The sequence below is a fragment of the SAR324 cluster bacterium genome (genome assembly GCA_015232315.1).
Taxonomy (GTDB): domain Bacteria; phylum SAR324; class SAR324; order SAR324; family NAC60-12; genus JADFZZ01.
Genome location: JADFZZ010000001.1, coordinates 115,343 through 173,013 on the forward strand (window position 1 = coordinate 115,343; position 57,671 = coordinate 173,013).

General features: G+C 46.6%; 47 protein-coding genes (2 of these 47 running past the window's edge). 14 read left to right on the top strand and 33 right to left on the bottom strand.

What is annotated here, in order from left to right; genetic code table 11:
• The 20 genes from tadA to folP form a co-directional block, all read right to left on the bottom strand.
• On the bottom strand, positions 1-1,167 hold the 5' portion of the coding sequence (tadA, locus tag HQM11_00470; protein ID MBF0349470.1) for a Flp pilus assembly complex ATPase component TadA. The gene continues 330 nt to the left of window position 1, outside the view; the window shows 1,167 of its 1,497 coding nt (coding positions 1-1,167); its start codon is at positions 1,165-1,167; its stop codon lies off the left edge, out of view.
• Positions 1,164-2,096, bottom strand: a complete 933-nt coding sequence (locus tag HQM11_00475; GenBank protein ID MBF0349471.1) for an FtsQ-type POTRA domain-containing protein — start codon at positions 2,094-2,096, stop codon at positions 1,164-1,166. The genes tadA and HQM11_00475 overlap by 4 nt, the downstream gene beginning before the upstream one ends.
• A gap of 17 nt (positions 2,097-2,113) precedes the next feature.
• On the bottom strand, positions 2,114-3,043 hold the full coding sequence (gene murB / locus HQM11_00480) for a UDP-N-acetylmuramate dehydrogenase (GenBank protein ID MBF0349472.1): 930 nt from the start codon (positions 3,041-3,043) through the stop codon (positions 2,114-2,116).
• Positions 3,044-3,048: 5 nt separating this feature from the next.
• Complete coding sequence (rsfS, locus tag HQM11_00485; protein MBF0349473.1) at positions 3,049-3,399, bottom strand: ribosome silencing factor; 351 nt, start codon at positions 3,397-3,399, stop codon at positions 3,049-3,051.
• A 19-nt stretch (positions 3,400-3,418) separates the two neighbouring features.
• Positions 3,419-3,694, bottom strand: coding sequence for a hypothetical protein (locus HQM11_00490; protein MBF0349474.1), 276 nt, complete (start codon positions 3,692-3,694; stop codon positions 3,419-3,421).
• Positions 3,688-4,656: a TIGR01212 family radical SAM protein gene (locus HQM11_00495; protein MBF0349475.1), complete on the bottom strand. Its 969-nt coding sequence runs from the start codon at positions 4,654-4,656 to the stop codon at positions 3,688-3,690. Before HQM11_00495 ends, HQM11_00490 begins: the two co-directional genes overlap by 7 nt.
• A complete protein-coding gene (locus tag HQM11_00500) occupies positions 4,649-5,509 on the bottom strand; it encodes a DUF4115 domain-containing protein (protein ID MBF0349476.1) in 861 nt (286 codons plus the stop codon). The genes HQM11_00495 and HQM11_00500 overlap by 8 nt, the downstream gene beginning before the upstream one ends.
• A gap of 194 nt (positions 5,510-5,703) precedes the next feature.
• On the bottom strand, positions 5,704-6,555 hold the full coding sequence (gene mtnP / locus HQM11_00505; protein MBF0349477.1) for an S-methyl-5'-thioadenosine phosphorylase: 852 nt from the start codon (positions 6,553-6,555) through the stop codon (positions 5,704-5,706).
• Positions 6,556-6,752: 197 nt separating this feature from the next.
• On the bottom strand, positions 6,753-7,118 hold the full coding sequence (locus tag HQM11_00510) for a hypothetical protein (protein MBF0349478.1): 366 nt from the start codon (positions 7,116-7,118) through the stop codon (positions 6,753-6,755).
• A gap of 12 nt (positions 7,119-7,130) precedes the next feature.
• Positions 7,131-8,021, bottom strand: coding sequence for a homoserine O-succinyltransferase (locus HQM11_00515; GenBank protein MBF0349479.1), 891 nt, complete (start codon positions 8,019-8,021; stop codon positions 7,131-7,133).
• A 76-nt stretch (positions 8,022-8,097) separates the two neighbouring features.
• A complete protein-coding gene (locus HQM11_00520) occupies positions 8,098-9,543 on the bottom strand; it encodes an exodeoxyribonuclease VII large subunit (GenBank protein ID MBF0349480.1) in 1,446 nt (481 codons plus the stop codon).
• 6 nt (positions 9,544-9,549) lie between these two features.
• Positions 9,550-10,401 carry a shikimate dehydrogenase gene (gene aroE, locus HQM11_00525; GenBank protein MBF0349481.1) on the bottom strand — a complete coding sequence of 284 codons (852 nt, stop codon included), beginning with the start codon at positions 10,399-10,401 and terminating at the stop codon, positions 9,550-9,552.
• Between the two features lies 1 nt (position 10,402).
• Positions 10,403-10,672, bottom strand: coding sequence for an HPr family phosphocarrier protein (locus HQM11_00530; protein MBF0349482.1), 270 nt, complete (start codon positions 10,670-10,672; stop codon positions 10,403-10,405).
• A 54-nt stretch (positions 10,673-10,726) separates the two neighbouring features.
• Positions 10,727-11,887, bottom strand: coding sequence for a methionine adenosyltransferase (locus tag HQM11_00535; GenBank protein MBF0349483.1), 1,161 nt, complete (start codon positions 11,885-11,887; stop codon positions 10,727-10,729).
• A 224-nt stretch (positions 11,888-12,111) separates the two neighbouring features.
• On the bottom strand, positions 12,112-13,155 hold the full coding sequence (locus HQM11_00540) for an Rpn family recombination-promoting nuclease/putative transposase (GenBank protein MBF0349484.1): 1,044 nt from the start codon (positions 13,153-13,155) through the stop codon (positions 12,112-12,114).
• Between the two features lie 317 nt (positions 13,156-13,472).
• Entirely contained in the window at positions 13,473-15,980 is a 2,508-nt protein-coding gene (locus HQM11_00545) for a DUF1566 domain-containing protein (GenBank protein MBF0349485.1), read from the bottom strand.
• 86 nt (positions 15,981-16,066) lie between these two features.
• Entirely contained in the window at positions 16,067-16,582 is a 516-nt protein-coding gene (locus HQM11_00550; GenBank protein MBF0349486.1) for a redoxin family protein, read from the bottom strand.
• A 245-nt stretch (positions 16,583-16,827) separates the two neighbouring features.
• Complete coding sequence (locus HQM11_00555; protein MBF0349487.1) at positions 16,828-19,089, bottom strand: tetratricopeptide repeat protein; 2,262 nt, start codon at positions 19,087-19,089, stop codon at positions 16,828-16,830.
• Between the two features lie 212 nt (positions 19,090-19,301).
• Positions 19,302-19,814: a hypothetical protein gene (locus tag HQM11_00560; protein MBF0349488.1), complete on the bottom strand. Its 513-nt coding sequence runs from the start codon at positions 19,812-19,814 to the stop codon at positions 19,302-19,304.
• A gap of 143 nt (positions 19,815-19,957) precedes the next feature.
• Positions 19,958-20,758 carry a dihydropteroate synthase gene (folP, locus tag HQM11_00565; GenBank protein MBF0349489.1) on the bottom strand — a complete coding sequence of 267 codons (801 nt, stop codon included), beginning with the start codon at positions 20,756-20,758 and terminating at the stop codon, positions 19,958-19,960.
• A gap of 175 nt (positions 20,759-20,933) precedes the next feature.
• Here folP and HQM11_00570 point away from each other — a divergent pair, with 175 nt between their 5' ends.
• From HQM11_00570 to HQM11_00605, 8 genes are all read left to right on the top strand, one after another.
• Positions 20,934-23,669 carry a hypothetical protein gene (locus HQM11_00570; protein MBF0349490.1) on the top strand — a complete coding sequence of 912 codons (2,736 nt, stop codon included), beginning with the start codon at positions 20,934-20,936 and terminating at the stop codon, positions 23,667-23,669.
• 15 nt (positions 23,670-23,684) lie between these two features.
• Positions 23,685-24,506 (top strand): hypothetical protein, encoded by an 822-nt coding sequence (locus tag HQM11_00575; protein ID MBF0349491.1) that lies wholly within the window; start codon positions 23,685-23,687, stop codon positions 24,504-24,506.
• Between the two features lie 61 nt (positions 24,507-24,567).
• The gene (gene infA, locus HQM11_00580) at positions 24,568-24,795 is read left to right on the top strand and encodes a translation initiation factor IF-1 (GenBank protein ID MBF0349492.1); all 228 of its coding nucleotides are present in this window, start codon (positions 24,568-24,570) and stop codon (positions 24,793-24,795) included.
• Between the two features lie 183 nt (positions 24,796-24,978).
• Positions 24,979-26,016 (top strand): rod shape-determining protein, encoded by a 1,038-nt coding sequence (locus HQM11_00585; GenBank protein ID MBF0349493.1) that lies wholly within the window; start codon positions 24,979-24,981, stop codon positions 26,014-26,016.
• A gap of 88 nt (positions 26,017-26,104) precedes the next feature.
• The gene (gene argS / locus HQM11_00590) at positions 26,105-27,859 is read left to right on the top strand and encodes an arginine--tRNA ligase (protein MBF0349494.1); all 1,755 of its coding nucleotides are present in this window, start codon (positions 26,105-26,107) and stop codon (positions 27,857-27,859) included.
• Between the two features lie 25 nt (positions 27,860-27,884).
• Complete coding sequence (locus tag HQM11_00595) at positions 27,885-29,237, top strand: wax ester/triacylglycerol synthase family O-acyltransferase (protein MBF0349495.1); 1,353 nt, start codon at positions 27,885-27,887, stop codon at positions 29,235-29,237.
• Positions 29,238-29,671: 434 nt separating this feature from the next.
• A complete protein-coding gene (locus HQM11_00600) occupies positions 29,672-31,654 on the top strand; it encodes a TonB-dependent receptor (GenBank protein MBF0349496.1) in 1,983 nt (660 codons plus the stop codon).
• A gap of 9 nt (positions 31,655-31,663) precedes the next feature.
• The gene (locus HQM11_00605) at positions 31,664-32,842 is read left to right on the top strand and encodes an ABC transporter substrate-binding protein (GenBank protein MBF0349497.1); all 1,179 of its coding nucleotides are present in this window, start codon (positions 31,664-31,666) and stop codon (positions 32,840-32,842) included.
• Positions 32,843-33,046: 204 nt separating this feature from the next.
• Here HQM11_00605 and holB read toward each other — a convergent pair whose 3' ends face one another.
• Entirely contained in the window at positions 33,047-34,033 is a 987-nt protein-coding gene (gene holB, locus HQM11_00610) for a DNA polymerase III subunit delta' (GenBank protein ID MBF0349498.1), read from the bottom strand.
• Between the two features lie 62 nt (positions 34,034-34,095).
• A complete protein-coding gene (locus tag HQM11_00615) occupies positions 34,096-35,373 on the bottom strand; it encodes a citrate synthase (GenBank protein MBF0349499.1) in 1,278 nt (425 codons plus the stop codon).
• 257 nt (positions 35,374-35,630) lie between these two features.
• On the opposite strand from HQM11_00615, the gene HQM11_00620 reads away from it, so the two are divergent.
• Positions 35,631-36,314 (top strand): hypothetical protein, encoded by a 684-nt coding sequence (locus tag HQM11_00620; protein ID MBF0349500.1) that lies wholly within the window; start codon positions 35,631-35,633, stop codon positions 36,312-36,314.
• On the opposite strand, the gene HQM11_00625 is transcribed toward HQM11_00620, so the two are convergent.
• The gene (locus HQM11_00625) at positions 36,315-36,680 is read right to left on the bottom strand and encodes a polymer-forming cytoskeletal protein (GenBank protein MBF0349501.1); all 366 of its coding nucleotides are present in this window, start codon (positions 36,678-36,680) and stop codon (positions 36,315-36,317) included. It abuts the gene before it with no gap.
• A 149-nt stretch (positions 36,681-36,829) separates the two neighbouring features.
• Here HQM11_00625 and HQM11_00630 point away from each other — a divergent pair, with 149 nt between their 5' ends.
• From HQM11_00630 to guaB, 4 genes are all read left to right on the top strand, one after another.
• Positions 36,830-38,038 carry a PilZ domain-containing protein gene (locus HQM11_00630; protein ID MBF0349502.1) on the top strand — a complete coding sequence of 403 codons (1,209 nt, stop codon included), beginning with the start codon at positions 36,830-36,832 and terminating at the stop codon, positions 38,036-38,038.
• 64 nt (positions 38,039-38,102) lie between these two features.
• Positions 38,103-39,212: a hypothetical protein gene (locus tag HQM11_00635; protein ID MBF0349503.1), complete on the top strand. Its 1,110-nt coding sequence runs from the start codon at positions 38,103-38,105 to the stop codon at positions 39,210-39,212.
• Between the two features lie 23 nt (positions 39,213-39,235).
• Entirely contained in the window at positions 39,236-40,054 is an 819-nt protein-coding gene (locus HQM11_00640) for a hypothetical protein (protein ID MBF0349504.1), read from the top strand.
• Between the two features lie 89 nt (positions 40,055-40,143).
• Complete coding sequence (guaB, locus tag HQM11_00645) at positions 40,144-41,625, top strand: IMP dehydrogenase (GenBank protein MBF0349505.1); 1,482 nt, start codon at positions 40,144-40,146, stop codon at positions 41,623-41,625.
• A gap of 38 nt (positions 41,626-41,663) precedes the next feature.
• Here guaB and HQM11_00650 read toward each other — a convergent pair whose 3' ends face one another.
• Positions 41,664-41,861 carry a hypothetical protein gene (locus HQM11_00650; protein ID MBF0349506.1) on the bottom strand — a complete coding sequence of 66 codons (198 nt, stop codon included), beginning with the start codon at positions 41,859-41,861 and terminating at the stop codon, positions 41,664-41,666.
• Positions 41,862-41,983: 122 nt separating this feature from the next.
• Positions 41,984-42,442: a 6,7-dimethyl-8-ribityllumazine synthase gene (locus tag HQM11_00655; protein ID MBF0349507.1), complete on the bottom strand. Its 459-nt coding sequence runs from the start codon at positions 42,440-42,442 to the stop codon at positions 41,984-41,986.
• A gap of 429 nt (positions 42,443-42,871) precedes the next feature.
• Between HQM11_00655 and HQM11_00660 the strand changes: the two genes are divergently transcribed.
• On the top strand, positions 42,872-43,849 hold the full coding sequence (locus tag HQM11_00660) for an Rpn family recombination-promoting nuclease/putative transposase (GenBank protein MBF0349508.1): 978 nt from the start codon (positions 42,872-42,874) through the stop codon (positions 43,847-43,849).
• An 82-nt stretch (positions 43,850-43,931) separates the two neighbouring features.
• Here HQM11_00660 and HQM11_00665 read toward each other — a convergent pair whose 3' ends face one another.
• The 8 genes from HQM11_00665 to HQM11_00700 all read right to left on the bottom strand — a co-directional run.
• Positions 43,932-45,653: a glutamine--tRNA ligase/YqeY domain fusion protein gene (locus tag HQM11_00665; protein MBF0349509.1), complete on the bottom strand. Its 1,722-nt coding sequence runs from the start codon at positions 45,651-45,653 to the stop codon at positions 43,932-43,934.
• A gap of 213 nt (positions 45,654-45,866) precedes the next feature.
• A complete protein-coding gene (locus tag HQM11_00670) occupies positions 45,867-46,121 on the bottom strand; it encodes a DUF1640 domain-containing protein (GenBank protein MBF0349510.1) in 255 nt (84 codons plus the stop codon).
• 210 nt (positions 46,122-46,331) lie between these two features.
• A complete protein-coding gene (locus HQM11_00675; GenBank protein ID MBF0349511.1) occupies positions 46,332-47,162 on the bottom strand; it encodes a transporter substrate-binding domain-containing protein in 831 nt (276 codons plus the stop codon).
• 142 nt (positions 47,163-47,304) lie between these two features.
• Complete coding sequence (locus HQM11_00680) at positions 47,305-50,559, bottom strand: response regulator (protein ID MBF0349512.1); 3,255 nt, start codon at positions 50,557-50,559, stop codon at positions 47,305-47,307.
• Between the two features lies 1 nt (position 50,560).
• Entirely contained in the window at positions 50,561-52,321 is a 1,761-nt protein-coding gene (locus tag HQM11_00685; GenBank protein MBF0349513.1) for a protein-glutamate O-methyltransferase CheR, read from the bottom strand.
• A gap of 28 nt (positions 52,322-52,349) precedes the next feature.
• A complete protein-coding gene (locus tag HQM11_00690) occupies positions 52,350-53,162 on the bottom strand; it encodes a Uma2 family endonuclease (protein MBF0349514.1) in 813 nt (270 codons plus the stop codon).
• A gap of 598 nt (positions 53,163-53,760) precedes the next feature.
• Complete coding sequence (gene topA / locus HQM11_00695) at positions 53,761-56,052, bottom strand: type I DNA topoisomerase (protein ID MBF0349515.1); 2,292 nt, start codon at positions 56,050-56,052, stop codon at positions 53,761-53,763.
• A gap of 388 nt (positions 56,053-56,440) precedes the next feature.
• Positions 56,441-57,671, bottom strand: the 3' portion of a protein-coding gene (locus tag HQM11_00700; GenBank protein MBF0349516.1) for a response regulator. The gene runs 995 nt beyond the window's last position; only the last 1,231 of its 2,226 coding nucleotides appear in the window; its start codon lies beyond the right edge, outside the window — the gene reads right to left on this strand; it ends in the stop codon at positions 56,441-56,443.

The window sequence follows — 57,671 nt, forward strand, 5'->3', positions numbered from 1 at the left end:
CCGTTGAATGGTGGTGGCACAATCCACGCTGTGCAGTGTGGATAGCACCAGATGTCCCGTGAGTGCGGCTTTCACAGCGACTTGTGCCGTTTCTTCATCCCGTATTTCTCCAACAAGAATCACATCCGGATCTTGTCTGAGAGACGCTCGTAGCACACTGGCAAAGGAAACATTCGGGTCCTGTTTCACGGATACCTGATTCATCCCGTCAATGTGATATTCCACAGGATCTTCAATGGTGATGATGTTGCGGGTCACCGAATGGATTTCATGCAACATGGCATACAACGTGGTGGTTTTTCCACTTCCGGTAGGCCCAACCACCAGTAGCAAGCCACTGTTCAACTGGCAACCCCGCAACAGCACGCCCAAATCCTCTTTCATGAATCCCAGCGATTCCAGTTGATATTGAACCGGGGTTTGATCCAGAAGGCGCAACACGATTTTTTCACCGGTTTCAGTTGGTAGCGACGAAACTCTGATATCAAAGGTTTTGCCATTGGAGGCATGATAAGAATGGTGTCCATCCTGAGGTTTACGGCGGATGGCAATATCCATTCCAGATCGGATTTTAACATGCGAGAGGACCAGGCTTTGAAGATAAAGGGGAAGTCTTGTCAATTCACGGAGGTGTCCATCAACGCGAACGCGGACTTTTAAGCCCTGATTTGAGGGTTCCAGGTGGATGTCAGAACCGCCCAGTTCCACGGTCTGCTTCAGGATTTTTTGAAATTGTTCCGCGGCTGAAATCTGGTCAGCCTGTTCGGGTGCGTCACTTCCGTTCAACGGACGATTGATTCGAGCTTCAGGGCAAAGAACCCATTCCACAGGTCTTCCCCAGCGGAATCGGGCATAATCCATTTGAAACCAGTCGGAGTGGATCGATAACAAACCGCATGTTTTCTGGTCAATGACCAGAATCATGATGCGGGTTTTCTCAAAGATCTCAAGGGCCAGTGGTTCGGGGATCATATCCGGGAAATCGGACAACAGGGGGAGATGATAGCGCAGGGACAAAGCATTCAGGATGCTCTCTTCAGCAATCCAGCCCTGTTTGGTGAGAAACCGCAGTTTTTCCCAGTCTGACGAAACATTGGCGCCGTTCAAAATTTCCAGAGCGTCCGCATCAATCAGACCTTCTGTGATAAATTCATTCAGGAGGCTCATGAACGGCGGTCAGCAGGTGTGCGATAAACAATCCGGATTTTGTCAGCATGGCGGAGATCCACGGAGAGTATCTGATCTGACAGTTTCTGCTCAGACAGCATTTCCGAAAACTGTTTCAGGCGATCAAGGTGTTGTTCCTGACCAAGATTCACTCTGATGGTTGATTGACGTAGACTGAGTTGGAGATTTAGAGGATCAGAAACATTGATTTCCAGAATCATCGGGATCATTTCCGCAACTTCCCGTTCAATCAGATCCAGCAATTTCATGCCTCGTTCAAGATCCGCAGACCGGATGGTTTTTCCCTGCACAATTCTGCCAAAATTGCCGGTGATGACAGGAACAGGTTCAGGGAGTTTTTTCACCACTTTCAGCGGAACCTGATCCCGGGAGATCCACAACCAGGATTTCCCATTTTTAATGAAGGCGGCCGGGCGATGTTCCCTGATTCGAATGTGGAGTGTGTCAGGATAGGATTTACGAACCCAGGCCGACCGAATTACGGGCTGTTGCTGAAGATTTGATGCCAGAAAATACGGATCCCACTGCATGAGAGACTCCCCGGGGTGGATTCCTGTAGCTTGAACAATCTCATTTTTTGACAGCAACGTTTGGCCTTCAATGCCGATTTTGCGCGCGGGTTGTTCAAAAAATGAATCGCTCTGTGCCAGACTGCCGATCATTGTAAAACACACGAAGCCCAAGGCGGCCATGCCAGTCAGGTATTGAATCACTTTGAGTAAAGTAAGTTTCGAAATATCAGACAAGGCCAGAGATTCACTGAATTTTTGATGCAGGACGCCCTTGTTTTTAATCATGACCATTTTGAGGCGATGTTTTCGGTCTTCACTGATTTTCAGCTTCAATGCCGGTTTACGGGCGACCGGTTTCCCCTGGCGTCTGGTTGAATGATTTTTGAGATCCTGCATACCCACCCCTGGATATATTAATTGGGAATTTCCATGATTTGAACTTCCGGTTCCAGTCTGATTCCATAATTCTGAGACACTGTTTCCTGAATAACACGCATCAGTTTCAGCACATCGTCAGCCGTTGCATGACCAAGATTGACGATAAAGTTACTATGCTTTTCACTGACCTGCGCATCCCCAATCCGATAACCTTTAAGCCCTGCCTGTTCAATCAACTTTGCCGCAGGATTCGATGGTGGATTTTTAAAAACCGATCCACAATTTGGCATATGTTTGGGCTGCTTGTCTTCACGAAACTGTTTGTATTCCTTTATTTTTTGCTGAATGAGATCAGGATTTTCCTGTCTGAGTTGGAATAAACCCCTGACCACAATTTTATTGAGGGAACCATTGATGGATGAATGCCGATAAGAAAAATCGATTTCATCTACAGATTGTTCATGAAGTTCCCCATGAAGATCAAGCCACCCTACTTTTTTCAGCAATTGACAGGTTTCTGTACCATGTGCTCCAGCGTTCATCGCAACCGCTCCACCAATGGTGCCTGGAATACCGGCCAGAAACTCCGCACCGCTCCAACCCAGATGAGCACAGCGTTGGGCAAATGTCACATCGGCCAGTCCTGCTCCTGCCATGACCTGGCAGTTTTCAGGAAAAACTTCCCATGATTTGAATCTCTGCCCCAATCGAATCACGATCCCCGGCCAGCCTGCGTCCGTGACCAGTATGTTAGACCCTTTACCAATCAGAAACCATGGAATGCTGTGATGGTCAATCAGAGTCAGGAGTTGCTTCAAATCATCGATGTTTTCCACTTCAACAAAACAGCGTGCCGGACCCCCGATTTTCAGGGTGTTGTAGCGTCGAAGCGACAGATCCCAATGAATTTTTGAATTCAGGGACAACGTTAACAGTTCAGTGTGCCATGGTTCGGAACTGTGCATGAGGCTCAATCATTTTCACGGGATTGAATCAGATAGGGTTTGAAGAGTTCTTCAATTTTATAGTACTGACGTGTTTCCGGATGAAATACATGCACGATCACAGTATCATAATCCAGCAAGACCCAACTGCCTTCCTGATAACCTTCCGCATCGCCCTGAATCTCCTGATTTTTGAAATGCTTCACGACCCGGTCTGCGATTCCCTTGACGTGAGTTTGAGAAGTTCCTTCCGCGATAATCACATAGTCTGTGATGGTTGAAACCTCACGAACATCAAACAGCATCAATCGTTTACTTTTCGCGTCAGCCAGTTGATCCATGATGGCGTTGGCCAGATCCATTCCAATGATTTTCAATGATTCCTCCACACAGGGGTTAAGAGTGTTGTTCCTGTTTCTGACGAAATGCGTCAGCACAGGTTTTTCCGCAAAAATATTGTTGCTCACCATTAATTTTTGCAACATAAGCTGTATTGGTATCAATAAAAACGCCGCATTCAGGATCCATCACCGTGTTGGTAATACCTCCATCTTTGGCGGTTTTAGGCGATTTCGTCATGTCCTGAAACAAGCCGGCCGAAAATTTTTTGTAAAGCTTAAAAGCGGCATAACCCAGCATGCCCAGAATCAGTAAGCGGATGATCATCAGCATTGTATCCTTACATAATGTTTGCCCTGCCAGCTTTGATTTTGCCGCATGGTATCTTCAATAAATTGGGTGGGTCTCATTTTTTCACGGGTCCAGTCAGGAGCAACTAGCTCATCCCAGCGGGACGCAACGGCTGCCAGACGATGCACCGCGATTTCGGGTGAAAGATGTTCCAGAAACAGTGACACCTTGCGTGCGTATTCCTCAAGGTCGACAGGGGTGAAAAGTCCTTTGTTGAATAGTGTTTCAAGGGGTGTGTTTTTAAGCACATGCAGATTGTGGAGTTTCACGCCTGTAATTCCCATCGCCGATAATTGGTGTGCCGTTTGAACCAGTTGTTGGTCTGTCTCTCCGGGGAGTCCAAACATCAAATGCGCGCAAATATCCTGCAATCCCGCGTCTCTCAACTTATTGATCGCACTGATAGAGCATTCTCTGTCATGGCCACGGGAGAGAAATGCTAATTGCTCATTATCGAGAGTTTGAATTCCTAATTCTACTGAAATAAAATGTGTTTTTGAAATTGTTTCAAACAGTTTTACAATTCGGGAAGGCAGACAGTCCGGACGGGTTCCGATCACAAGTCCAACCACATCCGTTTCCTGCATTGCGGCATGAAACAGCGTTTCCATTTCCCTGATTTTTCCAAAAGTATTGGTATAGGACTGAAAATAAATCAGGAATTTTTCAGCACGGTATCGTGTCCGAATGGCTTCCCGGTTGATTCGGATTTGTTCGCTCAAGGATTGCTGGGCTATGGTGTGATAAGCGGCAGAACCCCATTCGTCACAAAAAATACAAACCTGCTGGTTTTCACGGTTCGGGCAGGTTTGCGCAACAGAGACACTGACTTTAAACACTTTCTGCTTAAAAATCCTCCGATAATGCTGACTCAACGGAAGATAGGGTTTGTCATAATCAAAACCGTGGCCGGATCTTTGTGGCGCGGCATTTGTGTTATTCAAGCATATCTCTGGTAATCGTCCAGTTGACCAACAAATCTTTCTTCTGGTCGACCTTGAGCGGTTTGCTGTTCAATAATACGTCGACATGTTTGGTATTGCTGATGTTCAGCAGGTAATTTTCAGAAGCACTCCATTCCATCGCTTCGCCGGGTTGCAGCAGAATTTCATGCGGTTTTTCATTATCCGCAGTAACTGTAAGCCAAGTCAGTTCACGTGCGGATATTTTTAGTCGTAAATAATCCATAGATTCAGGTACGGGTGCCTGTACGGGTGCCGTTTCCACAGGTTTGACGGTAGCTACAGGCTCTGGCGTTTTTGCGGGTTCCTGAATTGCAGGTTCGGGCACTGGTTCCGGCGCTACTTCTGGTGCTGATGCCGTTTCCGGTTCGGGTTCCATCATGACTTCAACTTCCTCAACTTCTTCAGCGAGCTGTGGGTCACTGTCCTGTTTGCTGAAGGTGGCAAAGCCAAGATATGCTACGGCCACAATCACCAGAATGATACCACCCAGAATAAAAGGCTGCATCGAGACTTTACCACTGTCCCCCACTGATTTGATCGGATCCATGTGATGCAGTTGTTCATCGCCCTGCAAGGCGGGAACAGATTGAATCATTTCCTGGATTTCCTGATCGTTCATGCCTACCTGTCGGGCATAGGACCTGATAAAACCTCTCACAAACACAGGCCCTGGTTCTTCACGCAGAATTCCTGCTTCAATATCTTCCAGCATCCGGAAATTGATACGGGTGATGTCAGAAATATACCCGAGAGAAAATCCTTTATGCTCTCGTTTTTCTTTAAGCGTTTGTCCAATGGATTCGATGATTTTAAGGCTGTCTTGATTGTCCATGTCAGTGCATCAGATGGATTTTGAAAAATTTCCGGATTTTATAAAAATTCTGTTTGACGTTTTCGTTTTCTGAGGAAGTATTTCTACTAATCAACCTATTAAGCTGTTTCGGTTTACGCAAGAGAAAACTTTGAAAATGACAGAACTTTCCGGAACCAGAACGATCGGTGTTGTTTTGTTTGTATGGAATACCCTCAAAGATATTTGCCGATAATGATACTGAGATTTTTCTGAATTTCTTCAGGGATTTTATCCCGCTGGGTCACAATGGAATACTGCAGGGCATTTTCCTGACTGCAAGGGAAATCAGGTGTCAGGAGTTCCAGTGTTCGAGCCACAATTTTTCTGGAAGTTTCGATATTGGCATGCATGACTTTCAGAATTTGCTCAATCGTGACTTCTTCCGCGGATTGATGCCAGCAGTCATAATCCGTTGCCAGCGCGATGGAGACAAACGCCATTTCAGCTTCCCGGGCCAGTTTTGCTTCCTGCGCATTGGTCATGCCGATCACCGAAGCACCCCAGGAGCGGTAGATGGTGGATTCTGCACGGGATGAAAAAGAAGGGCCTTCAATACAGACATAGGTACCACCCTTATGAAAGGTTGCTCCCACATCATTGGCGGCTTTGATCATCACGTCTGTGAGTTTTGAACAGACAGGATCGCCAAACTGGGTGTGTGCCGCAATGCCATTGCCAAAAAAGGTGGATCGACGCTGTTTGGTCAGGTCTATGAACTGATCAGGAAAAACGATATGTCCCGGCTCAATTTCCTCTTTAAGACTTCCCACCGCACTGACAGAAATCAAATGGGTCACGCCAAGTTTTTTCAAGCCCCAGATGTTGGCCAGAAAAGGAATCTCTGTTGGTAAAAGGCGGTGTCCCCGTCCGTGACGTGGTAAAAAAACCACAGGGATGTCATGCAGTTCTCCACACACAAAAATATCAGAGGGTTCGCCAAAGGGCGTGGAAATGCGAATTTCTTCAACATTTTTCAGACCAGCCATGTCATAAAGCCCACTGCCGCCAATAATTCCTACTTTCATAGATCACTCCTTGAAATTTATGATTCTAGTTACGCAACAACTGTCAGTTCCAGACGTTCAGTTGTCAATTTATTCTAAATGAATGAAATCAATATACTTTGTAAAGATAACTTGGGTTGCCCCTATTTTCGGCTACAAATTGTAGGGGTGAACCTGTGTGTTCGCCCTGATCCCGGGCAGACATACAGGTCTGCCCCTTACGAATCAGGAAAATTCAACTGATACCCCAAACGTTCTACAAACTCGGGAAATCGCATAGTACTGTTTTTATAACGTGTTTGATATAAAAGATGAATTGCCGCACTCACAATGCCCGGTGGATACTGACGGATTGTGAAACCGGAGGCCTCTGCGCCCAGAGCTGATTCTACCAGATCACGAAACTCCACAGGTTCCGGACTTTGTTGGAGCATTCTGCCAAGTTCGACGCAAAGCTGGTCATATTCAGAATCACTGATCACTGATTCGCTGAGTTGGTAGTAGAGAAACGAATGGACCAGAAACTGTCTGATTTTCTGCTTCAGGATGTCATGTTGAGTCTTGAACAAGGGAAGGTCATTCATGTCCACATTCCCTCAAATACTGATCTGATCATAACAATATTTCAGCCAACTGAAGAAAAATACATTTCGGTTTCCCCTCCAGCGATTGACTGGATGATGGATATCGAAATTGGCAGGTTCTGGAACGTTATGCATTTGCGCATCCCGTAAGGCCTCTTGAACCAGACGCCTGGCATTGTATTCCGGATGTCCGATGTGCATGATGCTTCGGTGATCCGGTGTTTCAAAAATGACATATCCACATTCCTGACTGTGGGCCAGCAGGTTCAGACGCCCGTCATTGCGTGCCTGCTCCAGAATCCGGTCATCAATGCCCGCATGACGACTTTGGGGGCACCAGAACAGATCATCCATTTCGCCCACGACAGGATGAGATGGTTTTGAAATATTGTGGAGTTCAAACACTCCGAATAATTTTTTCTGATAGTTGAATTTGTCAATCCCCTGAAGTTTAGCCAAGGCAAGCCCGCCCCAGCAAATTCCCATGACACTCGTGCAATTTTTTACAGCATGTATCAGGATTCCGCTGATTTCTTCCCAGTATTTCACCTTCTCAAATTCAATGTGCTCGACGGGTGCTCCTGTAACAATCATCCCATCCAGCGGTTCTTCCACGACAGCATCCTCATAAGTAATATAAAGTTCGTTGATGTGTTCCTGATTGGAACTTTGATAGTTATGAGATGCCAGTTTGATCCAGACAGGATCCACCTGCAGGATAGAAAGTCCGAGCGGATGAAGAATATTGAATTCATAATCCTGACACTGCGGCATAATATTCAAAATACCGATTCGGAGCGGACGGATATCCTGACGGGATGCGTCCTGGGGGGAGATGCATTTGATCCGGTTGGTTTCCAGCAACTCCCGGGCATGGTATAAATCAGGGATTATAACTGTCATAAAACAGGTCTGAAAGGTTCAATAAATCAGAATGTTTGTCAGATTGCCGAAGTGTGGCTGATGTCGCAAGATATTTTCAGTCAGGCATTGCTCCCTGCTGTTTCTGCGGTATTGTCCGGAGCACCCGGGTCTCTGCTTCACCATCTGAAAGTTTGAGGGTCACTAGCTCATCTGGCAAAAGTTTACTGACCGAACGAACAGGCTTGTTTTTCTTGTCGAGAATGATGCTGTATCCACGTCCCAATGTGGCCAGCGGGCTAAGTGAATCCAACAGTTGGACCTGTTGATGAAACTGGTCCTGTGCTTTTGTCAGATGAGCTTCAAGTGCCTTGATCAAACGGATTTCCTGCTGTTTCAGCATTTGTTGCTGATTGTGTAATTCTTTGGAGGGACTCAACAGTTTCAATTTCTGTGACGCGGTCTGCCATTTCCTGAACCGAAGCAGTCTCTGGCTCATGAATGAACTGCTTAAACGTGAGGACAGATCATCGACTCGTTGCAGATACTGAACAATCAGAGTTTCCGGATTGCTGAGGATTCGGGTTGTTAAATCCAGACGTTGTTTCAGCTCCTCCATGCGTCGGGACATCACCCGTTCAAATCTGAGAGAATAATCTTCCAGCAGCAATTCAAGTTCTCTCCGTACTGGCACGGCAAGTTCCATCGCCGCTGAAGGTGTGGGAGCCCGTAAATCACTGACAAAATCCGCAATGGTGAAATCGGTTTCATGTCCTACAGCGGAAATCACCGGGATTTTTGAGGAAAAAATTGTTCTTGCCAGACCTTCATGGTTGAACGCCCACAAATCTTCCATGGAACCACCGCCCCTGCCAATAATGATCACATCCACAGACTGAGGGCTGATTTCATTGAAGTAACGCAAGCCTTCCATCAGTTCTGCCGGAGCCGGTGTTCCCTGCACTGCCGCGGGAAATAAAATGACATGCACTCCCGGGAATCGGCGGTTGAGCACGTTGAGCATGTCATGGATGACAGAGCCTGTGGGAGACGTGATGATGCCTATTCGTTTAGGGAAAAACGGAATTTTCTGTTTATGCTCGGGTAAAAACAGACCTTCTTCAGTCAGTTTTTTTTTCAATTGTTCAAAGGCCAGTTGCAGAGCTCCAATGCCTTTCGGTTCCATCGAGGTGATGGTCAGTTGATACTCACCTCTGGGGGGATACACGCTCAGCGACCCTTTCACAATCACTTCCAGGCCATCTTCTACCCTGAATTTAAGGCGCTGTGCCGACTGACGGAACATCACTCCCCTGATCTGGGCCTGGGCGTCCTTGATTACAAAATATAAATGTCCCTGGGCGGATTGTTTGAAATTGGACAGTTCCCCCTGAAGACTCACTGCACCCAGTCCTGTTTCCAGAAGTGCTTTGATACGTCGGGTTAGTTCTGTGACAGTCCAGATGGATGTTTTGTCTTCGTTTCCTGAGTCGGTGTTCTGATAACTGTTGGGCGTTTCAGCCGTCAGGATGGCAGGAACTTCAATTTCAAAAGGAACAGCCATTTGCGCTTATTTTGTGGAGATTTGTTTCAGTAATTCAGTTTTCATCACTTCTTCAGGCGCTTTCTGTCCTGTCCAGAATTCAAAGGCTTCACATCCCTGGAATAACAGCATTCCGAGTCCATTCATCGCTGGAATTCCCAGTTGTCGGGCCTGTTCCAAAAATTTTGTTTCAGGGGGATTGTAGATAATATCCACTACATTCCGGATGGTTGAGAAACGTTTCAGATCAACAGGGGCTATCGGTTCTTTCATGCCGGCAGACGTGGTGTTGATCAGAAGGTCCAGTTCCTGCGGGTAGAGTGCTTCCAGAGAAACGGCTTCCAGGGGGATGTGTGGGAAAAGAGGCTGGAATTCCGCAACAAGCGCTTCAGCTCTGGCATGAGTCCGATTGTTTAACAGCAGATGCTTTGCACCGTTTTTAGCGAGGGTTGCCAAAATAGCTCTGGCAGATCCTCCAGCCCCAAGGATTCCAATGGTTTTTTGAGCAGGATCAAAGGAAATTTTCTGTAGAGATCGAACAAATCCGGGCCCATCGGTGTTGGTCCCTGTCAAACATCCATTGTGATGGATCACCGTATTCACAGCACCAATGCTTTGAGCCAGTGGTGTGATGTCGTCCAGAAATGGTATGATGGCTGTTTTGTAGGGCACTGTGACGTTGATTCCGGCAATGTTGAGCGCTTTCAGTCCTTTGACGGCTGATTCCAGTAGTTCTGGCAAAACGGGAAAAGCAACATAAATGGCATTAAGATTCAGTGCTGAAAAAGCACCATTGTGCATGGCAGGGGAAAATGTGTGCTGGACAGGATTCCCGATAATGCCATAGAGTCGGGTGTTTCCATTGAGGGAACCGGGCATACTACTCCAGTTCGTTGAACTTGTTATTGATGAGTTCAACAATGGCCTCAACAGCGGCATCTTCATCGGCGCCTTCCGCGGTGATGGTCAGGGAGGTTCCCTTGGTTGCGGCCAGCATCAGAAGTTCCATGATGGTCTTTGCGTTGGCTTTTTGAGTGCCTTTGATCAAAGAGATGCCAGACTTGAACTGGTTAGCCAGTTTAAGGAGCTGGGCGGCGGCCCGGGCGTGTAAACCCAGGCGATTTATGATCGTGACATGCTCTGTTCTCATGATCGTTTCCTTGGCGAAACAATGAGTCTTGCACGAAGGCAAGACTCAGGAGGACTACAGACCAGCTTGAGTTCTGAGGGAATCCGCCTTGTCAGTGCGTTCCCATGTGAACTCCGGCAATTCCCGGCCAAAATGACCGTAAGCCGCGGTTTTCTGATAAATGGGTCGCAACAGATCCAGTGTTTTGATAATGCCAGCGGGGCGTAAATCAAAAGTATCCTGAATCAGTTTTGCGATTTTTCCTTCATCAATTTTTGAAGTACCAAACGTGTTGACTGAGACAGAAACAGGTTCAGCCACACCAATCGCATAGGCCAGTTGAACTTCACAGCGCTCCGCAAGACCCGCCGCGACAACATTCTTGGCAACATAACGAGCGGCATAAGCGGCTGAGCGGTCAACTTTGGAAGGATCTTTTCCAGAAAAAGCACCTCCACCATGACGTCCCATTCCACCATAAGTATCAACAATAATTTTTCGTCCGGTCAGTCCCGCATCACCCTGTGGACCACCGACAACAAAACGTCCAGTTGGATTGATGTGAAATTTGGGTTTGACCAGAAATTGGGAAGGAATGACGGATCGGATGATCTTTTCGCTCACATCTTTGCTGATTTGTTCCTGTGACACATCTGGAGAATGCTGGGTGCTGATGACCACAGCGGTGACTTCCACAGGCAATCCATCGACATATTTGACGGTGACCTGGGATTTTCCATCAGGTCGCAGGTAAGGCAGGGTTCCATCTTTGCGGAGTTGAGAAAGTCTCAGCGCAAGTTTGTGAGCCATTGAAATTGGCAGAGGCATGAGTTCAGGGGTTTCGTTGCAGGCGTACCCGAACATCAAGCCCTGATCGCCGGCACCCTGTTCCTTTTGTTCGCCTTCATTGACACCTTGGGCAATATCAGGGGACTGCTTGCCAAGACTGACGAGCACACCACAGCTAAAACTGTCAAAACCCATTTCTGAACTGGTATATCCGATGTCCTTGATGGTGGAACGGACAATTTCCTGAATGTCTACCTGGGCTCTGGTGGTGACTTCACCCGCAACCACAGTGAGCCCTGTCGTGACGAGTGTCTCACAGGCTACACGACTTTTCGGGTCCTGCTTCAACATCGCATCCAGCACACCATCTGATATTTGATCACAGATTTTATCGGGATGCCCTTCAGTCACACTTTCGGAAGTAAACAACATTTCTGCCATAACAATTGCTCCTTAAAATAATTAGGAAAAGACCGGCTTTGAAGATAGTTTCAAATAAATTCCACTACTGGAACAGCCAATTTCAAGCGAATGTTCCTATCAAATGCAGTGTAAGGCACAAGTTAATAATACGGGCATATTGTTCAGGTTTACAGATGCTCAGACAGCTTGTTATAATCCCTGTTGTGAGCGAACCTTGTGGCCTCCGGAAATCCCGGAAACCGGAATGATTACGCCTCAAACCGGAACAATTCTTCGAGACTTTGAGCGGTCAGAATACGCTCTGCCAGCGTTTCCAGTTGGGCGAAAGACAACGTACTCAGTTGAGTCAGGTAGATTGCTGGAATTTCACGGAATTTGATCCGCAATTGTTTTTCTACCGTTCTGCGAAGTCCTTTCTCAATGCCTTTCTCAATGCCTTTCTCAATGCCTTTCTCAATGCCTTTCTCAATGCCTTTCTCAATGCCTTCGGCTCTTCCTCTTTCAAATCCTTCATCAATCCATTGCTGGGCCATGGTGGGCATAACGACCTCCTCTAATAATTCCGGGTTCGGGAGTTTGTGAAATTCTTCAATGAATGAATCCTTCTCCAGATTCGGAGAGGCTTTGAACAGATAATACAACAACGTTTCCAGATATTCCAGTCCGGTTTTGCTACGGGAATAGTCCCACAACATGGGAAACAGCGTGCCGAATAGAAACCGTGGCAAATCATGGTCATCAATGTGTTTCATCATCAGCATCGCGGTTTTGACCAGCACATCGCCCCGGATGGCTTCATCCGGAATGTGGGACAGATCCAGCAGGGCGTAGTGGAATTGCGGAACATAGGCTTTGAGCGCGGGGTGAACCTGAAAATACTCATGAAAACTCAAGGGCGTATTCCAGCCAGCGTGTCCCTGATACACGACCATCGGAAACACGGGCGGAAGAGGACTGTCCGGCTTCTGTTTGCGGAAGTTTTTCCAGCAACCGACCATGTACTCCAGAATCCGGAACGGCATGTCGGCATCGGGTTGGCGTTGATGTTCCAGATGCAACAGAATCCAGCCGGTTTGATCTTCCGCCAGAGTCACCTCATACAAAATATCAGTCCGGCGGTTTTTAAGGGTTTTGTCCACGAATTCCCCAGACACCAGTTTCAAGGTGCTCCAATCCATCAGGGCCGCCACTTCGGCGGGCAGATTGTGGCGGAAAAATTCCTGCGCGAAATTCAGACTGCTGAACTGCGTGAGGAAAAAATCATTGTGGGGATTGCCCTGTTTTTTGGCCATAACGCAAGATTCTTACATGGTGGGTGAACGCTGGACGAGATCATAATAAGGCCGGACTTGTAACCCGCCTATTCCTGAGAGTAAAGCGGGATTTGCGGGCAGGGCTGTTAAGTTCTCATGAGATGGACTGGATTCCAGTCTGCGCGGGAACGACAGCAAAGTGTCAGCTACTTTTGAAAGGTGCCGGATTTTTCCTGATTTTTTAAACCGCCCTGACGGGCGGTGCTCCGATCTCAACAACCCGTTTCCCTCACTAACATCAAACCGTGCCATTCAACAACCCGTGGAACAAATAACCAAAGCGCCAAAGCACCGACTCACCCGCCTCCACGAACGCACCGGACATAGGAGGTATCGTACTTATTGACGCTGACCACGCTGCCGTCGAGGAAGCTCACGTCCCACGCGTAGCTCGAATGGCCGGCGGACGACGTCGAAGACCAATAGTTCGAGGACTTCATATTAGGGAAACTCGTCGCCGGTTTAAACCGTTTTCGGTCAAGCAGAAATTCCAGTTCTTTCACCGCGGGTAAACGCCAGTCTTCATAGCCGCCCAGACGCAGACCCTCACAATAACTCACAGCGGCATTCCAGGTTTTCTCTCCCCCATCCGCCTTCTGCCACTCCAGCCCGGTTTGACGGTCAACAACGGTCTGGCCCCGCTCCAAATAATCAAAGCGCCGAAGCACCGATTCACCGCCTCCACGAACGCACCGGACATAGTAGGTAACGGACTTACTGCTGCTGTTCAAGTTGCCGTAGCTGAAGTACACGGTCCATGCTCTGCCCGAATCGTAGGCGGGCGACGACGAAGACCAATAGAACGAAGACTTCATATTAGGGAAACTCGTCGCCGGGTTGTATTTCCCGTAATCCACAAGGGTCAGCAGTTCTTCAGGCGTCGGCAAGCGCCAGTCCGTCTGACCGCTCGCGGAAAGGCTGTCGCAATAACTCACGGCATCGTTCCAGGTTAGTGCGCCGCCATCGTCTGTCTGCCACACCAGACCTCCAGCCATCTTGAGTCCTTCCTCCATCCTGATTTCGATTTCCAGACTTTGTTGATCTTTGACCGTGAGAGTTTGCGTGCCTTCCTTGTCCGCGGAACGGACGGTGATTTCATGAGACCCGGCGGACAGTTTCAGCACAGCGGGGGCTTCTCCCATGTCCTGCCCATCCACAAGGATTCTGGTTCCATCTTCAAAGGGGGTGGCCGTGATCGTTACGGTGCCTTCCAGTTTCCGGAGGGTGGCTGTCGTTCCGCGGATCGTTTGTTGTTGTCCGCGGGCGACATTGAGTTTGAATTCCAGCGAGGCATAACCCGTTTTTTCCAGAAGCAGGCGGTACTCTCCCGGTTCCAGTTTCAGGGTCGCCGGGCTGGTTTCTGTCAGAAGCGGGGATTCTTCTCCTCCCCTGTTCACGGGGGAGGCCGGGTGGGGGTAAACCTTGATCGCGGCTCCGGCAGGAAGGCTTTCCACCAGGGTTTCGCCGAAATTGGGTTCCAGTTTCAGCTTCAAGGGCAGGGTTCCGCCATCCCTGATTTCAACACTCTGGTTTTCAAGCGGCAGATACAGGGGTTTTCTGAGGCTCATCAGGTAGGTTCCGGACAGGACATGGTCGTTGCTGTAAGGGGTTTCTCCCACTTTCTCATCCGCCAGATAAACTTCGGCTCCCGGGGGATCGCTGGTGATTTGCAGACTGCCGAAGCGGGGGATCAGTTTGAGGTTGGTGAATTTGTTGGTGCCGCCACTGAGAGGCAGTTCCAGGGTTTTGTCATGGTAGTCCGGTTTTTTCAGTGTGACCCGCAAGGTTTGACCCGCTTGCAGTCCGGTTTTCTGATACGGGGTTTTGCCCGCTTTGGCGTTGCCCAGAAACACTTCCGCCGCTGACGGAATACTGGTGATGACCAGGATCGCCATGGAAGAAGCGGTGTTTCCACTCACCTGAGGGGTGATCAACTCCACTCCGCTCACCCCTGCGCTGACGGGTCCCACGCTCACAAACGCCGCTCTGCCGCTTCCTGTTTTCTTTCCCGCCAGCAAAGCCGCCAGTTCTTCCAGACGCGGATTGATCGTGTCCGGATTTCCATCGTGCTCCACAAACTCGGTGGTACTGCTACCTTTTTCAATATCATGCAGGGTGGCTGAAAACTGGTATTTTTTCTCTCCCAGTTTCAGGCGCTGGGTCGCGACGACATGCGTCATCTTGTTTTCCTTGCCGACCTCGATGGCGCATTTATCCAGGGTGCATCCCACTTCCTTCAGAGACTCGATCTTCTTCTGGTCGGTATCCGCCGTGCTGGAGAGCTTAAACCCCTGATTGCTCAGCGCGGAACGGAACACCCGGCTATAAGCGGTTTTCTGAGCTGGTGTCCATTCTGTGGAATCAATATCAAACACCCCCATCAGCATGGTTTGCTGGGTATCGGTTTCATACTCCGCTTTCATCTGTATGATGATTTTTTTATCCAGGCCCTGGAGTACTCTGGTCTGGAGGACAATCATTTTGCCCTTGGGTTCATACGCCACATCCAGCCACAGCACATTGTACGAAGTCCCGGCGATTCCCGCGTCACGAGCGTCCATGAGCCTGGCGTTGCGAAACTGGTTACGCAGAGCGATGAACAGTTCTCCTGAAATATCGCCTGCCTTGCTGTCCTCTTTTTTGGTCAGGTAGTGATACACATTCACCACCAGATCTTCCTTGGTATCGGTTTTGAGTTTGGTAGTAAGCTGACGAGCGAGTTCCTCCGAGGCCTCTTTCATGGTGTTGGCGTGAACTGGCAACGTGATGAACAGCAGCAGAAGCAGGGAAAGTAGAGGTTTCATGGAGGGTTTCCGGTTCGAGGTTAACGTAGGGGCGAAAGATGTTTCGCCCGTACTGAGGTCAGAGGTTAAAGAACAGAGGTTTATGTTCAAGGATTCTTCAATAATTCCGAGATTCGGGTTTTGAGCTTTTCTTCAAGATGGTCCTCAAAGCCGGTGATGACCTCCGCGATTTTCCCGGCACGGTCAATCATCACGATTCGGGGCAGGGCATCGGCTCCATAGGCTTCGACCGCGTATTCCCGTTGCGGCAACAACACAGGAACCCTCAGATTGTATTTGGCGATCATTTTTTTGACAGTAGCCTGAGTGATTTCCTGATCCACATTCACATACAGGAACTTCACAGGCTGGTCTTTCATGCTTTGAGCCAGCCGGTTGAAGGCGGGAATCTCCCGAATACAGGGAACGCACCAGGTCGCGAAAAAATTGAGCACCACCACATTGCGTTGTCTCAGGGCAAGGTACTTGTCGCCCTGTTCCACAAATTTGAGTTCTTCCAGCAAATCACTCACTTTGAGTTTTCCGGGTTCCGGCGCTAATTCCCCGGATAAGTCAGGAGCCTCCCTGCCCACCAGGTCTTCCGCGTAAAGCGTAGGTGACATAAGGCACTGGACGAGCAGGCACGCTAACAAGAAGGCTTTCAGGTTCATCAGGGTGGCCTTGAAACAAGAGGTTAAGAAGAGCGGGATTGGTTATTTTTCGGAAAAGAAAGATGAATTTAGCCTAAACCTTTCAAACGCAACCATGGTTGTCAAGAGGTTTTTATGATTTTATTGAAAGCGGAAGGCTGATCTTCAAAACCGGAAGGTGGGACAGATCCATCAGGGCGTAATGGAATTTTGGCTGTTCAACTCCGGATCAGTTGAAAGCTGGCGCGTTTGAACTCACGACGGTTCAGGATTTCAAGGTAATGACTGGCCAGCATGTAAAGATTTTCTTCATGTTCATCGAAATCTGTCGCGGTGGAAATGCTGACCAGTCTTGAAAAGTGCATGCGGGCGTCATGCAGATTTTTTTTGCGAAAGGCAATGACACCCAGATGGAACAGGGCTACAGGGTGATTGCTACTTAATTCAAGGCAACGGGTGAATGTTTCCTGGGCTTCATTCAATCGATCCAGTGCAAGGTATAGCCTGCCGGTTTCCAGCAAGAGCTGGGTCGTTTCCTCTTTCGACAGTCGATCGGCTTTGATGTCGGCTTCCATTTTTTTAAAAAACACTCCTGGATTGGTTTTTTTACCAAAGTATAAGGGAAATCGCAGTGGTTTGAACGGTTCCATGGCTTTGGCCTCAGCTTCAGAAATTTTGAGTAATTGAGCTGTCAGCGTTTCCGCGTATAAATTTGATAAAAATTCTTTATCAACCCGAAAGGGTAAGGATGCCTGGCAGTTTTTACAGTTCAACTGATCAGGAGTCCATATGTGGATGTTATCAAACACACGGCGCTGTTCAATCATTTCCTGATCATAATACAGAACAGAAATAGGATAACGGTAGGAGGCATGACATTCCGGGCATAAAATTCTCACATGAGGCAGTGTGCCTCCTTCCGTCGTTGAAATCAGTGGATGATGGTCATTCAAGGGATTGGGGATGTTGTGAATCAGACACAGCAATTCAATCAACTGGGCGAGTTCCGATTCGTCCTCACGATAATGCTGGAGCAATTTGGGGAGGAATGATTGATCAGGATAGTATTCCATGAGTTCAAAAAACAGATGAAAATGCTGATTGATCAATACCGTGAAATGCTTGAGCATGATCTGAAGCGATTCCTCATCAGGCAATCTCGCGAATAATTCCAGCGCGTAATCCACCTGGTCATGCTGTCCAGTCAGGATATAGTTTTCCAGCCTCGTTTTATAAATTTCTGAAAGTTTGGGCAATAAAAATGTCAAATTGTGCTTCCACGGTTTCGGAAGAACCTGCGGGAAGGGGTACTCCACTTGATCGAGTTGCCTGGTGATCAATTTCCATAAGGCGTCTCTGGCGGTGTCATGAGAGAACGTTCCTGACAGCGGAGGCGAGGTTACATGATCAAAAGAAAGATCTGAAAATAGTTCTATGACCTGAACCATGAAACCATTTCTGAGGATTGCGGAATGGTAAAGCCGGGATATGGTTGCTGTGTGTTGTTCAGGGGACGCCATGCATTGCTGTTCCACTTGCTTGATCAGATGAAGCAAGGGCAGAGACATGATAAAATTAAGCTCACGATCCTGAATTTTGAGAATCGTGTCTTCCCAGCAGGGAATCACAATAGCACCAAACGCACGAACACAGGCGGATTCCAGTGATTCATTTTCTGTTTGAGGAAACTGGCTGAAGAGAGACTGCATCAATGCTGGTATCTGCTCAATGGCACGATTTTGACGGGTTGCGTCAAGCTGATCCAGCAAATCAAGGCAGGAGGTCTCCAGATGAACACCTAACACATTGGCGCATTCCTGATACATCATTCGAAGAGAATAGCCATAGCCCATGCGGACTGAAATATAATCAATGACCTCATCTCCTTCAAATATTTCTGTCAGGTGTTGCAGAAACAGGGGATCAGCAAAATTTTTGCGATAATGCGTGTAATGCCGGATTAATTCTTCAATTTGAGCCGGTGTGGTTAAGGCTTCGGACAAGACACCAAACAAGGCCAGTGATTTGACATGGCTTTCATAATGATCTGTCAGGATCTGAGCCAACGCTGTCCAGTACTTGATGTTGTCAAATAACAGCATGCTTTGCGCGGCACTCTGGAGTTCCGGTATATTGAATTCGTTGGCCTGCAACAGCTCTTCGGTCCACTTCATCAAGGCGGGTTCAGCATTTTCATAATGCAGTTCTGCCAGAGCCGTTGCGCTGGCGATTTTCAGGGTTCCTGAGGATTGGTTGAAAATTCGAAACAGTGGAAATCCCAATTCCTGGATCTGGTATTGTCCAATCAGGTAAATGCCGGATTCCTTGATTTCATCCGTGTCCGATTCAATGAATTTACGGGCAAATTTTTCACAGTCTTTCCCCCAGTGTTCAGTCAGATGGTAGGCGGCCCACATCTGAATCCTGATATAGGGAGAGTCCAGGTGTTTCAGCAAATTTTCATAACTCAACACATCCATTGATATCCTCCATTGATGTCAGATTGTTTAGGAACGACAAAAGAATAACGGCCCAAAGTTTTTTAACACACAGCCCTTGCCCAGGTCTGTAGAGACGTGCGAATCGCGCGTCTCTACGCATGCACGGCAGGAGATGTTTTTTGAAAAGTTATGGAAGTTATTTTTCGAATGTTCCTTAAGATTGATCACACCTATTCTTATTCAAGAACCGTTCAGCGCTCAGGGAAGGGCCCAAGTTCATCTCCGAAAACATTAATAGCCATGTCATACGCCGTATCGACCGACTGAAATCGATATCTCCCCAGGACAGTTCCTTCCGGTGTGATGAGCATGATCAGCGGTTTCGTTGTTTCTGTCGCATAATATTTGTTCGCGAACAGTTTATCCCAGTCAATCAGGACGCGCGCCTTCATTTCCTTTGGAATTTTTACATCAATCATGGACATGGCCATGGCATTGGGCAGAAATCGGGATATTCCCGGGGAAATGACCATGAATGCTTTTTCAGGAAATCGGACGAACAGTTTCTTGTATAGCTCAGCCGCCAGTGGAATCGTGTCTTTTATTGGTGCCAGCACAATCAGAACAGGGGTTTTTACGACCTGATTCAGCTTAATTTCTTTTTCATCCAGGTTTTGGTATTGGGACCGCATCGGATGCGCTCCATAGACGGTTGAAGCGCATAACAGCAACAACAGAATCACAGTTGAAACCAATTTCAACATTTTTTTTTCAGCAGGAGCAGGGATTGATGTGTTTTTTTCAGTATGCATGAGATGCCGGCGTGTTTAACATAACCTTCAGATTCAGAAAGCAATGAACAGATTTTTATTCAGATATGCATTCTTTTACAATTTTTTTGCCATTTCTATGTTTTAGAATGAATGGAACAGAAAGTATCAATCAACAATCGTGCTTCTGCGGTGTGATGCATGCGAATCCATGAGGCACCCTGATGCAATCCTGTGCAGGCCGCTGCCAGTCCCGGAATCTCCCGTTCCTGAACATTGAGAACCCTGCCTGGACGGATGCGTGATAAAAAGGATTTCCGTGAAGGACCGATCAGCACTGGAAACCCCCAGGCGACCAGTTCGTCCAGACGTCGCAGGATCTCAAAGCTGTATTGAGGATTGCCGCTGATAAAAAATCCCATGCCCGGATCAAGAATGATAGCCTCTTGTCGAAGGCCCTGTTTTTCAGCCCAGAGGATTCGTTCTTCAAAAAAAGCCTTTACCGTTCCCATAACATCCGTGTATTCCTTTGATTCTGTCGAAGTTCTGGCAGAAGTGTCCTTGGAATACATCAACACCACAGGGGCTCCTGTTTCCACAAGAACTTCCACCAGGTGTGGATCACCCCGGAGCGCGGTGACATCGTTGATCATGTCGGCGCCAGCTTCAATCGTTTTGCGGGCAACGCCCGATTTCCAGGTGTCAACAGAAATCCAGACATCACTTTGGGCTCTGAGTGCTTCAACGACAGGAAGGACACGCAGTGTTTCCTCAGTTTCGCTCACATCCAGACTACCGGGACCGGAGGATTCGCCACCGATATCAATACAGTCCGTTCCATCCTGACACATGGAAAGTCCCTGCTGGAACGCATGATCCTGCTGGAAATATTTTCCACCATCAGAAAAAGAATCAGGGGTGACATTTAAAATCCCCATCAATCGGGGTTTTTCCAGTGAAATTGTTTTGCGACCGGAAGTAATCTGTCGTATGGATTCAATGGGGAATATATCCATAATCTGTCAGGCACATGAAAAAGGAATACATTTTGAACATCAGGTTTTGAAATATCCGGGGAAGATTTCTTGAGAACCATCACACCGTTGATCATCTATGGCTGAAGTTAGCAAAAAAGAACGTCAGGAACAAATGCTTCGTCAATTCGCACGAATTGACAAGTTTTTGCAGGCAAACTCAAAAAAGTTCTATCAGGAATATGACACGTTCAATGAGTTTCTGGTGGAAACACGACTGCACATTCTGGAACAGGCTGAGCACCTGCAACGTGAACATAATGAGGAACTGACTGAAGAAATGCGGGATGTGTTGTCCATTGACGCGGAAGATGGCATTGCCAACAGACTCAACATGATGACGCTGATTCTTGCGAGAATGGCAAACCCGCCCCTGTTCAATTTTTTAATTCAGCACAAACTCAATGTAAAAAACATTGAGAATCTGTCGTTTCAGCAAATTCCTCTGGAAGTGGATACTCTCCTGTTTATCACCAATCCGTTGTTGGCCTTTGATCTGGTGTTTGATCTGCTGGAGTTCCGGAACAGGCACAATCGTTTCGTGCATCTTTACATCACCAATCGTATCGCACGCTGGTTGTTTCGATTTACCCAGTTTGTGATCAACTATGACCAGTTTGACAAGGTCATTCACCTGACCTTGCTTCAACCCGCGCGGTTTGATGCTTACAAGGACAAATTTGTCAAATCAGTCCATTTTCTGGCCGCGGAAGCCCTGGATCATATTCTCAATGATAAAAAATCCATTTATGTGAATGATCTCCGACGTCTTTATCTGATATTGAGCCGAACCCTGTTTATTGCGGCACGTTCAGGTCAAACAATAGCGCCAGAGATTCTGGAAATGCTGACAGATCTGATTCCGATCATGGACATGGATCCTGAACAGTTGAAAGAAGACGGTTTTTATGCGGAGTATCAGGAAATTCATTTTATGAATCCGCAAAAAGTTTTTTTGCAGCAATTCACAGAATTACAAAAGCAGGATGTCGATCATGTTCTGGTTTTTCTGGGTTCGATTCACCCCGTGGACCGTAATCAGATTCTGCAAATGGTCTATGATCGCACCCGTTTGTATCCACTCAAATTGTTTGCGTCGATCAAAAAGCATTATCAGCAAAATGATGGAGTGATTCCGGTTTATTATAAAATGGTCGCTGAAAGCCTGCGTCAGATTGTGGATTATCATTCTGTCAAGAATGGGGGAATGGTCCGCAAGGAAATTTATGAACCGTTGTTTTTTCAGGAACATCTTTCTCTTGCGGATCACAAGATTGAGGCACCTTCAGACGAATTGCTGCACAAACCGCAGGAATGGCTGACTCCCGGGCAGATTTTTGAAGTGTTCCACAAAGCCGGTGCGGGAGATGATAAAAAAATGCTGTTTGATCTTGCCAGCCTTCCCTTCTGCTACATCATGATTGAATTCGGGCGTCCATCTTACCACACATTCTCGCTCATTCATCTGTTTATTCTGGACCTTCAGCCTAAAACCTACCGGGATATTCTAGGGTATCTTGCGGGATCACTGCAAATGGATTCACGGGAGTTGGATGTTTGCCTGAAACAAATCAAGGCCTTGAGCGATTTCACTCAGGATCTGGTAATTAGAAACAAGATCCGGCGCAAACGAATCAAGATGTATGACTCTAAAAATCAGTTGAGGTTCTATGATTTTAATGCCGCGCTGGTTGAAATAAATGATGAACTGGAAGCACGCTATCCACAAATTCTGTTCAGATTTGAATACAGAAAAATGCTGATGGAGTTTCTGGAAGAATCCAAACGTTGGTTGGCTATCAAGAAAGGTCAGACGGTTCAGGCACTTACCGCTGATGATATGCATAAACTGCTTTCAGGTAAGGAATGGCCGCTGGTGGTTAAAGCGCTGAAGGATTCTGTGATTGGCCGGGTGTATTCCGAAAAGTACCAGGCTTTGATGGACAATGAGGATAAACTGCGAAAAGAACTGCTGGAGATTCATGGGCTTCAGCAACAGGTCGTTGATTATGAGAAACTGAGACAACTGGCCACCGATGAAAATAAGGAGAAATCCCGGATTTCAACAGAAACAGTCAAGCAGAGGCTGGCAATATATGATGTCAAAACCCAATCATTTGAAGTCATGTCCCAAAATCCCACCCAGAAAGAACCATGGTTTGTTGAATGGGGACGAACACCTCTGCGTTTTATGACACCACCACAGGTGAATCCACAAATCACCATTTTTACATGGTTTGATATGGCTGTTCTCAACATAGACGGTCAGACAAGGAATACGCTCATCAGTTATTTGCAGAATACTCAGCAACTGGATGAAACTGAAGTGGCCATTTTAAAGCAGAATATGGTTCAGTTCTGGATGCTTCTCAAACGTCTGACCGGAAATATAGAATGGAAACAACAGCCACAACTCTGGAAACAGAACAACGGCCATATTGATTATTCCCTGATGCTGAAATTGCTGGGTCAGATTCATGAACCCTTAGCCTCCCAAATGCCACAGATGACAGAACACAGGAATGATGTTCAGGCCCATTTGACCTGTCTGCATGAAATTCAGAAAAATCTCATAAAAAACGGGGCCTCCACGCCATACGGTGTGTTGTTCACCCAGAAAATGATGACGGCGCTGGCTTCTTCAGATGACCCGACCAAGGCCTTGTCTGTGATGAAACAGTCAGAAAAAAATGCCGGTCATATGAAATATCTGGCTTATGCCTCCAACACACCGGATATCTTCCGGGAGCGTCTCAAAATTGAATATCAAATCAATTACAGGATCGTGAAGTATTTTCAGCAGAACCAGGATTGAAACAACGGAATCATTATGTCAGGTTTCATTTCAGGTTCAGTGCTGGCTCCGGCGGCTATTGGTGCCGGGTATGCGTTGTCGAAAGTCTTGGCTCTCCGCTGGTTGTGGCCTGATTTGCTGGAATATCAGGATTTCCGATTCCTGTTCCTCTCGGGGATTTTACTGGGATATACCCTGCGCCCTGTCCTTCAACGCATCTACTGGAAATACCCCACAGGCGCCTTCGCCGTTGGACTCCTTCTTTTGGGCCTGGGCACTCCCGGGAAACTGCCTGAATTGCTTTTGACGGATATTCCCGTGCAGGAATGGCTGTCCCAAAGCGCAATGCTTGATCTGGGGCCCATTCTTGTGACGGCATTGCTGTCTCCGTTGCTGATTCCCTCTTTTCAAACGATGATCTCCCGGCAGGTTTTGCTGTCACAATTAAAAGCAATTTTTTTTAATACAAGCGGCAGTCTGAAAATAATCGCCGCGGTGGTGTTTTACCAGGCCTTGTTTTTCATGATTTATGGAATTTATTATTGGGACGAATGGGCCTCAGCCTCACGGCCATCTTTTTTATCGCCACACTTACCGCTGGTGTCTCAACTGATTTTGATCGGGTGCAGGGGATTGACGATTTTGATCGCTTTCATGCCTGTTCTGAGTATGATCACCAGTCAGAACCGCTGGAAGGTGACGTTGGTTTGTACCAGTCTGTTGTTTGTGATTGCGGATTTTATTCCGACTTTTTCGCAAATTTCCGGAATTTCCCCCGTTTTATTATTTGATGATCTCATTCTAAGGCTTTTCCTTGACATTATTTTCTGTTACGGTGTAGCCGTTTTGTTTGTGTGAAAGAACTTCCCCCTGTCATAGAATCTTTCCCACAGATTTCTAACCTTATCTGGAGCATACCTTGAGCGAAGAAAAAATTGAGTTGAAAGGCACCATCGTTGATTCATCCAATGGCATTTTTAGAGTTAAACTGGAAAATGACCATGTGGTGATTGGTCATCTTTCCGGGAAAATGAAAATGTATAAAATCAGGGTGCTTCCCGGCGATACTGTCACTGTTGAACTCTCGCCTTATGATCTGTCACGTGGAAGAATTGTCCAACGTGAGAAAGTCCAGCCATCCTCATAAAGATGACAAGCCGAAAGATCTTCAGGTTCTGATTCCATCATGTTTCTGAAAAATATTTATCAGTAAATCTCAGTATTTATCAACGAGGTGATTCACATGGAATAGTTTTTTCATGTGCAGATAAGGTTGTGCACGGCAAGGGGTCATTCTCCTTTATATCTAAACATTCTTCAGAGCAGGAATATGCTGAATTCCATTGTAAATTACTTCTCGGCGGATCTGGCAATTGACCTGGGGACAGCTAATACCCTGGTGTTTATGAGAGGACACGGAATCATTATCCGGGAACCTTCAGTGGTGGCTGTCAAACGGGATATGAAAGGCAACTTCAAGGTATTGGCCGTGGGACAGGAAGCCAAAGTGATGCTGGGACGGACACCCGGCAGTATCATTGCGGTGCGGCCCATGAAAGACGGTGTGATTTCTGATTTTGAAATCGCGGAAGAAATGCTCAGGTATTTTATCCGTGAAGTCCAGAAACGCCGAAGCCTGCTCAAATTCAAACCACGTATCATCATCGCTGTTCCCTCCGGAATCACTCAGGTTGAAAAACGTGCTGTCAGGGAATCTGCCAAATCAGCGGGTGCCAAGGAAGTGTTTCTCATTGAAGAACCTATGGCCGCGGCCATTGGCGCAGGACTGCCAATCACCGAAGCCAGCGGCAACATGATTGTGGATATTGGCGGAGGAACCACCGAGGTGGCCGTGATCTCACTTTCAGGAATTGTTTACAGCGATTCCGCGAGGGTCGGTGGTGACAAGATGGATGAAACCATTCAACAATACATCAAACAGAAATACAATCTGCTCATTGGCGAACGAACTTCAGAAGAAATCAAAATGAAAATAGGCTCAGCCTATCCGCTTGAATCGTTACGAACCATGGAAGTCAAAGGACGTGATTTGTTGACCGGGATTCCCAAAACATTGATGATCAGTGATTCTGAAATCCGTGAGGCACTTTCAGACGTGTGTGATGCCATTGTGCACACGGTTCGCAACGCTTTGGAACGCACACCTCCGGAACTGGCCTCAGACATCGTGGACAAAGGCATTATCCTGGCTGGTGGCGGATCCCTGCTTGCCGGACTGGATATTCTGATTCGTGAACGCACCGGACTGCCTGTTTCCTATGCGGATGATCCACTGAGTTGTGTGGCCATGGGAACCGGCAAGGTTCTGGACGAAATCAATCTGCTATCCTCTATTGCGCTCGACTAACATCATTTTTCAGGTCATGTCACATTCTCCTGTGACATGACGTTCCCCCTCATTTTTTCCAATAATTCTTTGATCCAATAAATCCCTTATGAATTTATTTACGTCTACCATTGCGCAATGGCTGTCTGAAGTGTTTCATGAATTGATGCCCTCTGAAACATGGGATCAGACAACTCTGGAAAATTCCCTTGAAACGCCGCCTGATTCTTCCATGGGGGATTATGGTTTTCCCTGTTTCCTGCTGGCAAAAAAGTTTAGAAAGGCACCTCCGCAAATCGCGATCATGCTGTGTGAAAAACTGGAACCCGCGGTTAAAAATTCGCCCCTGTTTTGTGACGTCAACGCGTTGGGACCTTATCTCAATTTCAGGGTTAATTTTTCCAGCATGGCCGCTGAAGTTCTGCCCAGAGTTTATGACGGGAGCTATTTTCGTGAGAATGCCGGACAATCCCGGAAAAAAGTCATGATTGAATATTCTCAACCCAACACCCACAAGGGATTTCATGTAGGACATCTGCGAAATGTAGCTCTTGGCGACTGCCTTTGCAGGGTTTACCGTTACAATGGTTATGAGGTGATTGCCGCGAATTATATCGGTGATGTCGGCACGCATATTGCCAAATGTCTGTGGTATTATGAAAAATTCAATCAGGAAACTCCGCCCGAAACCCTCAAGGGCGAATGGCTGGGGACGCTGTATACCAAAGCCACATTGATGCTGGAAGACGCGTCTGATACGGAAAAAGCAGAATACCAGCAGGAAATCAGCCGGATTCTGGCGGCTCTGGAAAGTAAGGATTCCGTCTGGATGAAAAAATGGGCCGAAACCCGTCAATGGTCGCTGGATGATTTCAATGAAATTTATCACTGGCTGGATGCGCACTTTGATCATGTGTTTTATGAATCAGATGTGGATGACATCGGCAAACAACTGGTGCTGGCTGAACTGGAAAAAGGCACATTCATTCGCTCTCAGGGGGCTGTGGGTCTTGATTTGGAGGATGCTTCACTGGGTTTTTTCATGTTGCTTAAAACAGATGGAAATACGTTATATTCCACCAAAGATCTGGCACTGGCTCAAAAAAAGTTTGATGAATTCAGGATTGAACACTCCATTTATGTGGTGGGATCTGAACAGACTCTGCATTTCAAACAGGTGTTTGAAACACTCAAACGTATGGGCTACGCCCAGGCTGAATCCTGTTTTCATCTGCCTTATGGCCTGGTGGTACTCCCCTCAGGAAAAATGAGTTCCCGTAAAGGCAATGTGATCATGTTTTCAGATTTACGCCAACAGGTCACAGACTACATCAGAAAAAATTACCTGGATCAGCATGCGGGGGATTGGGATGACGCGGAAATTCAGGAAACAGCCCGTCAGACCGCCGTTGCCGCCTTGCGGTATGGAATGCTCAATCAGGATCCAAACAAGCAGATTGTGTTTTCCATGGAAGACTGGCTGGTTTCAGAAGGGGATACCGGAACGTATCTGATCTATGCGTATGTCCGGGTTCGTAGCATCCGTCGTCAGGTGCCCGTGGAGCTGACGGCTGATGTGTCATTTGACGTGTTGACCCATCCTAATGAACATGCCCTAATTCGTAAAATTTATGATTTCAACCAGATGGTCAGTCTGGTTGGCGCACAATACCGGCCCTCCTTACTCACCAAATTTTTATTTGAGATGTGCAAGGATTTCAGTCGGGCTTACAACACCTGTTCCATCAAATTTGCGGAAAATTCTGAAATTCAGTCAGCAAGACTCTTGCTTTTTCACTCTGTAGCAGAAATTTTAAAGCAGGGACTATTTTTATTGGGCATCACCCCCCCTGAACGAATGTGATATTTTTATATTTTCCCGGAGGATTATGGAAAAAGAACTCAAGATTGAAAAAATGGAATTTAAGGACAAGGCATGGTTGCGGATGGAGAATCCTCGAAATCTGATGACTGTAACCGGGGTGATGATGTTTGATGAAATGCCTGACAGGGATCATCTGGTGGCGACGCTCAAAGTTCGTCTGCTTTCTCTCGACAGGTTCCGTCAGAAAGTGATCAAGCGCGACAAAACCATTTATTGGGAAGAAGTTCCAGAATCTGAAATTGATTTTGATTATCACTTGACTCCATTGACCCTGGCGGATCCCGGGGATGACACAGAATTGGAAAAACTGGTCGGTGAACTCGCCAGTTCACCTCTGGATTATCATCGTCCGTTGTGGCAGATGTTTCTGGTCAGCAACTATCATGGAACAGGGGCCGCACTGGTTGTGAGGATCAATCATGCCATTGCCGATGGTATTTCGTTGATTCAGGTCTTGATTTCACTGATGGACAATGAGCCCAATCAACCCGTTCCGACGCCTGAAGACGGCTTTGTCGCCAAATCACCGTTGAGCTTGTTTCCTTCAGGATCTTCGGAACCTCCGGAAAAAAAATCCCTCAAGGATCTGTTGCTGTCGCCTTTTATGCTGCTGTTTCGTATTCTTTATACGATATACAAGGCGTTCTTCCTGCTTCCGGACACAACCACTATTCTGAAAGGGGAACTGACCGGCAAAAAAGGATTTGCCTGGTCAAAACCGATCCCCTTGAATGATATCAAGGATATTGGCCGGAGTTTGGGGGGCAAACTGAATGATGTCATTCTCACGATTGTGACAGAAGCCTTGCGTCAATATCTGAAGAATCAGAACGCCTATGTGGAAAAAGCCAACATCCGGGTAGTCATTCCGGTCAATGTGCGCCCTCTCACTGAAAACATATCGCTGGGGAACAGGTTTGGGTCCATGTTTCTTGCTCTGCCATTGTCCATTGAGGATCAGGTCGCCTGTCTGAATGAAGTTCAGCGCAGAACCCAACGGATTAAAAACTCCTTTGAAGCTCTCGTTTTATACTGGATGACCGCTTTTTCCGGAACACTGACCAAGAAATTTCAAATGTTTTTTCTGGATATGTTCACCCAGAAATCATCACTGAATCTCTCCAATGTTCCCGGCCCGAAACAGACCCTCTATGTGGCGAATGTTCCGATGCAACGCATTATTTTCTGTGTTCCGCAACCGGGCCGACTGGCAATGGGTGTCAGTATTCTGAGCTACAACAACAACATCATGTTTGGTGTCACCGGGGATCTGAACGTTTTGAAAGATCCACACGCCATCGTCAGAACATTTGAGGAAGAAGTGGAGAAACTCAAAGCGCTGGCGAACATCCGGTGATGGAATTAAAAGTTCTTCTTGTGTTTTCCGGTAAGGACCACTAGCTTCGGCTTTCGGTTTATTCATCAGATCTCTTCTTGGGAGGAAGAGAGGTGCGAACCCTCCGCTGACCCGCAACTGTGATTCAGGGCATTGTCCTGATAAGCCAGATCTTCCCAATAACCTGATTCTTCGTGGAATTGAGGAAGGTTATGTCCAGTCTCTCAACAGCCTGTCTGTTTTTCTTTCTGACTGTCAACATCCCTATTGTCATCTCGTTTGTATAAAATCTGAATTCAGCATGTTCAATTCATGCCTGAATTGGGGTTTCCAAACGTGGGTGCCATATTTCAACTTCATTGATGCCTAATGTTTCAGAGATCCGGGAATATTCCTGGTTGTGGGACTGGATATCGGTGTCCGGTTATTTTGAAAAACATTCACAGGATAAAAATATGAAATCGCTGATTTGTTATACGCTGATGGCGTGTATGTTATTGACAATGTCACCAGATCTTATGGCTGAAGACATGACGAATGCCAATGAACCCGTAAAACTGGAGGAAGTGGTGTCGGTGGCGACACGTCGTGAAGTTTCAGTGGAACGTGTCGGTGGAAGCTCTGTATCGGTCATCACACAGGAGGAACTGGAAAACCGTCAACAACCGCAGGTGAAGGATGTTCTCAAGGGCACTCCCGGACTGGATATTTCCTCTAGTGGTGGAATGGGTGGAAGCAGTTTTGTGCAGGTTCGAGGGGCAGATTCCAAGAACACGCTGCTGCTCATGGATGGTGTCATGCTGAATGACCCTGCCGGAGCCAATCGTGGCGCGGATATTGGCGGAATGACCCTGGATAATATTGAACGGATTGAAATCATTCGTGGCCCCCAAAGCGTACTTTATGGAAGCAACGCCACGGCCGGTGTGATCAATCTGGTGACAGCCAAGGGCAAAGGGACTCCGGAATATTATGTTGGTGCTGAATCCGGCAGTTACAGTACCAGCAAACTCTATCTGGGAGGCAAAGGCTCAATGGGTGCGTTTAATTTCTCATTCAACGCAACACAACACCAGAGCGAAGGGTTTTCTGTAGCGGATTCACGCAATACCAAATTGCCGGATGATGGCAATACCGATGAAGCGGATGGCTGGCACAATACAACCATTTCAACCCGCTTGGGCTATGAACTGTCAGAAACTTTTGAAATCAATCTGTTTCTAAGAAACACGCAGTCGTCTAACAAATATGATGACTTTGATGCTGTTTATAATGGTTCTGGTTCTGGTTTTGCCGGTGACGAATTCACTTTTGACCATGTAACATTTGAATCCATTGCCCATCCCGATGGCAAACATAAGCAGGAACAGCAGGAGATCAGAACAACCGGAAAGCTCGAACTGCATGGTTTCGCCATGGATAAAACACTGGAATGGCGTGTTTATCAGAACATGATGACAAGTGATCGCACCAATTTTGATGCCAACGGCGATAAAAGTTATGATTTTCTGGGAAGTTCCAATGAAACAGGAACGCAGGTGGATTGGTTTGTAGGCGATATTCAAATTATCAGTCTGGGTGGTAGCCAGTATACTGAAATGATGAACAGTGATGCCAATTTGATTTCTGATAAAAGTGCGGCAACTTCCAGTTTCTGGACTCAATACGAACTGGATGACGATGCCCTGAATCTGGTGCTCGGCGCAAGAAACGATAACCATGAAACATTTGGTTCCGCAACCACTTACCGTCTGGCTCCGGCTTATCGGATTGAATCCATTGATACGAAAATCAAGGCCTCTTACGGAACCGGATTTCGGGCACCCTCTCTGTATGAACTCTACTCCGCCTATGGTAATAAAAAACTGGAAGCGGAATTGAGCACAGGAATGGACGCGGGATTTGAAGTCAAATTCGCAAAATCATGGAAAGCCGGTCTCACCTGGTTCAGCAATGTGTTCACGAACCGGATTGATTATGATTTTACAACTTCAGCTTATGCGCAAGTGGAGGGAGATACACTGACCAGTGGTACAGAAAGTTTTGTGGAAGGTGTGCTGTCACCATCCATGGAATTGGGGATCAATCTGACACAAATGTCCACCGAAGATCCCAATGGCGAGCCACTGCCACGGCGTCCGGAATTGAAAGCCCTGATCAATTTTCTGTACAAACCGCTGGAAACCCTGAAAATCAATACCGATCTGCATCATGTGGGTGAACGTGATACGGTTCCCTTCACTATGGATAAAGATGGCAATACTGTGGAAACGCTGGATGCGTATGCGTTGATCAATGTGGCGGTGACTTACGATTATTCACCGATGTGGCGTTTTTATGGCAGAGTCGATAACCTCTCAGATGCCTATTATGAAGACGCATGGTCCTATGGAACTTCCGGCAGAGCGATGTATGCTGGAATCAAGGCCACATTCTAGGTTGGAGGTATGATGAACCGGAACTTTCTGTTCAAAATCATGCTCTGTTGCCTGTCATGGACATTGTTCACAGGAATGATTCTGACAGATGTTCTGGCAGAGGATTGTGGAAAGTATGATCCTGACAGGGACTACTTTCCGCACAAGACGACCTTGCGTTATGCGAAGGGTTTCAGTGTCAGTTATCACCAACACTATAAACTACTGGAAATCCCGATGGGGGCCGACAATAGCCAAATGGTACGGTATTGGCTGGTGCAGTGCGGCACACCGGTGCCGGAACATTCCGGTACTCTGGATCAGGTGATCATTATCCCCTCAAAACGGGTGATTCCTCTGGCAACCACCTACCTTCCCTTTCTCGTGCAGTATGGCATGGCCGAAAGAATTGTTGGCGTTTCCCGTGCGGCGTATGTCAACACACCGTTGATTCGTGAACGGTTAAAGTCAGGTCAGATCAAGGAAATCGGTGTGGAAGGCAACATGGATTTTGAGGCTATTCTTAAACTGGAGCCTTCCTGGATCATGCCGATTGGGGATGCTTCCGTGCTGGATGGCGATTTCGGCAAACTTAGGCAGATGGGTGTTCCTGTGGTGCTTCACCGGGGTTTTCTGGAAGAAACACTATTGGCCAGTGTCGAATGGGGCAAAATGATGGCTCTGTTTTTTAACGCTGAAGACGAAGCTGAGCGTCATTTTGAACAGATTCGCCAAACCTATGAATCGCTGGCGGACAAGGTTCGGCAACCACCTCGACGGCCTGTTGTTCTGGCCGGCAGCATGTTTCAGGGCGTGTGGTATGTTTCCGGAGGTAAAAGCTTTTTATCAAGGCTGATCCACGATGCCGGTGCCCGTTACCTTTGGGAAGATACCGATTTTCGGGGGAACCGCCCCTACGATTTTGAAAGCCTGCTCTCAGAAGGACAACACGCTGAATTCTGGATCAATCCCGGCATCTGGAACAGCAGGCAGGAAGCTATGGCTGAAGATCCACGCTATGGATTGTTTGATGCCATGACTCACAAGGGCATTTATAACAACAACCGTCAACTCAGCCCTGATGGTGGCAATGATTACTGGGAAAACGGGTTGGCCAATCCGCATTTGTTATTGGCGGATCTCATCAAAATTTTTCATTCTGAGGTGATTCCAGACCATGAATTGATCTGGTACAAACAACTGGAATAATCGTTAGGGATTGCACAAAAAATAAAATACCAAAGGAACGGGATAACAGTTAACGGTAGCCCGGGGTTACGTCCCCGGGAATGAGCCGGGACGTAACCCGGCTCTACCAATCATCCCGGGATGGTATCTTTGACGGGACCTGAAAGTTGGTATGGTATTTATTTTGATGTCCCTTAGAGGCAAGGCGATGATGAAACTGAAAAATTATCCCAGAACTTTTTTAAGACTGAGCCACAGGTGTTCCAGCGCAAGGAGTTTGTTGGCATTGTTTTGAATGTCAATCCGGGTTTTGATCACCAGCTCAAAGGCCTCTGTGATCCGGGATTCTGTATAGAGAACGGCCGCTTGTTCAAGTTCGCGGTGATAGGTGGGATAGAACAGTTTTTCCGGCTTCAGGCCACACTGAATCCAGCGCAGATCCCTGAACCAGAATTCCAGCAGGCTCAGCAAAAATCCCCATTCATTATGCTTGGTGCTTTGCCATTCCTGACAATGTTTGAGCAAAGTTTCCATTTGCGGAGAAATGGATTGGCTCATGATGGTGGCAAGGCGCTGATGCAATTTTCTGATGGAATCCAGACGATTGATCCAGTCTTCCTGGATTTGTCCCATGGCAAGCGATTGCAAAAATTGCCGATCATTTTCTACTAACTGAAATTTTTCGCGTAAAATCTGATCCACATGAATCGGGTTTAAATAGTAAAATCGCACCATCTGGCAGCGGGACACAATGGTTTCCAACAGTTGTCCGGTTGATTCCGCCAACAGAATAATCAGAGTAGAGAGCGGGGGGTCTTCCAGGGTTTTTAAAAACGCATTGGAGGATTCCTTATTCAATTTTTCGGCACTTTTAATAATGACGATTCTTTTTTTTCCAATTCCCGGATGAAACTGAACCCATTGTCCCACCTGCCGAATCTGGTCGATCCGGATATCACTGTCCTGAGGTTCCACCAGCAGGACATCCGCATGGGACTGGTGTTCAATCTGCCGGCATGAATCACAATGACCACAAGCATTGCCAGGGGTTGAAAGACAATTGACGGCCTGGGCAAAAAGCAGGGCTGTCTGAAATTTGCCCACATGATTGGGGCCGCAAAACAGCCAGGCGGAAGGCATACGTTCCTGACGCAGGGCTTTCTGGAGTGATGTAATGGCGTGATCCTGTCCCAGGATAGACTCAAAGCCCATAGCATGAAAAGGAAGTTTGGAATGAAGGAAGGAAAGAAGGGGAGTGAATCCCCTTCCCTGAATTATCTTTTGTCAACAGGCACATACTCCCGTTGAACTGGTCCTGTATAGATTTGACGTGGGCGACCGATCTTGGAGGGCTGATGTTTCATTTCACGCCAGTGAGCAATCCATCCGGGCAGACGACCAAGCGCGAACAACGCTGTAAACATTGGAAGCGGGAAACCAATAGCCTTGTAAATAACACCGGAATAAAAATCCACATTCGGATACAGTTGCCGTTGAATGAAATACTCATCCTTCAGGGCAATTTCTTCAAGTTGATAAGCAAGATCCAACAGTGGATCATGGCCCACGATCTTGATGACTTTGTCACATTGCTGCTTGATAATTTCAGCGCGTGGATCAAAGTTTTTATAAACACGGTGGCCGAATCCCATAAGCCGCACCCCTGATTTTTTACTTTTAACCTGTTCCACAAACTCCTTGATATTCCCTCCCTTCGCATAGATACCCTGTAGCATTTCCAGCACCGCCTGATTGGCTCCACCATGCAGAGGACCTGACAGTGCGGCAATTCCAGAGGATACGGAAGAATACAGATTGGCTTCGCTACTACCCACCATACGCACAGTGGATGTCGAACAGTTCTGTTCATGATCAGCATGCAGAATCAGCAGAACATTCAGGGCTTCGACAAACTCTTTGGGAGGCTGATATTCAGCGGCTGGTAGAGCGAACATCATGTGCAGAAAATTGGAACAGTAATCCATGTTGTTTCGTGGATACATAAATGGCTGCCCCACACTTTTTTTATAAGTCCAGGCTGCAATGGTGGGTAATTTGCCCATCAGTCGCCATATCAAAAGATCTACAGCTTGTGGATCTTCATAGTTCACATCGGTATAAAACGTGGAAAGTGCTGAAACCACAGACGATAAAATCGCCATGGGATGGGCTGTTTTAGGAAACGCCTGGAAAATATGTTTCAAATCCTCATGAATCATCGTGTGATAAGTCACATTGTTTTTGAATTCAGCCAGTTGTTTGGTATTGGGCAATTCTCCATAAATCAGCAGGTAAGTCACTTCCAGAAAGTCAGATTTTTCCGCCATCTGTTCAATGGGATATCCACGATATCGCAAGATGCCTTTTTCTCCATCGAGAAAGGTAATGTTGCTGGTGCATGCACCAGTATTGACAAAACCCGCATCGAGTGTGATCATGCCGGTTTCTGCCCTCAGCTTGGAAATATCCAGTGCCAGTTCTCCTTCACTTCCTTCAATCACCGGAAGATCATAAGATTTTCCACCAAATTCCAAACGAGCCGTTTTTCCCATAAAGCCTCCACATTGATCAGTTTAAGGAAATCTGATTGAGGATTCCTCAATCAGTGTGATCTTCATCTATTGAAGTGCTGACAATTTGAGTCGGGCAAATTTAACAAAATTGAATGATCAGAGCAAGATATACTTCACCGATCTTCACCAGCGATTTCAGTCAGGACCCCATGGCCTGATTATTGTATTCCATCAGGCAAGCCTGTTCGAGGGGCAGAAAATAATCATTTGATAAATCTCTTTCAGCAAGAGGAAGTATGCAGGTGCAAAACAATCCTGTGGCGATGACCGATAAAAATCCGGTTTCCCAAAAAAAAGAATTACAGTCCGATAAGGCTGAACTAAAAGGTGATAGTGGTGTCGAAAAAAAAGATGGAACCCTGGAATCTGACAAGGAAAAAACCTCAGTTTATCTGAAAGTTGTGTCCCGGCTTGAGAGTATGATCAAAAAAGGAGACTTGTCTGAAACTTCGCTCAAGGGATTTTCCAAAGCTGTGCAGACCCGACTTGAGGAAATGAAGGAAAACGATAAAAAAACTTTAAGCATGCTTGAAGAATTTAAGGCCCTCAAGTTGGAAGGCCTGGAAAAAATTCCGGAATTTCTGGAAAAAAATATGAAAAATCCTCAAAACGCTGAAAAAATTCTGGCATTGTTGAAACATCCAAAATTTGCTGAACTCATGGATGCCAAACGGGAACAACCACCTCAAACCTACAGTCCGCAATCCTTGGGTGTTAAGGGTGGAAAAAACCTGACTCCGGGTAATATGAAGGAAGTTGTTGCCCCAACGGGTGGAGACGCGACGGTCCACGCTCCTGGAGGTTCTGAAGGAGGCGTAACATCACCTTCAGTCAAGGAATCCACACCAACCAGGCCCGTCAATGAGGTGCCGGTAGAAGCCGGTCCAGTTGATTCGGCCGCAGTATCTCAGGCAGCCTGATCAGCTTGGACTATCTTCATACGAATCTGAGATTATCGGGGTTTTGATCAAATGAAATGAGCCATCCAGTTTTCCCCCCTGAAAGATGCTGATACCGCCGGGAGGGGAATAAAAATTTCCTACGACTTCTGCTTCAGAGAGCAGCGTGATCGTTGATTCCGCAACAAGATCTCCCTTGATTTTCCCATTTATCACAATCGACCGGGCATTGATTTTCCCATCAATGTCCGCCATGGTTCCTATCGTGATTTCATTTTTTCCCAGGATGGTTCCTCGACAATTGCCGTCAATTCTGGCAGAGCCATTGCAAGTGATTGTTCCTTCAATATGGACATCGGAGGCAATGTAGCTGGAAATAACTTTCATAGCGGATTATCCTTTCCTTAGCATGTCAGGAATTTACTGTTAAACTTTAGGATAAGTGAATAAAAATGAGGCCTCTCGGCATGGTTTCTGAATACTAACGCAGGAAACGGGGTTATCACAATATAATATTTTTAACGCTAAAGAATTCCATGGGACTTTTTCAGGCTTTTAAGGAGCATCGTAAACAACAGCGGATAATAACCCGGGATTTTTCCCGGATCCATATCACTCCACCTGAAGTGGAAGTGAATCTGGTTGATTTGTCGCTCAGGGGAATTCGAATCATGAGCCGGATTTCGCTGGATTTGGGAAACTCACTGAGTCTGTATCTGTTTGATAAAACGTTCCGGACTCAGGCTAAAGTCTGCTGGGTCAAACGCCTTGACGATCAAAATGAACAGGAAATTGGTCTGCATCTTGAGTTGCCGGATTTTTCAGATCTTTTTGAAGAAATCAATCAGGAAAATAAACTGAATCTGTTGATTCTCACTGCGTTGCCCTTTGCCAGGGCCTCCATTGAAAGTTACGTTCAGTTGACCAATATGAATATTCAGGTGATTGAATCCTTCGAAGAACTGCCTGCCAGCCTTAAACAACACCCCTGGGATCTGCTGTTGGTTGATCTGAAAGCCGAAGATTCCCGAACCTTGACTTCTATTTTGCAGGATTCTGTTCTGCCTTCGAGTTTACCGGTGATTTTATTGACAGACCGGATCTCGAAAGACATGTCAGAATGGCGCAAGCAGTATTTTTTTGTGGAAATATTCAGAAAGCCGGCTGATCCGGATGAAATTGTGAAACGATCCTTTATTCTCAGAGAACAGTCTCTCCGATTTCAAACGATGGATCAACTCCGCAAAAAAGCCATCGACGAACTCACAAATACCCAGAACATGATGAATCAACAGTCACAGGAGATGATGACCATGCTGACCCAGGTCATGGAACAATCAGAAGTAATGGGACACCTCATTCAGTTGCAGGAAGCCTTGATGGCCATGAATTCGCTCAATGAAGTGGTATTGTTTGCCCAGCAATGGGCCATGCAGAATTTCAAGGCCTCAATCAACCTTTGGCATTGCGCAAAAGCACCTTTTTATATTCTGGGACAGGAAGTGCCGGCCCATTCACAAATGAACTGGGACCAGCGAATCGGCAAAATCAATCATCTGCTGGGCAAATCTACCAAAATTCTGCAGGATGGAATCACACTGATACGAAAAAATGATATTGTGCTGGAAGTGGTGGCTCAGGAACCCGGACTGGATATTGTGGATCGATTGACTTTTTTTATGAAAATCCTGATTCCCGTCTTGTTGTACAAAGGCAATCTCCAGCTACAACATCCATCTTCCTGAATTATTCAATAATGAGGCGAATCAGGATTGTGCTCCTTTTTCAAATCCCTGATTGTCAGGAGTTATGCAAGCTCACTCAATTCATTTTCCCTTACCTGCGAAACCCGAAATCAGCGCACTCCTCCTGTCTCTGCTGTGCCTTGCCTGGTGGACTGTTGTATTCACAGCCGAAGTCCGGGGCATTGAATTTGTGAGTAGAGGGGGTGATTCCATCCTGGAATGGGGGATCGAAGTCGGACCAGGCCGGCCTGTTCCATCATGGACACGGGTGCATCTGAAAAATATTTCTCAGGAATTGATCCTTCTCTCTTCGTTTCAGGTGATTGCACTGGAAAATATCAGTCAGGACACCTCAGGGTTTTTGACGGCTGGAATCAAAATCAAGCCTGGTGAGTCCACAAATTTTCTCATTTTTCCTCAAATTCCTGAACGCCTGTTTCAATATGATTTTCATTATGCCTATCTGCTGGGAACGGATACCACAGGGATCGACTCTGGAACCTATCATTCGTCACGAACATCCTATAATCCAAATGAAGCGTTATTGTCACAGGCCTCGGAGGAACGTGATTCAGCAGGAATTCGCAGACTCAGAAAGTCTATCATGACTCAGAAAAATCTGGTACTCAGTCGCTTTGAGGCATGCACTGAAGTATTGCTTGAAGCACAGAAACCGCATTGTGCTTCCGATGAAGTTCTGGTTGAAAAACGCATGAATGAATGTGACTGCTTTCAGAAATACACCAATAGCTGGGTATGCCAGATTCGTTATATCGATCATTGCCAGTTGCGTGAGTTAGCCGATTTCAGGTTGGTTACAGGGGTTATCGTTGTGCCTTCATCGCAGATATCGAAACGTTCAGCCGCATGTAACTGGGCACAATGGCAGGCAAAAAAGAATCATTGTCTGTCTGCACAGGAAAAATTGCTGGACTCTCAGATCCAATCCTGCTTATGTGACAGCAACCAAGGGGAAACTTATAAAAAGTGTTACCTACCTTACAGAAATAATTGTGTTTTCCAGACAACACTCAACGCTGTTTCCATACAGGGGTTATCTTCCCAGGTGATGTTGCAGGATTTTCAGGCGACTCCTGAAATTCCCGCGAATGAAACAGAAAACAGCCAGACATCTGAGAATCAGCAGGAGGAACAAACTCCACCTGCCGAGTAACACTAAAAAACGGAGTGGCCTGAATGAATAAAGTATTGAATATCAGGAATTTCATTGTCGTAATCGAGATCATCATTCTAATGTCCATTTGGTGGTCTTATGCGGTGGTTGATGCCGCAGAGCCTGAAGATTGGTCAAAAATACAGAATTCCCGTGAAATTGTCGACTATCTGGATTTTCTGTTTCTATACCCTGACGGTGTGAATGCGCCGATAGCCAGGCAACGCATTGATGCCATACAACACAACAACATCGATATTGTGGAATCCAATACGGATCCCACAGAATGTCTTCTCTGCGGGGGCTGGGAAATTTCCGGGCATTCCAGCAGTTTCAGTCTCAATCCTGATGGAACAGCGGTGCTCCAGCAGGTTTTTGCCACCAAAGATGTCACGTGTCTTCTCCGTTATCGTAACTGGGCTATCGAAGATGATGTTTTGGTATTTCGTCATGGTGAAGCATCCTGTCAGAACAGAAAAAAACACATTCTTGAGGATTTGAAGATATTCTTTCGCATGGAGAATCAAGATACCCTGACCCTGCGTGGAGAACAGGATGTGGTTTATAAACGCAATCCGGATCTTGTGATTGAGGACCTGAAAATCACCGGCATTCCCCAATTGTGCATTTATGACCAATGCCTGCTGGCACGTGGCAGCACCTGCGAGCAACGTCAGGTTCTGTTTGAATGTGTGGAATACACTTATGAAAACACTACCTGTACCGATCAACTCGGCTCTGACTGGAAACCGCTGAAAACAGTAAGGCCCCTTCATTTTGACTCCATGGACGACTGTCAACAGGCACGTGCCGGCATGTCTGAACGTTACGCTTCACAATGATTTTGACCTTTCCTTTTATTTTGGTAGCCTGCCTGCTTTCCTTGTTCTGATGAAGAAACAATCCAGCAACCTTTCGCACTGAACACGCTATGGCTCCAAAAATTATTCTTGAAAGTCTGACATTTGATGATGTTCTTCTGACACCTGCTCTGTCTGAGATCCTTCCTTCACAGGTTTCAGTCAAAACACAGTTAAGTCGCAATTTGTGGCTGAATATTCCTATGGTCAGTGCTGCCATGGACACCGTAACAGAATACCAGACCGCGATTTGTATGGCCCAGGAAGGAGGCCTCGGCATCATTCACAAAAACATGTCTGTCAATGAACAGATGCAGCATGTGGATCGGGTCAAGCGTTCTGAAAGCGGAATGATCTCTGATCCGATTACAGTCTCTCCCGACCAGAATCTGCGTGACGCCTTACAATTGATGGAAGAATATCACATTTCCGGTGTGCCTGTGACCCGTGGACGTGAACTGGTGGGGATCCTGACAAACCGTGATTTGAGGTTTGAAACCAATTTTGATCAGAAAGTAGAAAATGTCATGACCAAGGGACGTGACAAGTTGGTGACGGTTTCTCCGGGAATTGATCTGGAAGACGCAAAAAAATTGCTGCACCAATATCGCATTGAAAAACTGCTGGTTGTGTCAGACCAATATGAACTGGTGGGGTTGATCACCATCAAGGACATTGAAAAATCACGCAAATATCCTCATGCCTGCAAGGATGATCAGGGCCGGTTACGCGTTGGCGCGGCCGTGGGGGTTTCTAATGACCAGATGGAACGTGTCAATGGATTGATGCAGGCTGGTGTCGATGTGATTGTCGTGGATACCGCTCATGGACATTCCAGAGGTGTGATTGAAAGTGTGCGTCAGTTGCGTTCAACGTTTCCATCACTGGAAATCATTGCTGGAAACGTGGCAACAGGTGAAGGCACTCAGGCCTTGATTGATGCCGGTGTTGATGCGGTCAAGGTGGGAATTGGTCCTGGTTCGATCTGCACAACCCGAGTTGTGGCTGGAGTTGGTGTGCCACAGGTCACTGCGATCATGAATGCGGTTCAGGTCGCTCACAAGGCTGGAATTCCTGTGATTGCGGATGGTGGCATCAAATATTCAGGTGATATGGTGAAAGCCATTGCGGCAGGAGCGCATTCCGTGATGATTGGCAGTTTGTTTGCCGGAACCTCCGAAACGCCGGGACAAGTGATCTTGTATCATGGGCGACGCTACAAACTTTATCGTGGAATGGGATCGCTGGGAGCCATGAAAGAAGGCAGTAAAGACCGCTATTTCCAACAGCACATTGAAGAAGAAATGAAGCTTGTTCCGGAAGGTATTGAAGGACGGGTTCCTTATAAGGGGCCTCTGGCAGAAACACTGTATCAGTTTGTCGGAGGGCTGAGAGCCGGAATGGGTTACACAGGATGTTCGACTATTGAAGAACTGCGCACCAAAACTCAATTTGTCAAAATCACATCGGCAGGACTGAGAGAAAGCCATGTCCACGATGTGTATATCACTGAAGAAGCTCCCAATTATCCTTCCACAACGGCTGAAGCATAAACAGGAGGAGGGAGTGAATCCCTCCTGTCTGCCTACATTCAGGACAGCAAGGTGGTGCAAACTTCGTCTTCGATAACCTCAGTCAGAGATTCCCTGAGCAAATTCACCACAATCACCTGCTCATAGCTGGTGGCGGACTGCTCCAGAATATCCAATCCTCTGGATAGTGTGATGTGTTCGTTGTTGACGGTTTGTTGAAGCTGTTCTGTGATTGAGTGAATAATTGTATCAAACATCTTTCCCCCTTTTTATTGAATGAATCAAATCTCTCCAGCAACCGGAATCCCCATTCCTGTTTTTTGGAAATTCTTTTCATGACACCCCTCAGGTATGTAATGAAAAGCATATTTTATACCAACTAAATCTGTTTCAGTAAATTAACCATTTCAATAGCGGTGACAACTGCGTCACGCCCTTTGTTTCCTGCTTTAGTGCCAGCTCGTTCGATGGCCTGTTCAATGGTATCGGTGGTTAGAATTCCAAATGAAACCGGAATTCCTGTTTCGAGTGAAATAGAAGCAATACCTCCGGCCGCTCCGGAGCAGACATAATCAAAATGGGGTGTTGAGCCCCGGATCACCGCACCCAGACATACCACCGCATCATACTTTCCGCTTTGTGCCAGTTTTTTGGCGGCAAGTGGAATTTCAAACGCTCCGGGAACCTTGACCGTTACGACGTTATCACGATTTCCACCATGCCTCACAAAGGTATCCATCGCGCCCAGTAGCAGGCTCTCCGTGATAAATTCATTGAATCGCGCGATCACAATCGCCAATTTCATTTCTGTAGCAATCAACTGTCCTTCTATTTGCATGTTCCTCGTTTGATGAATGGATATTAACTCGACACAGAGTTGAGACTTTTCAAAAAAACGATGAACAATCAAGTATTCTTTTAAAATATTGTTTTAAAAGCAACTAAACCAAACCTAAGCAGAAATGTGTAGTTTGGTGGAATTTTCTGGATTCCGAGTCTTTGCCCGGACACTGTGGAGTTATTGTCATGCCGGACTTGATCCGGCATCCAGAAGCGCCAAAACGAACGTTTTCTGTCTGGGATTGGTTTATTTAGCTCCAGTCTCACTGCCTTCCCATGATTTAAAAATGATGGGAAGTGAATGGCAAGGTCAAGAGTATGGTAATGGGCCTGGTTATATTGGCCTGAATTTGAACTTGTTTTGACGGATAAAACATGAAAATTATGCACCCATTCCCCTGATATAAATTCTATTCGTGAGACTGACATGAAACGTTTGATCAATCCCTTGATTGACTGTGTGTTCAAAGCCATTCTGGGAGACCCCGATCACAAGGAAGTTCTTCAGCATTTCCTCAACAGCATTCTCAAACCTGTCATCCCTATCACTTATGTGGAAATTCAAAATCCCTACAATGCCAAAGAATTTGTTGCTGACAAACTCACCATCGTTGATGTCAAGGCTCGAGACGAACATGGTCGTTTGTACCAGATCGAGGTGCAGTTAACGCTGGATCGATGCCTGGGAGAACGGATGATGTATAATTGGAGTGTTCTGTACAAAAAACAGATTGAGGAAGGTGACGACTATTCAGCACTTCATCCTGTGATTGCCATCTGGTTGCTGGACGGAACGATGTTTCCTGAATCTCCCGTTGTACATCATCATTTTCAAGTGTATGATTCAAATCATGAGGTTTCACTGACAGATCAATGTTCCATCCATGTGCTGGAACTGCCCAAATGGAAGAAACCTGAAAATCATCAATTGAATCCGGAAGATTCCTGGCTGTATTTTTTTGAAGAAGCCAAACACTGGCAGGAACTGCCAGAAGAACTGAAACCCATTGAATCCTTGAGGGAAGCCATGAATGTACTGAAACGTTTCTCTGAAAAAGATGCCGATTACTGGTTGTATGAGGCGCGTCTGGAAGGCATGCGTCTGCAACGATTCCGTGAAAAGGAAATGCTTCGTATTGAACAGGAAAAAAGCAAAATAGAACAGGAAAAATTCCAAGTGGAACAGGAAAAAAGCAAAATAGAACAGGAAAAATTCCAAGTGGAACAGGAAAAAGCCAAAATAGAACAGGATTTAAAACAAGCACTGCTTTTAGTGGAGAAAACTCAGAGACTGGCCGAGCAGGATAAGCAAAAAACGGAACAGGAGTTATTATTGACCCGTCAACGGGAAGAAAAACTCGTGGAACAGCTCAAACAGGCAGGACTCGATCCCGACAAGGAATGATCGGCACGTTTCATTTTCCAGCTTACTGTTTCTCATCTCGACCAATGGAAGAGATCGTCGCTCGGCATCTCAAGATCCGTTGTCATGAATCTTTCTGCAATTTGGCCCAGGTATCACGCAACGTGACGGCACGATTGAAGACAGGTTTTTGCGGTGTAGAATCCTTGTCCGGACAGAAATAACCAAGACGTTCAAACTGATACCGGTTATTCACGCTGGTTTGTTCCAGAGACGGTTCCAATTTGCAGTTTCCCAGGATTTCAATGGAATCAGGATTCAGGTGTGTCTTGTAATCCACATCCTTGTCACCATCAGGAATTTCCACATTGAACAATCTGTCATACAACCGAACTTCCGCAGTCAGCGCTTTCGATGCCTCAACCCAGTGAATGATGCCTTTGATTTTTCGGCCATCGCTGGTGGGTTTTCCTCCAAGCGTTTCCGGATAATACACACAGCGCAGTTCCTGAATTTCTCCAGTATTCGGATCTTTGAGCACTTCATCACAGCGGATCACATAGGCAAATCGCAATCGGACTTCCTGGCCGGGACCCAGTCGAAAGAAATTTTCAGGAGGATTTTCCATAAAATCATCCCGGTCAATAAACAGTTCACGACCAAAATAAATCGTTCGTGTTCCCATTTCCTGAATTTTGGGATGGTTATGAACCTGCAACGCTTCAGTCTGGTTTTCAGCATAGTTGGTAATCACCACTTTCAGCGGACGCAGCACAGCAAAAGCACGTTGGGCGCGGGCATCCAGATCTTCCCGCAGACAATCTTCAAGAAGGGTCATGTCGGTGTAACTTTCGCTTTTTGAAATACCAAGTCGTTCCACAAACAAACGCATGGATTCCGGTGTGTAGCCCCGGCGTCGCAGGCCGCAGATCGTCGGCATGCGTGGATCATCCCAGCCTGCAACATAGCATTGTGTGACCAGTTCATTGAGTTTGCGCTTACTGGTCACCGTATATTTCAGAAATAGCCTAGAAAACTCAATCTGTTGCGGATGACACGGAACCGGAAGTTGATCCAGACACCAGTCATAGAGTGGACGGTGGTCCTCAAATTCCAGAGTACATAGAGAATGAGTGATGCCTTCCAGAGCGTCAGAAATGCAATGGGTGTAGTCATACATCGGATAAATGCACCACTTGTCTGTTTTGGGATGCACCATGTGCTTGATGCGATAAATCGCGGGGTCACGCATGTTGATGTTGGGAGATGACATATCAATTTTAGCCCGCAGAACCTTGGCACCATCAGGAAATTCGCCCTTACGCATCCTCTCAAACAATTCCAGATTTTCTTCCACGGAGCGGGTGCGGTACGGACTGTCTTTTCCCGGCTCCTGAAGGGTGCCCCGATATTCCCGGAGTTCGTCCTGATTCAGATCACAGACATACGCTTTGCCGTCACGAATCAGTTGCACTGCGTATTCATAGAGCTTGTCGAAATAGTCCGAGGCGTGGAACAATCGATCTTCCCAGTCAAATCCCAGCCATTTCACATCTTCCATGATGGCTTCCATGTATTCAATGTCTTCTTTGGCCGGGTTGGTGTCATCAAACCTCAGATTGCATAATCCCTGATAATCCTTGGCAGTGCCAAAATTCAGACAAATGGATTTGGCATGACCAATGTGCAGATAGCCATTGGGTTCTGGCGGAAAACGGGTGTGAACCGTGGTGTGTTTGCCGGAATTCAGATCCTGATCAATGATATTCCTGATAAAATTTCTGGGACTCTCAGGCGAGGAAGTTGCTGGTGTGAATGTTTTGGTATTTTTGTTTTTTGCGCTCATGCAATATCAATGGATAGAGGTTTGATCAATTAATGCGAATCAGGATTAAAATGTGCCTTCATCGCTGATTTTTAAACGAAATCCAGCGGTTGAAGCAATGTTTGGGATGCCTGAGGACAGGTGTTTTTGAATTTGTTCAATATATGTTATTGTTGGCATTTTTACTGTTTAGATGATGTTGCGATCAAAAATAGGTGGAACTTCTTGACGTGGTTACAGGAGTTTGACCAAGGCTGCGATGATTCCAGTTTGCGCAAGCAGGAGTGTTATAATCCATTTTATGAGGTCAAGTTTCGCCTGATTGATTTCATGACGAAGTTCATCTTTTGTCGCAAGGTTTTCGCTGATAGATTCAAATGATTTTTCTTGGGTTTCTTTCACCAATTCTGTGACAATTTCAGCCTGATCTTTAGTGAATCCCGCTTTTTCAAGGCGGTTGTAAAATTGGAGTGTGTCGAAAACCAGCATGGGCGCCCTTTAATTTATTATTTTTGTGCTATTCTTAATCAGGATTCGCATGGGTATCAGTAATGGTGGACTTTGAAGATTTTCTCATAAACCACTGAGATTATTGATCTCACGGTGTGTCATTTCGACCGAAAGGAAAAACTTAACTCTTTGATATCACGAAAGATCTCTCACATTCGAGATGACACCTCGAAATGTTCAAAATCCAGATTAATGGTAATATTTATTATAAAGTTTTGTGGTAACACCACTTTTTTCCAGTTCCTTCAAGGCCTTTTCCAGTTTTCCCGCGACACTGTCCGGCGTGACAATGATGGGGACGTTCTTTATATCCAGTGGTTTGAATTTGTTATAGCCAGAGTTGGGGGCCTGGCCAAAGTGTTTGGATTTCATGGAAAAAGCGAGATATAGCGGTTCATTGCCGCCACAGCAGTCTGGATGAATCTGGATATCAGTGATTTTATTCTTTTTCAGGTAATATTCCACGGAGGATCTATTGTAGATATAAAAATGCCCTTTTTTTCCGCGAATCAGGTCAATGGCTTTATCCAGCGACATTTCCGGAATTCTGCTTTGGTAGACGCCCCCGATTCCTTCAAGATGGTTCGCTCCACCCAGATCCATGAGCATGGTTTTGCCTTTCAGTTGGTTGAGATCGGTTACTTCAGGGAGATCCATCAGTGATATTCCTACATTGCCTCCTGGAAGTCCATTGATGATGTAATAGACATTTTCACTTCGTTCTTCCGTAAAATTGAATCCGGGATAAAAATCAATTTCTCCTGTTTCAAGATTATACTCGATACTTCTTTTGGTTTTTCGCACCACTTCCAGGGTGCATCCAATTTTTTCCGCGGCGATCTTGTATAAATCATAGTACAGACCGGAATTATCCGGCGCCTCGGCGATCAACGGCACATTTTCGTTTGTGCGATAGCCCATTTTCAGAACACAGGCAGCATCCGCAGTCTCAACCATGACCGCAAGCGCAAGCATGATGGTGAGCGTGAGTTTCATTGTTGTTAGCATGGAATTACGCATAAGTTCCCTCCGTTGTCGGGATACATTGTCAGGATTTGGCCGACATTGACCATCCCCGCTCGACAGATCCCCTCAAGAATTTCAATAGTTTTACATTATTTGTGTTCTACTGATCCCATCTGTAAAATACAAACTGAAAAAATTATCTGTCTACAAGATCCGTAGTCCTGCTCAAGGCCTGTTCACAACGCTGAACATACACCTGTGCCACCGGGTCCTGTGGAAAAACTTCCTGGCAACTTTTGAAACGCTTCAACGCGTCCTCATAGCGTTGCGACTGATATAAATGCCATCCTTCTTCAAAAAATCCTCTGGTGGCATGTTTCAGTTCCTGAATTTCCGGAAGATCGGCGTTGAACACTTCATACACCGTGACCATCTGTTCCTTGCCTTTGGCTTTGACCCGATCCACAAAACGTGTCGCGTATCGACCGGGATCGGACAATCGGGAGCGTGTCTGTTCACTGATCAGCAAGGGCACCTGATACATTTTGGTCATTCCTTCAATGCGTGACGCCAGATTGACAGCGTCACTGATCACTGTTCCTTCCATGCGTCCCTGTTCACCAATGGTTCCCAGCATGAGTTCCCCGGTGTTCAAACCAATGCCCACACGAATTGGAACTTCACCACTACGTTTTCTTTGGGCATTGTAAAGTTCCAGAGCTTTCAGCATCCCGATAGCCGCGTCCAGCGCGTTATCGGCGCTTTGATCAAACAGGGCCATGATGGCATCGCCAATGTATTTATCGATGAATCCGTGGTGTTCACGAACCACCGGACCAAGCTGATTGAGGAAGGAATTCAGAAACTTGAAATTTTGCTCCGGTGTCATCTTTTCTGAAATGCTGGTGAACGAACGGATATCGGAAAACAGGATGGTCATGTCACGTTTGACCTGATCGCCCAGATGGATATTGAGAATGCTGTCCTTGCCAAGCAGATCCAGAAATTCGCGCGGCACAAACCGGGTGTAGGCGTTGGCCATTTGCGAAACTTCAAGATGCATGGAAATCCGTGACAGCAATTCCTGCTTGAAAAAAGGTTTGGTGAGATAGTCATTGGCGCCGGAATTGAACCCTTCGGTCAAATCATTCACCCGATTTTTGGCCGTGAGCAAAATCACTGGCAACGTGCTGGCGGGAAATTGCTCACGAAGCTGTCGGCAGACTTCATAGCCTGTCATTTTCGGCATCATCACATCCAGCAGAATCAGGTCCGGTTTCAGTCCATTGGCTATGAGATCCAGCGCTTCCCTGCCATTGCTCGCTTGTGTGACCGCATAGTGATAGAGCGACAGATAATTCACCAGCACCTGCAAATTCACCGGCTCATCATCCACAATCAGAATGTTGAAGGTCGCGTCTGGTTGAACCGATCTGATCACGTCCAGGGCGGCGTCCGGGCTTTCCTGTATGCCATAAATCGAGGATGTCAGCGGCGATGACGCGGTTTCCGCGGATTCTTTACTGACAGGAATGGTGAAACAAAAAGTAGATCCGTGATTCAGTTCCGATGTCAGCCCTATGGTTCCACCATGTAGATCCACCAGTTGCCGGGTGATCGCCAGTCCGAGTCCGGTGCCTCCATATTGCCGTGACGTGGAAGCGTCCACCTGATCAAACGCGGCAAAGACCTGTTCAAATTTGTCTTCAGGAATCCCAATACCGGTATCATTCACTGAAATTTCTGCCAGCTTGTCACGCACCATGGCGGTCACACTGATTTCACCCTTGTCGGTGAATTTGATGGCATTGCCCACCAGATTATACAAAATCTGCTGAAGACGGTTTTCATCACCCGCCACATCCGGAAAATCGTCAGGAATCAGATTATTCAGTTTCAGTGATTTCTGCAGGGCCAGAGGTTCCATGATTTTCAGGATGATGTCCGCAATCTGACGCATGTTGACCGGTTTGATCTGCAACACAATGTCCTTATTTTTCAGTTTGGAAAAATCGAGGATGTCATTCACCAGATGCGCCAGTCGTTTTCCACTCAATACCACCAGCACCAGATTGTTTTTCTGAACGGCTGTCATTTCTCCGGTTGCGCCATCCAGCATGGATTCCACAATGCCGATGATGCCATTGAGCGGCGTCCGCAATTCATGGGAGGTGTTGGCCAGAAACTCATCTTTCATCTGATCCATGGTTCGGAGTTCTCTGTTTTTAATTTCCAGATCCTGGGAATACTGAAACAACTGTGCCCGAATATCGGAAAAATGCTGTTCCACCAGCCAGATCAGGGACAAAATGAGCACAAGCAGGCCTTCAGTGGTCCAGAATGACAGCCATGGAACCAACCCCAACGCAACCAGCATATCATTGATCCCTGCCAGGCCGAAGATACCGGAACCCAGCGAAAAGATCCGGCCTTTCAGCGATTGGCTGTGATGATAACGGGTGTGATACACCATCATGATCAAAATATTGAGAATCATGAACACATACAGAAAATTCATGGTGTGAGAGGGTTCCGCGAGACCCGTGATGTTGAGCAAAAATCCCAGCAGACCCACAACCAGAAATGACTGCCATTGACGCCGGATGATCCATTTGTTTTCTCCTCCGAACAATTGCTCATAAGCAGAAAACAAACCGACCGGCATGAGATAGAAGGAAAAAACCGAAGCCTGGGACATTACCCTGGCAATGGATGGATAAAGACCCGTAATCACGCATAAACTGAGTTCAAAAATACCCATGGACAGGCAGAATACGCCAAAGGCCAGAAAAATAACATTCTTCCGGTTCAGGAGGTATAACATGAACTGAAACAGCCCCAGAATGACCATCAGGCTTCCCACAAACAATTTGGGCGCGCCGAATCGGAGAACTTCAAGGAACAGGTCCATCTGTTCACCCAGATACACCGGAGAAAACCGGAACATATTATTTCCAGCGGCCGGGATACGGATCAGCAACCATTTTCCCGAAAAATCAGGAGACAGGCCAAACAGACTGACACCGACCATTTTGCCGTTTCCCTGACAGAAATGCGCCACGCAAGTCCCAACCAACTCATCATTGACATGAATGCTGTAGGCATAATTGATGTGAAAATGATAAATTCCCGGCTGAACCCATTTGTTTTCAGGCAGGCGGGTTCGAAACCAGGTATCGGTGTCTTTTTCCGGAAAGAAGGGCAGATAAAAGCTGTTGAAGGGTTTCCAGATCTGGTCGGTTTCCGGTTGCAGATATTTTGACGGAATCGTCTGTTGAAGTGGTTCCGAGGGCAACGTGAGGGTTTCCCACTGGAGTATTTCGATCAACGATTGTTCCTCCATGCTCAACACATGCTGTCCTTCAGCATGAAGCTGAAACAGGAAGGATGAGGCCGATAATATCAGGATGGAACCCCACAATCTGGTGAAAATCAGGATTTGATGTTTCATGCTAACTCCATGGTTTCTGATAAACGCATTCTCTCGCGTAAATGAAGGGAAGCTTCATCACAATGTCTGATGACACATACGGGTCCAGAAAGAGGAAGCCTCCAGGTTCGAGCATGTGGTATAACCGCTTTATCATCTCCAGCATCCGGTTTTTCTCAAAATACCGCAACACATGACGGCAGAAAATCACATCGAAGCGGGCAAGCTGGATGATGTCAAAATGATGCGCCAGATTCATGCGGTTGAAGGTCAGATTCCGGCGAATCAGTGGCGTCACCTCATACGCGTTGTCTTTCATCATAAAATAATGAGAAAGGTATTCATCCGGCATATTGGTCAGTTTGGATGCGTAATATCGACCTTGCTTCGCGGTTTCCAGCAACCGGCTGCTGATGTCTGTGGCCACGATTTCATAGTTCCATCCGGTATTGCTGAGTATGATATCCAGAATGATCGCAAGGGTATAAGCTTCTTCGCCAGAGCCGCACCCCGCGGACCAGACCCGCAGTGTCGGTAACAGCCGTGGCGAAAATTCCATGATCTCAATAAGGCATTCCTCCGCTAAAAAATCCAGTTGATCAAATTCCCTGAAAAACCACGTTTCCTGTTCAACCACCTGATCCAGCAAATTTTCCAGTTCACCTTCATCCGGTTGACGCAACAATTCCAGATAATTTCCACTATGCTGTATTTTATGAACCATCATCCGTTGTTTCATCTGGGCCATTACCTGAGCTTCCCGGTATTTGAAAAACAAACCCGTTTTCTCCTGAAGAAACCGGCACACCTCGGTGATGTCGTGGTTGCGGGGTTGAATCAAGGTATCGGGACGCAAAAATGCAGGCTCCACCGGCAATGGCCGAATGAGTTCCTCCTCCATTTCGAAAAAAACCAGATCCACCGGAACTTTTTCCAGCGGCGTCTCAATTTTCATCAAATGATGCTTCTGGTGCATGAGATTGCCTGAAAACCGGCGCGGAATAAAATCAGCGGAAATTCTCGAAACAGATTCGGTGGTGCTCAGACAGATAAACCCGCCGGGATTGAGGGCCTGATGCAGATCCTCCATGACCTGTTGCCGCGTTTCCTGATTGAAATAAAACAGAACGTTTCGGCAGAAAATGAAATCAAAATTTCGCATCCGCTTCATTTCACTGCGGTCCAGCAAATTCAAACGGTTGAAGCTGATTTTTTTTCGGAGGGTGTCACCTACGGAATAGCCTTCCGGAAATTTACGGAAATAATCTGTCAGATAATTGGCGGGGATTTGTTTGAAAACACGGTCATCGTAAATACCGGTTTTGGCGAAATTGAGTGAAATAAAATCAAAATCAGTGGCGACGATTTCAAAATCCCACCGGGAGTCCAGGGCCAGCGTCATGAGCAGGGCCACGGAATAGGGTTCTTCCCCGGTTGAGCATCCGGCGGACCAGACCCGGATGGTTCTCTGTCCGGTCTGAATTTTTCTGGCCTTGATTTCAGGCAGGCAATTTTCAATAAAACAGGCGAGTTGCTTGATATCCCGGAAAAAATAACTGTGATGATTCAGTAGCGGTCCCATCAGGATCGCCAGTTCCCCAAGGGCATGTTCCGGAGAAAAAAGGTATTCCTGATATCGCGTCAGCTCAGGAATATTCATCTGTTCCATCCGCAAACGAATCTGCCGCTCCACTTTGGGGTATTTTTCAGGCTCCAGCAAAAATCCGCTCTCACGCTCCAGATATCTGTATATTTTTTTCAGTTCATCCGTGTCAACAGTCATTCAGGAACGCCAAAGAATAAGTTATAACTTATGTTTGTCGATTTTGACGCAGTAATTCCAGTTCCCTGCGTAATGCTTCATTTTCCTTTTCCACGGTTTCAGCCCGATTCAGCGCAGAGGTTTCCGCTTGTCTTGCCCTGGCTGTCTTCTCTTTTTCTTCCGCTACCGCTTTTTCCGCGGTATCCGCTCTTTGGGCTTCCTGTTCCGCTCTTTGGGCTTCCTGTTCCGCTCTTTGGGCTTCCTGTTCCGCTCTTTGGGCTTCCTGTTCCGCTCTTTGGGCTTCCCGCTCAATACTGGTCGGAATCGGGTACTGATGTTGATTAAACAACCTGAACAGACCCTCTGTTTCGAGTCCTACGTAAATCCCCAATTTTTCTAAAAAAAACATCCCTTTTTCATTGGCTTCCACCGCGTGATATTTGCCTTTGCGGGACTCAAACACATTCAGATAAATAGCGTGGGGATCAAAAATCACATAATAGGGGACTTTCAGGATTTGTTCATAAATCTGTTTTTTGTGATGATGATCCATCCGGCGAGTGCTGAAGGAACTGAATTCCATGACCAGATCCAGTTGGGATTCTTCTTCCCAAGCCAGATACACCCGTTTGGCGTGGGGCGGCTGCTGACGGCATAGCAGAGAATCGGGCGAAATCATTTTGCGGGGATTGCCTTCCTCGTAATACAGGCAGATGTTGCCGGAAACATAGGCTTGAGGAAAAGCGTTTTGCAGAAGATCTGCCGCGCGTAACAACAGAATGCGGTGGGTGTCAGTTTCAGCCATCGGTTTTCCATCGGTTTCAGGGTAAACAATATCCGTTTTTTTCTGGGTAGCCAGCATGTCGGCCTCCTCCGTTAACAGCGAATTGACGATGAGTGACACGGCACAAGACAAGGTTTCCCTCTCGTCGGCATGTCAGGAATGAAAGAAGGTGAAGCATTCTCCACCAACGCCAGGAGAATAGTTGTGTTGTAATAGAAAATGGGGGGGAACTCCAGAAGGATTTTTATGATCCTTCATTCCTCACTCCCTCTGCGGGCCACTTATGTGTAATTTCGCGCCAGCGACTCATTATAGCGTTTTTGCTCATCGTCGCCTCGTTTCATTGGAGGAAAAGCAAGATCGGGTTCTGTTAGAAATCTGCATACAACAGCATCCCTTCAGGCGCGTCCGGATTCCATTCCGCTCCTTCCAGCGCGCAATGTGCGCCTGTAACATTTCCAACCCTCGTTCCACATCATGTACAAGATATGTGACCATTTTCTGAACAAACGCCGGTTTGGAAGTCATGATGTCCTTGTCAAAATTTATCTTGAACGCGAGGCATCGAAATCGTTAAACTGTGTAGAGGCGCAACATATTACACTTGGGATGGGTGAAATTTGGAATTTTGTAGAGATGCGATTAATCGCGTCTCTACAGTTTCCTGAGCGACAGATCACGATTTGGCGGGAGCCGCTGGTTTTCTGCCACCTTTTTTGCGAGGAGTCGGAGCTGTGGCAATGATCTGTTCACAGAGTTCCTGAGTGAGTGTGTTGGGGTCCTGGTCTTTAGGGATTTTATAGTTGTTAGAACCTTTTTTGATGTAATGCCCATAAGGTCCCTTCCGCACGGTAATATCACCAAATTCATGCAAAATCCCTTTAGGCTGGGAAGCCTGTTGTTCAATCACTTCCAGCGCCTGTTCCAGACTGACATCCAGCGGGTCCACATTTTTCAGGGAATAAAAGGTTTTGCCTTTCCGGATATATGGCCCGAATCGGCCACGACCAACCCAGATTTCCTCATCAGCGGTATCTTTTCCCAGCATTTTGGGGAGATCAAAAAACTTCAGGGATTCCTCGAGTGTGATGTCATAAATATTTTTTTCTTTGGGAACTGACGCGAACAAGGGTTTTTCCGGATCATCCTTGGTGCCAATCTGAACCATCGGTCCAAAGCGGCCTACACGCACAGAAACTTCCCGTCCTGTTTTGGGATCAGTGCCCAGCTTGCGTTCCTGAAAAACTTCCCCGCGTCGCACCGATTGCTGTTTTTCATCAATTTGGGAATGAAACGGCTGATAGAACGCCTGCATCACGCTTATCCACTGTTTTTCTCCACGGGCAATGCTGTCAAAATCCTGTTCAATCTTGGCGGTGAAGCCCAGATCCACAATATCCGCAAAATGCTGGATCAGAAAATCCGTTACAATTTCACCGATATGGGTGGGGATCAGTTTTTTCTCAGGCGTTTTTTCCACATACTTCCGATCCATGATCGTGGAAATGGTCGGCGCATAGGTCGAAGGCCGTCCAATGCCTTCTGATTCCAGTTTCTTGACCAGAGACGCTTCGGTGTAGCGTGCGGGCGGTTTGGTGAACAGTTGTTCCTTCAGCAGATTTTTTAAATGTAGCGGATCACCTTTCTTGATATCCGGCAACAGCACATCATTGGTTTCCAGTTCGGCTTCAGGATTGTCGGAACCTTCCACATAAACTTTCAGAAATCCGGCAAACAGCAGTTTCTGGCCTTTTGACTGAAACAGATATTCCTGATCGGTGCCGCCCAGAATATTGATGGTGGTCTGCGCAAATTTCGCGTCTGACATCTGCGTCGCCAGGGTTCGTTTCCAGATCAGATTATACAATTTGAACTGCTGATCGTTCAAATGGGCTTTCACCTGTGCGGGTTTCAGCGACAAATCCACCGGACGGATCGCTTCATGGGCTTCCTGTGCCCCTTTGGTTTTGGTTACAAATTGCCGGGGAGACTTCACCCGATATTCATTTCCATATTCCTGTGTGATCACATCCAGTGCCTGTTGAACCGCCTGTTGTGCCAGATTGACCGAGTCGGTACGCATGTAAGTGATCAATCCGCCGGTGTAACCGGGAATTTCAAAATTCCCTTCATAAAGCTGCTGAGCTACCGACATGGTTTGTTTGACGGAATATCCCAGTTTACGGGAGGCTTCCTGTTGCAGAGTCGATGTTGTGAAGGGTGGAACAGGTCGGCGAATGCTGTCTTTTTCTTCAATGCTATCAATATTCAGCGGCCCCTGGCGCACATTGCGTTCAATGGCTTCCGCTTCTTCCTGATTTTTTACCCGGATGGCCTTGCCTTTGAATTTGGCCAACTCCGCCTGAAACGCCGGATCCTGGAACAGCAACTTGATTTTCCAGTATTCTTCGGGAATGAACTGGCGGATCTCCCGTTCCCGCTCAACCACGATCCGCACTGCCACGCTCTGGACACGTCCGGCGGAAAGACCGCCCTGAATTTTTTTCCAGAGCAACGGAGACAGTTCATAACCCACTGCCCGGTCAAGAATCCTGCGAGCCTGCTGGGCGTCAACCAATTGCTGGTCCACATCCCGTGGATTCCGGAGCGCTTCCTGGATCGCGGTTTGAGTGATTTCATGAAATACAATCCGTTTTACCGGATTTTTTTTAATGCCCAGGGCTTCTAGCAAATGCCATGAAATCGCTTCTCCTTCACGGTCCTCGTCGGTTGCCAGATAAATCATGGTATCTTTCTGAATCATCTGTTTGATGGACGAAATGACCTTCTTTTTATCTTTGGTCACTTCATAAAACGGAGTGAATGATTCAGTGTCAAATCCCAGTTGTTTCTCGGGCAAATCCCTGACATGTCCCATAGAGGCGACAACCTGATAATCTTTACCCAGAAATCTGGAAATGGTTTTTGCCTTGGCTGGAGATTCCACAATGATCAAATGGCTGGTCATGTTTTTTTATGTAACGGGTTAAAAAATATAATGGATTTCAATAATTAACATGGTTTTCTGTGACATAAACTTGCCGAAGGAAGCCCATCAATGTCGTCAACTTAAGAAATTCTTCGCTGGATAATCCCCCTTTACAAAGGGGGCATGGGGGATTTAACACTCAGAATTACATCCCCCTATCCCCCTTAAACCAAGGGGGAATTAATACTCAGCACCCTTCAGAATGCTTAAGTTGATGACATTGGGACGTCCATAGGCCACCGGGATTAGATGTATCAATTGAAAAATAAATGTCAACACCCACAATGAGGAACATCCGGGACATTTTTAAAAACAGGGATAGAAATGGACTGAATAATCGGATGTCAGACCGTCGAGACGTAACAAGTTACGTCGCTACAAAGGTGGATGTTTGAGGAGGGGCATTCAGAATTTGTTGAATCAACCGCTGACATGTCTGGTCATCACCTTTCCAGATGGCATCAGTGATCTGGATGACAAGTTGATTCAGATCCGTGTTGTAAGCCTTACACATGGCATGGATCAGATTGATATGATGGATTTGTTCGGATTGATCATAGGCTGGAATCAGGGAAAGAATTCTAAATGATTCCAGAATCTCATCCATGACAGTTTCAGGAATTTCCAGGGGGGTTTTAGATGGGGGCTCAACGGTTTCTTTCATACTCAGATATTTTTTCAGCACCGGCAGTAGTTCTTCAAATTTCAGGGGTTTTGTCAGATAGTCATTGCATCCCATGATGATGGCGGTTTTTTGCTGTTGGATGAAGGCATCCGCAGAAATCGCGACAATGGGAATGTTTATGGTTTCCGGATCCTGATGCAGAATCCGGGCGACTTCCATACCATCCATGCCCGGCATGTGCATATCGAGTAAAATCAGATCAGGGCTTTGCTGATTCCGTACCATGCCGCGTACCATTTCGATCCCGGTTTCACCACTGTCTGCCATGATTAATGACAAACCTAATTCCTCAAACAGTGATTGTGTCATTTCCTGATTCATCAGATTGTCTTCTATCAGTAAAATTCTGTTTGCAGGAGCAAATCCATAAGTGGACATATCCAGCGAAAAAGACTCTACCGGAGTGCCTTTGATCAGAGGGAGCCGTATGATAAAGGTTGAGCCTTCATGCACCACGCTTTGCACCTCAATCCGTCCGTTCAGCAGTTCAGTCATTTTTTTCACGATTGCCAGTCCCAATCCTGTGCCCTGGTATTGTCTGGTGGTGGAGCCATCCACCTGTTCAAACGGATTAAAAACCAATTTAAGTTTTTCTTCAGCAATGCCGATCCCCTGATCCTGAACTTTCAACACCAGCCATTCTATCTCTTTGAACACACTCACAAAAATACTTTTGTTTTCCGGTGTGAATTTCACCGCGTTGCTGACCAGATTCATCAGGATATGATTGAGTTTGTTCCGGTCTGTTTGGATGAATTCCGGTAGTTGCGGATCAATTTCATAAGTGTAATTATGCCGTTTCTCAATAGCTCTTGCCTTATTGATGTGGAAAATGCCCTGAACCAGTGTTCTGAGGTTCAGACTTTCGAGTACAACATTCATTTTTCCTGCTTCAATTTTGGAAAGATCCAGG

Coding starts and splice junctions, on each gene's coding strand:
- HQM11_00475 (MBF0349471.1), bottom strand. CDS start 2,096: ATGCAGGATCTCAAAAATCATTCAACCAGACGCCAGGGGAAACCGGTC.
- murB (MBF0349472.1), bottom strand. CDS start 3,043: ATGCACAGTTCCGAACCATGGCACACTGAACTGTTAACGTTGTCCCTG.
- HQM11_00490 (MBF0349474.1), bottom strand. CDS start 3,694: ATGCTGATGATCATCCGCTTACTGATTCTGGGCATGCTGGGTTATGCC.
- HQM11_00500 (MBF0349476.1), bottom strand. CDS start 5,509: ATGGACAATCAAGACAGCCTTAAAATCATCGAATCCATTGGACAAACG.
- mtnP (MBF0349477.1), bottom strand. CDS start 6,555: ATGAAAGTAGGAATTATTGGCGGCAGTGGGCTTTATGACATGGCTGGT.
- HQM11_00510 (MBF0349478.1), bottom strand. CDS start 7,118: ATGAATGACCTTCCCTTGTTCAAGACTCAACATGACATCCTGAAGCAG.
- HQM11_00515 (MBF0349479.1), bottom strand. CDS start 8,021: ATGACAGTTATAATCCCTGATTTATACCATGCCCGGGAGTTGCTGGAA.
- HQM11_00520 (MBF0349480.1), bottom strand. CDS start 9,543: ATGGCTGTTCCTTTTGAAATTGAAGTTCCTGCCATCCTGACGGCTGAA.
- aroE (MBF0349481.1), bottom strand. CDS start 10,401: ATGCCCGGTTCCCTCAATGGAAACACCCGACTCTATGGCATTATCGGG.
- HQM11_00530 (MBF0349482.1), bottom strand. CDS start 10,672: ATGAGAACAGAGCATGTCACGATCATAAATCGCCTGGGTTTACACGCC.
- HQM11_00540 (MBF0349484.1), bottom strand. CDS start 13,155: ATGGCCAAAAAACAGGGCAATCCCCACAATGATTTTTTCCTCACGCAG.
- HQM11_00545 (MBF0349485.1), bottom strand. CDS start 15,980: ATGAAACCTCTACTTTCCCTGCTTCTGCTGCTGTTCATCACGTTGCCA.
- HQM11_00550 (MBF0349486.1), bottom strand. CDS start 16,582: ATGTCACCTACGCTTTACGCGGAAGACCTGGTGGGCAGGGAGGCTCCT.
- HQM11_00555 (MBF0349487.1), bottom strand. CDS start 19,089: ATGGATGTGTTGAGTTATGAAAATTTGCTGAAACACCTGGACTCTCCC.
- HQM11_00560 (MBF0349488.1), bottom strand. CDS start 19,814: ATGTTGAAATTGGTTTCAACTGTGATTCTGTTGTTGCTGTTATGCGCT.
- folP (MBF0349489.1), bottom strand. CDS start 20,758: ATGGGGATTTTAAATGTCACCCCTGATTCTTTTTCTGATGGTGGAAAA.
- HQM11_00570 (MBF0349490.1), top strand. CDS start 20,934: ATGGCTGAAGTTAGCAAAAAAGAACGTCAGGAACAAATGCTTCGTCAA.
- HQM11_00575 (MBF0349491.1), top strand. CDS start 23,685: ATGTCAGGTTTCATTTCAGGTTCAGTGCTGGCTCCGGCGGCTATTGGT.
- HQM11_00585 (MBF0349493.1), top strand. CDS start 24,979: ATGCTGAATTCCATTGTAAATTACTTCTCGGCGGATCTGGCAATTGAC.
- argS (MBF0349494.1), top strand. CDS start 26,105: ATGAATTTATTTACGTCTACCATTGCGCAATGGCTGTCTGAAGTGTTT.
- HQM11_00595 (MBF0349495.1), top strand. CDS start 27,885: ATGGAAAAAGAACTCAAGATTGAAAAAATGGAATTTAAGGACAAGGCA.
- HQM11_00600 (MBF0349496.1), top strand. CDS start 29,672: ATGAAATCGCTGATTTGTTATACGCTGATGGCGTGTATGTTATTGACA.
- HQM11_00605 (MBF0349497.1), top strand. CDS start 31,664: ATGATGAACCGGAACTTTCTGTTCAAAATCATGCTCTGTTGCCTGTCA.
- holB (MBF0349498.1), bottom strand. CDS start 34,033: ATGGGCTTTGAGTCTATCCTGGGACAGGATCACGCCATTACATCACTC.
- HQM11_00615 (MBF0349499.1), bottom strand. CDS start 35,373: ATGGGAAAAACGGCTCGTTTGGAATTTGGTGGAAAATCTTATGATCTT.
- HQM11_00620 (MBF0349500.1), top strand. CDS start 35,631: ATGCAGGTGCAAAACAATCCTGTGGCGATGACCGATAAAAATCCGGTT.
- HQM11_00625 (MBF0349501.1), bottom strand. CDS start 36,680: ATGAAAGTTATTTCCAGCTACATTGCCTCCGATGTCCATATTGAAGGA.
- HQM11_00630 (MBF0349502.1), top strand. CDS start 36,830: ATGGGACTTTTTCAGGCTTTTAAGGAGCATCGTAAACAACAGCGGATA.
- HQM11_00635 (MBF0349503.1), top strand. CDS start 38,103: ATGCAAGCTCACTCAATTCATTTTCCCTTACCTGCGAAACCCGAAATC.
- HQM11_00640 (MBF0349504.1), top strand. CDS start 39,236: ATGAATAAAGTATTGAATATCAGGAATTTCATTGTCGTAATCGAGATC.
- guaB (MBF0349505.1), top strand. CDS start 40,144: ATGGCTCCAAAAATTATTCTTGAAAGTCTGACATTTGATGATGTTCTT.
- HQM11_00650 (MBF0349506.1), bottom strand. CDS start 41,861: ATGTTTGATACAATTATTCACTCAATCACAGAACAGCTTCAACAAACC.
- HQM11_00655 (MBF0349507.1), bottom strand. CDS start 42,442: ATGCAAATAGAAGGACAGTTGATTGCTACAGAAATGAAATTGGCGATT.
- HQM11_00660 (MBF0349508.1), top strand. CDS start 42,872: ATGAAACGTTTGATCAATCCCTTGATTGACTGTGTGTTCAAAGCCATT.
- HQM11_00665 (MBF0349509.1), bottom strand. CDS start 45,653: ATGAGCGCAAAAAACAAAAATACCAAAACATTCACACCAGCAACTTCC.
- HQM11_00670 (MBF0349510.1), bottom strand. CDS start 46,121: ATGCTGGTTTTCGACACACTCCAATTTTACAACCGCCTTGAAAAAGCG.
- HQM11_00675 (MBF0349511.1), bottom strand. CDS start 47,162: ATGCGTAATTCCATGCTAACAACAATGAAACTCACGCTCACCATCATG.
- HQM11_00680 (MBF0349512.1), bottom strand. CDS start 50,559: ATGAAACATCAAATCCTGATTTTCACCAGATTGTGGGGTTCCATCCTG.
- HQM11_00685 (MBF0349513.1), bottom strand. CDS start 52,321: ATGACTGTTGACACGGATGAACTGAAAAAAATATACAGATATCTGGAG.
- HQM11_00690 (MBF0349514.1), bottom strand. CDS start 53,162: ATGCTGGCTACCCAGAAAAAAACGGATATTGTTTACCCTGAAACCGAT.
- topA (MBF0349515.1), bottom strand. CDS start 56,052: ATGACCAGCCATTTGATCATTGTGGAATCTCCAGCCAAGGCAAAAACC.